The organism is Paenarthrobacter sp. CAP02 (genome assembly GCF_040137855.1).
GTDB lineage: Bacteria > Actinomycetota > Actinomycetes > Actinomycetales > Micrococcaceae > Arthrobacter.
The window spans coordinates 221118-276801 of sequence record NZ_JBEEII010000006.1 but is presented as its reverse complement, the minus strand read 5'-3'; the positions used below and the strand labels follow the sequence as shown (position 1 = coordinate 276801).

The 55684-nt window shown below is 62.3% G+C and carries 56 protein-coding genes and 3 tRNA genes (1 of these 59 running past the window's edge); 26 read left to right on the top strand and 33 right to left on the bottom strand.

Annotated features, from left to right (window positions below; genetic code table 11):
* Positions 1 to 914: the 3' portion of a LysR family transcriptional regulator gene (locus tag ABHM97_RS12970; protein WP_349471016.1), read on the top strand. 19 nt of this gene lie to the left of the window's left edge; only the last 914 of its 933 coding nucleotides appear in the window; its start codon lies off the left edge, out of view; it ends in the stop codon at positions 912 to 914.
* Here the strand turns inward: ABHM97_RS12970 and ABHM97_RS12965 are convergent.
* On the bottom strand, positions 911 to 1591 hold the full coding sequence (locus ABHM97_RS12965; RefSeq protein ID WP_349471013.1) for a GntR family transcriptional regulator: 681 nt from the start codon (positions 1589 to 1591) through the stop codon (positions 911 to 913). The genes ABHM97_RS12970 and ABHM97_RS12965 overlap by 4 nt on opposite strands.
* Before the next feature lie 131 nt (positions 1592 to 1722).
* Between ABHM97_RS12965 and purU the strand changes: the two genes are divergently transcribed.
* The 9 genes from purU to ABHM97_RS12920 all read left to right on the top strand — a co-directional run bounded on the left by purU (position 1723) and on the right by ABHM97_RS12920 (position 14802).
* A complete protein-coding gene (gene purU, locus ABHM97_RS12960; protein ID WP_349471012.1) occupies positions 1723 to 2640 on the top strand; it encodes a formyltetrahydrofolate deformylase in 918 nt (305 codons plus the stop codon).
* A 49-nt stretch (positions 2641 to 2689) separates the two neighbouring features.
* Entirely contained in the window at positions 2690 to 5182 is a 2493-nt protein-coding gene (locus ABHM97_RS12955) for a GcvT family protein (protein WP_349471011.1), read from the top strand.
* Between the two features lie 10 nt (positions 5183 to 5192).
* Entirely contained in the window at positions 5193 to 5819 is a 627-nt protein-coding gene (locus ABHM97_RS12950; RefSeq protein WP_349471009.1) for a cyclodeaminase/cyclohydrolase family protein, read from the top strand.
* Positions 5816 to 6703: a bifunctional 5,10-methylenetetrahydrofolate dehydrogenase/5,10-methenyltetrahydrofolate cyclohydrolase gene (locus tag ABHM97_RS12945; RefSeq protein ID WP_349471007.1), complete on the top strand. Its 888-nt coding sequence runs from the start codon at positions 5816 to 5818 to the stop codon at positions 6701 to 6703. Before ABHM97_RS12950 ends, ABHM97_RS12945 begins: the two co-directional genes overlap by 4 nt.
* A gap of 11 nt (positions 6704 to 6714) precedes the next feature.
* On the top strand, positions 6715 to 9042 hold the full coding sequence (locus ABHM97_RS12940; protein WP_349471005.1) for an FdhF/YdeP family oxidoreductase: 2328 nt from the start codon (positions 6715 to 6717) through the stop codon (positions 9040 to 9042).
* A 142-nt stretch (positions 9043 to 9184) separates the two neighbouring features.
* A complete protein-coding gene (gene fdhA / locus ABHM97_RS12935; protein ID WP_349471003.1) occupies positions 9185 to 10402 on the top strand; it encodes a formaldehyde dehydrogenase, glutathione-independent in 1218 nt (405 codons plus the stop codon).
* A 119-nt stretch (positions 10403 to 10521) separates the two neighbouring features.
* Positions 10522 to 11754 (top strand): molybdopterin molybdotransferase MoeA, encoded by a 1233-nt coding sequence (locus ABHM97_RS12930; RefSeq protein WP_349471001.1) that lies wholly within the window; start codon positions 10522 to 10524, stop codon positions 11752 to 11754.
* Positions 11755 to 11809: 55 nt separating this feature from the next.
* A complete protein-coding gene (locus tag ABHM97_RS12925; protein ID WP_349470999.1) occupies positions 11810 to 12586 on the top strand; it encodes an SGNH/GDSL hydrolase family protein in 777 nt (258 codons plus the stop codon).
* A 263-nt stretch (positions 12587 to 12849) separates the two neighbouring features.
* Positions 12850 to 14802: a BCCT family transporter gene (locus tag ABHM97_RS12920; protein ID WP_502921283.1), complete on the top strand. Its 1953-nt coding sequence runs from the start codon at positions 12850 to 12852 to the stop codon at positions 14800 to 14802.
* 74 nt (positions 14803 to 14876) lie between these two features.
* Here the strand turns inward: ABHM97_RS12920 and ABHM97_RS12915 are convergent, their stop codons facing one another.
* Together ABHM97_RS12915 and ABHM97_RS12910 are read right to left on the bottom strand one after the other, a co-directional pair.
* Positions 14877 to 15566 carry a fasciclin domain-containing protein gene (locus tag ABHM97_RS12915; protein WP_349470997.1) on the bottom strand — a complete coding sequence of 230 codons (690 nt, stop codon included), beginning with the start codon at positions 15564 to 15566 and terminating at the stop codon, positions 14877 to 14879.
* Between the two features lie 404 nt (positions 15567 to 15970).
* Positions 15971 to 16591 (bottom strand): hypothetical protein, encoded by a 621-nt coding sequence (locus tag ABHM97_RS12910; protein ID WP_349470995.1) that lies wholly within the window; start codon positions 16589 to 16591, stop codon positions 15971 to 15973.
* Between the two features lie 674 nt (positions 16592 to 17265).
* Between ABHM97_RS12910 and ABHM97_RS12905 the strand changes: the two genes are divergently transcribed.
* Positions 17266 to 17826 carry a site-specific integrase gene (locus ABHM97_RS12905; protein ID WP_349470994.1) on the top strand — a complete coding sequence of 187 codons (561 nt, stop codon included), beginning with the start codon at positions 17266 to 17268 and terminating at the stop codon, positions 17824 to 17826.
* Between the two features lie 693 nt (positions 17827 to 18519).
* Here ABHM97_RS12905 and ABHM97_RS12900 read toward each other — a convergent pair.
* From ABHM97_RS12900 to ABHM97_RS12890, 3 genes are read right to left on the bottom strand one after another with little or no spacing between them, the layout of a single operon-like run.
* Entirely contained in the window at positions 18520 to 18891 is a 372-nt protein-coding gene (locus ABHM97_RS12900; RefSeq protein ID WP_349470992.1) for a hypothetical protein, read from the bottom strand.
* Positions 18888 to 21464, bottom strand: coding sequence for an RHS repeat-associated core domain-containing protein (locus tag ABHM97_RS12895; RefSeq protein WP_349470991.1), 2577 nt, complete (start codon positions 21462 to 21464; stop codon positions 18888 to 18890). The genes ABHM97_RS12900 and ABHM97_RS12895 overlap by 4 nt, the downstream gene beginning before the upstream one ends.
* Before the next feature lie 27 nt (positions 21465 to 21491).
* Entirely contained in the window at positions 21492 to 22106 is a 615-nt protein-coding gene (locus tag ABHM97_RS12890; RefSeq protein WP_349470990.1) for an RHS repeat domain-containing protein, read from the bottom strand.
* A 46-nt stretch (positions 22107 to 22152) separates the two neighbouring features.
* Between ABHM97_RS12890 and ABHM97_RS12885 the strand changes: the two genes are divergently transcribed.
* Entirely contained in the window at positions 22153 to 22725 is a 573-nt protein-coding gene (locus tag ABHM97_RS12885) for a GNAT family N-acetyltransferase (RefSeq protein ID WP_349470988.1), read from the top strand.
* On the opposite strand, the gene ABHM97_RS12880 is transcribed toward ABHM97_RS12885, so the two are convergent.
* Positions 22718 to 23485, bottom strand: a complete 768-nt coding sequence (locus ABHM97_RS12880) for an IclR family transcriptional regulator (protein ID WP_349470986.1) — start codon at positions 23483 to 23485, stop codon at positions 22718 to 22720. The genes ABHM97_RS12885 and ABHM97_RS12880 overlap by 8 nt on opposite strands.
* Before the next feature lie 176 nt (positions 23486 to 23661).
* Here ABHM97_RS12880 and ABHM97_RS12875 point away from each other — a divergent pair, with 176 nt between their 5' ends.
* Genes ABHM97_RS12875 through ABHM97_RS12865 form a run of 3 tightly spaced genes read left to right on the top strand, consistent with a single transcriptional unit; the run spans position 23662 to position 26314 of the window.
* Positions 23662 to 24378 carry a CoA transferase subunit A gene (locus ABHM97_RS12875; protein ID WP_349470984.1) on the top strand — a complete coding sequence of 239 codons (717 nt, stop codon included), beginning with the start codon at positions 23662 to 23664 and terminating at the stop codon, positions 24376 to 24378.
* Between the two features lie 23 nt (positions 24379 to 24401).
* Positions 24402 to 25103, top strand: coding sequence for a CoA transferase subunit B (locus ABHM97_RS12870; RefSeq protein ID WP_349470983.1), 702 nt, complete (start codon positions 24402 to 24404; stop codon positions 25101 to 25103).
* Positions 25100 to 26314, top strand: a complete 1215-nt coding sequence (locus ABHM97_RS12865; protein ID WP_349470982.1) for an acetyl-CoA acetyltransferase — start codon at positions 25100 to 25102, stop codon at positions 26312 to 26314. The genes ABHM97_RS12870 and ABHM97_RS12865 overlap by 4 nt, the downstream gene beginning before the upstream one ends.
* On the opposite strand, the gene ABHM97_RS12860 is transcribed toward ABHM97_RS12865, so the two are convergent.
* The gene (locus tag ABHM97_RS12860; RefSeq protein ID WP_349470980.1) at positions 26311 to 27000 is read right to left on the bottom strand and encodes an ankyrin repeat domain-containing protein; all 690 of its coding nucleotides are present in this window, start codon (positions 26998 to 27000) and stop codon (positions 26311 to 26313) included. The genes ABHM97_RS12865 and ABHM97_RS12860 overlap by 4 nt on opposite strands.
* Positions 27001 to 27002: 2 nt before the next feature.
* On the bottom strand, positions 27003 to 27578 hold the full coding sequence (locus ABHM97_RS12855; protein WP_349470979.1) for a GlcG/HbpS family heme-binding protein: 576 nt from the start codon (positions 27576 to 27578) through the stop codon (positions 27003 to 27005).
* 194 nt (positions 27579 to 27772) lie between these two features.
* Between ABHM97_RS12855 and ABHM97_RS12850 the strand changes: the two genes are divergently transcribed.
* The 5 genes from ABHM97_RS12850 to ABHM97_RS12830 are packed head-to-tail and all read left to right on the top strand — an operon-like array spanning position 27773 to position 31984.
* The gene (locus tag ABHM97_RS12850; RefSeq protein ID WP_349470977.1) at positions 27773 to 28981 is read left to right on the top strand and encodes a sensor histidine kinase; all 1209 of its coding nucleotides are present in this window, start codon (positions 27773 to 27775) and stop codon (positions 28979 to 28981) included.
* Entirely contained in the window at positions 28978 to 29604 is a 627-nt protein-coding gene (locus ABHM97_RS12845) for a response regulator (RefSeq protein WP_257370135.1), read from the top strand. The genes ABHM97_RS12850 and ABHM97_RS12845 overlap by 4 nt, the downstream gene beginning before the upstream one ends.
* 27 nt (positions 29605 to 29631) lie before the next feature.
* On the top strand, positions 29632 to 30198 hold the full coding sequence (locus tag ABHM97_RS12840) for an HdeD family acid-resistance protein (protein ID WP_257370136.1): 567 nt from the start codon (positions 29632 to 29634) through the stop codon (positions 30196 to 30198).
* Between the two features lie 60 nt (positions 30199 to 30258).
* A complete protein-coding gene (locus ABHM97_RS12835; RefSeq protein ID WP_235520139.1) occupies positions 30259 to 31065 on the top strand; it encodes an exodeoxyribonuclease III in 807 nt (268 codons plus the stop codon).
* Positions 31066 to 31099: 34 nt separating this feature from the next.
* The gene (locus tag ABHM97_RS12830; protein ID WP_235520140.1) at positions 31100 to 31984 is read left to right on the top strand and encodes a DUF8083 family protein; all 885 of its coding nucleotides are present in this window, start codon (positions 31100 to 31102) and stop codon (positions 31982 to 31984) included.
* On the opposite strand, the gene ABHM97_RS12825 is transcribed toward ABHM97_RS12830, so the two are convergent.
* From ABHM97_RS12825 to ABHM97_RS12810, 4 genes are all read right to left on the bottom strand, one after another.
* Positions 31981 to 33045, bottom strand: coding sequence for a LacI family DNA-binding transcriptional regulator (locus ABHM97_RS12825; RefSeq protein ID WP_235520141.1), 1065 nt, complete (start codon positions 33043 to 33045; stop codon positions 31981 to 31983). The genes ABHM97_RS12830 and ABHM97_RS12825 overlap by 4 nt on opposite strands.
* A 112-nt stretch (positions 33046 to 33157) precedes the next feature.
* Entirely contained in the window at positions 33158 to 34123 is a 966-nt protein-coding gene (locus tag ABHM97_RS12820) for a carbohydrate ABC transporter permease (protein ID WP_235520142.1), read from the bottom strand.
* Positions 34120 to 35085 carry a carbohydrate ABC transporter permease gene (locus ABHM97_RS12815; RefSeq protein WP_235520143.1) on the bottom strand — a complete coding sequence of 322 codons (966 nt, stop codon included), beginning with the start codon at positions 35083 to 35085 and terminating at the stop codon, positions 34120 to 34122. Before ABHM97_RS12815 ends, ABHM97_RS12820 begins: the two co-directional genes overlap by 4 nt.
* Before the next feature lie 95 nt (positions 35086 to 35180).
* Entirely contained in the window at positions 35181 to 36524 is a 1344-nt protein-coding gene (locus ABHM97_RS12810) for an ABC transporter substrate-binding protein (RefSeq protein WP_349470976.1), read from the bottom strand.
* 247 nt (positions 36525 to 36771) lie between these two features.
* On the opposite strand from ABHM97_RS12810, the gene ABHM97_RS12805 reads away from it, so the two are divergent.
* Positions 36772 to 37173, top strand: a complete 402-nt coding sequence (locus ABHM97_RS12805; RefSeq protein WP_235520145.1) for a helix-turn-helix domain-containing protein — start codon at positions 36772 to 36774, stop codon at positions 37171 to 37173.
* A 12-nt stretch (positions 37174 to 37185) separates the two neighbouring features.
* Here the strand turns inward: ABHM97_RS12805 and ABHM97_RS12800 are convergent, their stop codons facing one another.
* The 6 genes from ABHM97_RS12800 to ABHM97_RS12775 form a co-directional block, all read right to left on the bottom strand.
* A complete protein-coding gene (locus ABHM97_RS12800) occupies positions 37186 to 37824 on the bottom strand; it encodes a DNA alkylation repair protein (RefSeq protein ID WP_349471085.1) in 639 nt (212 codons plus the stop codon).
* A gap of 78 nt (positions 37825 to 37902) precedes the next feature.
* Positions 37903 to 38514, bottom strand: a complete 612-nt coding sequence (locus tag ABHM97_RS12795) for a hypothetical protein (RefSeq protein ID WP_349470975.1) — start codon at positions 38512 to 38514, stop codon at positions 37903 to 37905.
* Positions 38511 to 39152, bottom strand: coding sequence for a DUF6286 domain-containing protein (locus tag ABHM97_RS12790; protein ID WP_349470974.1), 642 nt, complete (start codon positions 39150 to 39152; stop codon positions 38511 to 38513). The genes ABHM97_RS12795 and ABHM97_RS12790 overlap by 4 nt, the downstream gene beginning before the upstream one ends.
* Positions 39149 to 39529: a hypothetical protein gene (locus tag ABHM97_RS12785; protein WP_349470972.1), complete on the bottom strand. Its 381-nt coding sequence runs from the start codon at positions 39527 to 39529 to the stop codon at positions 39149 to 39151. The genes ABHM97_RS12790 and ABHM97_RS12785 overlap by 4 nt, the downstream gene beginning before the upstream one ends.
* Entirely contained in the window at positions 39526 to 39717 is a 192-nt protein-coding gene (locus ABHM97_RS12780; protein WP_089593421.1) for a DUF2273 domain-containing protein, read from the bottom strand. Before ABHM97_RS12780 ends, ABHM97_RS12785 begins: the two co-directional genes overlap by 4 nt.
* Positions 39714 to 40160: an Asp23/Gls24 family envelope stress response protein gene (locus ABHM97_RS12775; RefSeq protein WP_349470970.1), complete on the bottom strand. Its 447-nt coding sequence runs from the start codon at positions 40158 to 40160 to the stop codon at positions 39714 to 39716. Before ABHM97_RS12775 ends, ABHM97_RS12780 begins: the two co-directional genes overlap by 4 nt.
* Before the next feature lie 186 nt (positions 40161 to 40346).
* On the opposite strand from ABHM97_RS12775, the gene ABHM97_RS12770 reads away from it, so the two are divergent.
* Together ABHM97_RS12770 and ABHM97_RS12765 are read left to right on the top strand one after the other, a co-directional pair.
* Positions 40347 to 40997: a DUF6318 family protein gene (locus ABHM97_RS12770; protein ID WP_349470968.1), complete on the top strand. Its 651-nt coding sequence runs from the start codon at positions 40347 to 40349 to the stop codon at positions 40995 to 40997.
* Positions 40984 to 41928: a hypothetical protein gene (locus tag ABHM97_RS12765; protein ID WP_349470966.1), complete on the top strand. Its 945-nt coding sequence runs from the start codon at positions 40984 to 40986 to the stop codon at positions 41926 to 41928. Before ABHM97_RS12770 ends, ABHM97_RS12765 begins: the two co-directional genes overlap by 14 nt.
* On the opposite strand, the gene ABHM97_RS12760 is transcribed toward ABHM97_RS12765, so the two are convergent.
* The 10 genes from ABHM97_RS12760 to ABHM97_RS12715 all read right to left on the bottom strand — a co-directional run bounded on the left by ABHM97_RS12760 (position 41925) and on the right by ABHM97_RS12715 (position 52153).
* Entirely contained in the window at positions 41925 to 42782 is an 858-nt protein-coding gene (locus ABHM97_RS12760) for a sugar phosphate isomerase/epimerase family protein (protein WP_349470964.1), read from the bottom strand. The two genes, ABHM97_RS12765 and ABHM97_RS12760, sit on opposite strands and share 4 nt — an antisense overlap.
* Positions 42783 to 42784: 2 nt before the next feature.
* Positions 42785 to 43621: a carbohydrate ABC transporter permease gene (locus tag ABHM97_RS12755; RefSeq protein WP_349470962.1), complete on the bottom strand. Its 837-nt coding sequence runs from the start codon at positions 43619 to 43621 to the stop codon at positions 42785 to 42787.
* Positions 43615 to 44586: a carbohydrate ABC transporter permease gene (locus tag ABHM97_RS12750; protein ID WP_349470960.1), complete on the bottom strand. Its 972-nt coding sequence runs from the start codon at positions 44584 to 44586 to the stop codon at positions 43615 to 43617. The genes ABHM97_RS12755 and ABHM97_RS12750 overlap by 7 nt, the downstream gene beginning before the upstream one ends.
* Positions 44587 to 44597: 11 nt before the next feature.
* Positions 44598 to 45920 (bottom strand): ABC transporter substrate-binding protein, encoded by a 1323-nt coding sequence (locus ABHM97_RS12745; protein WP_349470958.1) that lies wholly within the window; start codon positions 45918 to 45920, stop codon positions 44598 to 44600.
* Positions 45921 to 46129: 209 nt separating this feature from the next.
* Positions 46130 to 47236, bottom strand: coding sequence for a LacI family DNA-binding transcriptional regulator (locus ABHM97_RS12740; protein WP_235520155.1), 1107 nt, complete (start codon positions 47234 to 47236; stop codon positions 46130 to 46132).
* 74 nt (positions 47237 to 47310) lie between these two features.
* On the bottom strand, positions 47311 to 48195 hold the full coding sequence (locus ABHM97_RS12735; RefSeq protein ID WP_349470956.1) for a PfkB family carbohydrate kinase: 885 nt from the start codon (positions 48193 to 48195) through the stop codon (positions 47311 to 47313).
* Positions 48196 to 48276: 81 nt separating this feature from the next.
* Entirely contained in the window at positions 48277 to 49278 is a 1002-nt protein-coding gene (locus ABHM97_RS12730; RefSeq protein ID WP_349470955.1) for an SIS domain-containing protein, read from the bottom strand.
* Between the two features lie 273 nt (positions 49279 to 49551).
* Entirely contained in the window at positions 49552 to 50748 is a 1197-nt protein-coding gene (locus ABHM97_RS12725) for a LysM peptidoglycan-binding domain-containing protein (RefSeq protein ID WP_349470954.1), read from the bottom strand.
* Positions 50749 to 50750: 2 nt separating this feature from the next.
* Complete coding sequence (locus ABHM97_RS12720; protein WP_349470953.1) at positions 50751 to 51257, bottom strand: RNA polymerase sigma factor; 507 nt, start codon at positions 51255 to 51257, stop codon at positions 50751 to 50753.
* Between the two features lie 146 nt (positions 51258 to 51403).
* Positions 51404 to 52153, bottom strand: a complete 750-nt coding sequence (locus ABHM97_RS12715; protein WP_349470952.1) for a tyrosine-protein phosphatase — start codon at positions 52151 to 52153, stop codon at positions 51404 to 51406.
* A gap of 189 nt (positions 52154 to 52342) precedes the next feature.
* Here ABHM97_RS12715 and ABHM97_RS12710 point away from each other — a divergent pair, with 189 nt between their 5' ends.
* Positions 52343 to 52627 carry a hypothetical protein gene (locus tag ABHM97_RS12710; protein WP_349470951.1) on the top strand — a complete coding sequence of 95 codons (285 nt, stop codon included), beginning with the start codon at positions 52343 to 52345 and terminating at the stop codon, positions 52625 to 52627.
* The gene (locus tag ABHM97_RS12705; protein WP_349470950.1) at positions 52624 to 53028 is read left to right on the top strand and encodes a hypothetical protein; all 405 of its coding nucleotides are present in this window, start codon (positions 52624 to 52626) and stop codon (positions 53026 to 53028) included. Before ABHM97_RS12710 ends, ABHM97_RS12705 begins: the two co-directional genes overlap by 4 nt.
* Before the next feature lie 126 nt (positions 53029 to 53154).
* On the opposite strand, the gene ABHM97_RS12700 is transcribed toward ABHM97_RS12705, so the two are convergent.
* From ABHM97_RS12700 to ABHM97_RS12690, 3 genes are all read right to left on the bottom strand, one after another.
* Positions 53155 to 53230: transfer RNA gene (locus tag ABHM97_RS12700), tRNA-Phe, on the bottom strand.
* A 46-nt stretch (positions 53231 to 53276) separates the two neighbouring features.
* A tRNA-Asp gene (locus tag ABHM97_RS12695) sits at positions 53277 to 53350 on the bottom strand.
* 85 nt (positions 53351 to 53435) lie between these two features.
* Positions 53436 to 53508 (bottom strand) — tRNA-Glu (locus ABHM97_RS12690).
* Positions 53509 to 53742: 234 nt separating this feature from the next.
* Here ABHM97_RS12690 and ABHM97_RS12685 point away from each other — a divergent pair.
* Positions 53743 to 54684 carry a DMT family transporter gene (locus tag ABHM97_RS12685; protein ID WP_349470949.1) on the top strand — a complete coding sequence of 314 codons (942 nt, stop codon included), beginning with the start codon at positions 53743 to 53745 and terminating at the stop codon, positions 54682 to 54684.
* Here the strand turns inward: ABHM97_RS12685 and ABHM97_RS12680 are convergent.
* Positions 54681 to 55604 (bottom strand): carbohydrate kinase family protein, encoded by a 924-nt coding sequence (locus tag ABHM97_RS12680; RefSeq protein WP_349470948.1) that lies wholly within the window; start codon positions 55602 to 55604, stop codon positions 54681 to 54683. The genes ABHM97_RS12685 and ABHM97_RS12680 overlap by 4 nt on opposite strands.
* Positions 55605 to 55684: the final 80 nt, after the last annotated feature.

The following is a 55684-nucleotide window of genomic DNA, read 5'->3' as shown; positions in this document are numbered from 1 at the left end:
TAACCCTCCGGGTTTTTGCCCGCTGCGGCACAGTTGGGGCCACCGCGGAACTCACCGGCTACTCTCCCTCCGCGGTTTCCGCCCAGCTGCGCGAGCTCCAGCGCATGCTGGGGATGCAACTGCTCACCAAGGACGGCAGGGGCGTGCGCCTGACGGCCACAGGGCGCTTCCTCGTCTCCGGCTCGGACACCCTGATCGCGGATTGGGAGAACCTGCGGGCCGCTGCCATGAAGGCCGGCGACCAGGTCCAGTCCCACTTTGGCCTCGGCGGATTTTCGACGGCGGCAGCCCAGTTGCTCGCGCCGCTGGCCGCAACGCTGCGCTCAACACGGCCCCTCCTGGAGGTGCAGGTACTGGAGGCCAACCCCTCACGCTGCTTCGACCTGCTGGTGGCGGAGCGGATCGACCTCGCGGTCATTGTTGCCATGCAGTCCGACAACTACGGCGAGGACGATCCCCGCTTCGAGCAAACGGTCCTGCTTGACGACCCCCTGGACGTGATCATTCCGGCAGACCACCCGCTGGCGGCCCGCGCAACGGTGACCCTGGAAGAACTGGCATCGGAGCCCTGGATCACCGAGGCGGCGGGCTCCACGTATCACTCACTGTTCACTGCGGCCTTCACCGCGGTCGGAGTGACGCCACGGATCGCCCATGAGGCCGTTGAATGGGAGACCCAGATCGCGTTTGTAGGCGCGGGGCTTGGCGTCGGTCTTTTGCCCCGCCTGGCGCCCCTGCACGGTGCCGAAAACGTGGTCCGGTTACGCATTACCGGGAAGGGCAAGCCCGCACGCCGCATCGTCGCTGCGGTGCGAAGGGGAAGCATCGGCTCGCCCCTGATCAAGGAGTCGCTGGACATCCTCCAGAGGACGGCGCAGCACATCCTCACGGCCCGGCCCGAGGATGAGGCCTAAGCCGCGAACAATGCCTGACGGACGGCGCGCTCGAATCCATTGACGTGGACCCTGGCGAGCTCGGCAGCTTCATCTTCATTGCCGTCGATCACGGCTTTCAGGAGATCCAGATGCTCGCGGACGTGATGTTCGAGATCCGGCAAGCGGTCCAGCACCATGCACCAGATGCGCGTAGCCAGGTTGTCGTAACGGATCAGGATGTCTTCCAGGTGCGGGTTCGCAGCCGCCGCGTAGATGCCCTGGTGGACGCTTGCGTCGAGCCGTAGCGTCTCCACTACCGAGGCGGCGCTGACATCGAAATCCTCCACAGCCCGCATCACGCTGCGTAGTTGGTCCCGGGTGGCAGCCGACGCGACGCGCGCCGCCCTGGCTGCGGCAAGGGGCTCCAGCTGCGCCCGAATTTCGGAGATGAAAGCAAGATCGGTTACCTCCACACGGGTGGCGAATGTTCCGCGCCGCGGGTAGGTAATCACCAGGCGGTCCAGTTCCAAGCGCTTCAGGGCTTCCCGAACAGGAGTGCGCCCGACTTCCAGTTCCTTGGCGAGTTGCTCATCGTTGAGGATGTCCCCGGGTTTGATTTCGAGCATCAGGAGTCGATCACGCAGCCGTTCATAGGCCACATCAGCCAGCGATTTCCTGGTGGCGTCGCCGATGCTTGCAAGAGTTCCAGTTGCCAACGCGCCAACTCCTTTTTCAAGAACGGGAAATCTATTGACCTGCCTTGGACACCAGTATACGCTGATTTCCAATCCTAATATATCAGTTCATGTCCCAAGAATATATCTAGGCAAACATCCCAGGAGGACCCATGACCCTCGTAGCTTCAGACCCCCACCTCAGCACTTTTCCGGCTGAAAGCGGCCAGCTCAATGACGAGCAGGCGCAGAAGTTCGTACTCACACTGTCGTGCGTCGAACAGCCCGGCATCGTGCAGGCAGTCACCACCTTCCTCTTCGACCGGGGCTTCAACATCGAAGAACACCAGCAGTTCGACGATAGCCTGCGCCAGACCCTGCACCTCCGCACGGCCTTCTCCGGCGCCAAGACCTTCACACCGGAACAGCTTGAGGACGAGTTCCGCTCCATCGCGGATCGCTTCGACATGAAGTTCAGCTTCCACGGCGAAACCAAGCAGCGGGTCCTGGTGATGGTCTCCAAGTTTGGCCACTGCCTCAACGACCTCATCTTCCGCTGGCGCGGAGGCAGCCTTGGCGGCGAGCTGGTGGCAGTTGTCTCCAACCACGAGACGCACCGCGCCATGGCCGAGGCAGCGGGTCTGCCCTTCATCCACGTTCCCGTCACCGCGGACACCAAGGCTGAAGCGGAGCAGAGGCTCCTGGACCTGGTGGACGAATACGAGGCCGACCTCGTGGTCCTGGCCCGCTACATGCAGGTCCTCTCCGACGATCTGTGCCGTAAGCTCGAGGGCCGTGCGATCAACATCCACCACTCCTTCCTGCCCGGCTTCAAGGGTGCCCGCCCCTACCACCAGGCCTATGACCGCGGAGTGAAGCAGGTGGGTGCAACAGCCCACTACGTCACTGCGGAACTGGACGAGGGCCCCATCATCGAGCAGGAAGTCATCCGCGTGGACCACAGCTACGGTCCCAATGCCCTCGCCACCGTGGGCCAGGATGCAGAAGCCCTTGCGCTTTCCCGTGCCGTCCGCTGGCACTGCGAACACCGGGTCCTCCTTGACCAGACCAGCACGGTCGTCTTCCGCTAACCAGCCCGCCCCAGCCCCAGCCCCACGAACTTCAGCAGGAGAATTTTCCATGGCAACCACGCCTCGCATTGTCATCATCGGAGCCGGGATCGTCGGCACCAACCTCGCCGACGAACTCGTCACCCGTGGTTGGAACAACATCACCGTCCTGGACCAGGGACCACTGAACATGCCCGGCGGCTCCACCTCGCACGCGCCGGGCCTGGTCTTCCAGACAAACCCCTCCAAGTCCATGGCACTCTTCGCCAAGTACACGGTGGAAAAGCTCCTGTCCCTCACGGAGGACGGCCAGAGCTGCTTTAACCAGGTGGGCGGGCTTGAAGTTGCCACCACCGAAACCCGTTTGGCGGACCTCAAGCGCAAGCTCGGCTATGCGCAGGCGTGGGGCATCGACGGCAAGATCCTCTCCCGTGAAGAGTGCAAGGAGCTTTACCCGCTCATCAACGAGGAAGACATCCTCGGCGGACTCCATGTACCCACCGACGGCCTGGCCTTGGCCGCCCGCGCCGTCCAGTTGCTCATCAAGCGCACCGAAGCCGCCGGCGTGAAGTACATCGGCAACACCGAGGTGACCGGAATCGAGCAGTCCAACCGCCGCGTCACCGGCGTCGAAACTGCCGACGGCGTGATCCCGGCGGACATTGTGGTGTCCTGCGCCGGCTTCTGGGGCGCCAAGGTGGGCGAGCTGATCGGCATGTCCGTTCCGCTCCTGCCGCTGGCCCACCAGTACGTCAAGACCACGCCGGTCCCCGCACAGAAGGGCAAGAACGAGCTCCCCAACGGCGCCCGGCTGCCCATTCTGCGCCACCAGGACCAGGACCTTTACTACCGCGAACACGGCGAGCGCTACGGCATCGGCTCCTACGCGCACCGCCCCATGCCCGTGGACCTGGACGAACTCGGCAGCTACGAGCCCAGCAGCATCAGCGAACACAACATGCCGTCGCGCCTGGACTTCACCCTGGAAGACTTCCTTCCCGCCTGGGAGGCAACCAAGCAGATCCTTCCGGCATTGCGCGAAAGCGAAATCGAGGACGGCTTCAACGGCATCTTCTCCTTCACCCCGGACGGCGGCTCCCTGGTGGGCGAGTCCAAGGAAGTGGATGGTTTCTTCGTTGCCGAGGCCGTGTGGGTCACCCACTCCGCCGGCATCGCCCGCGCGGTGGCAGAGCTCCTGGTTGACGGAAAGTCCAAGATCGATCTTGGCGATTGCGACATCCACCGCTTCGAAGAGGTCCAGCTCACGCCGGAGTACGTCAGCGAAACGTCCCAGCAGAACTTCGTGGAAATCTACGATGTCCTGCACCCGCTCCAGCCCAAGCTCTCCCCCCGCAACCTCCGCGTCAGCCCCTTCCACGCCCGCCACAAGCAGCTTGGTGGCTTCTTCCTGGAAGGCGCCGGCTGGGAACGCCCGTACTGGTTCGAGGCGAACGCCGAACTGCTCAAGGAAATGCCGGACGAGTGGCAGCCGCCGGCCCGTGATGCCTGGTCCGGGATGTTCAGCTCCCCTATCGCTGCGGCTGAGGCGTGGAAGACACGCACCGCTGTTGCCATGTACGACATGACGCCGCTGAAGCGCCTGGAAGTTTCGGGCCCCGGAGCCCTGAAGCTGCTGCAGGAACTGACCACCGGCGACCTCGCCAAGAAGCCCGGTGCCGTCACCTACACCCTGCTCCTGGACGAAGCCGGCGGCATCCGAAGCGACATCACTGTTGCCCGCCTGGATGAGGAGACGTTCCAGCTGGGTGCCAACGGCAACATCGACACCGCCTACTTTGAGCGCGCGGCCCGCCACCAGACGGCCAGCGGCAGTGCCAGCGACTGGGTCCAGGTCCGCGACACCACCGGCGGCACCTGCTGCATCGGCCTGTGGGGGCCCCTTGCCCGCGACCTCATCAGCACCGTCAGCAGCGACGACTTCACCAATGACGGGCTGAAGTACTTCCGTGCCAAGAAGGTCACCATCGGCGGCGTCACCGTCACGGCCATGCGTTTGTCCTACGTTGGCGAACTCGGCTGGGAGCTCTACACCAGCGCGGACAACGGCCAGCGGCTGTGGGACGCGTTGTGGAAGGCCGGCCAGCCGTTCGGCGTCATCGCCGCGGGCCGCGCAGCTTTCAGCTCCCTGCGACTGGAAAAGGGCTACCGTTCCTGGGGCACGGACATGACCACCGAGCACGACCCTTTCGAAGCCGGCCTCGGTTTCGCCGTGAAGATGACCAAGGAGAACTTCATCGGCAAGGCGGCCCTGGAAGGACGCACGGAGGAAGGCTCTGCCCGCCGCTTGCGCTGCTTGACCGTCGACGACGGCAGGAGCCTCGTGCTGGGCAAGGAACCGGTGTTCTACAAGGACCAGGCGGTGGGTTACGTGACCAGCGCGGCCTTCGGCTACACGGTCCGCAAGCCGATCGCCTACGCCTACCTGCCTGCGACCGTCTCGCTGGGAGACTCGGTGGAAATCGAATACTTCGGCCGCCGTATCCAGGCGACCGTCACCGAGGACCCGCTGTACGACCCCACCATGAGCCGGCTCCGCGGCTAGAACACGTCCCATGATCAGCTCAGAAACCATTCAGAACTACCTCGCCAGGCTCGCCGCCCTCCAGCCCACACCGGGCGGCGGGGCGGCTGCCGCGCTGCACGCAGCCCAGGGGGCGGCTCTGGTTGCCATGGTGGCCAGGTACACCACGGGGGCCAAGTTCGAGCAGCACGCCGAGCTCGTCGCACGGGTCACCGCCGCAGCCGACCACTTGGTAGAAGAGGCCCTGCGCCTTGCCGACGCCGATGAACACGCCTTCCAGGCGGTCATCGACTCCTACAAGCTCCCGTCCGACACGGACGAACTGAAGGGTGCACGCAAGGCAGCCATCCAGGCCGCCCTGGTGCAGGCAGCCCAAACCCCCGCGCAGCTCATCCGGGTTGCCGGCGACGTAGTGGAACTCGCCAGCGACCTCCTGGACGCGGCGAACCCCAACGTCATCAGCGATGTTGCCGCAGCAGCGGATGCAGCCCGTGCCGCAGCCACGACAGCACGCGTCAACATCGACATCAACGTGGTGGCCATCAAGGACCCCGCTGCCCGCGCCCAGCTGGCCCGGGAGACCGACGGGCTTGAAGACAAAGTGGTCCTGGCGGCCGATTCCCTGGTCAAGCGCGTCCGCGAAAGGATTCTCTCGTGAGCACCAATGTGCTTTCCGGCAAGAAACTGGCCACACTCGTCCAGCAAAAGGCCCAGGAACTGGCGCAGGTCCTGGAAAACAGCGGGCGCCATCCTGTCCTCGCCGTGGTTGTGGCCACGGACGACGAATCAACGCTCTGGTACGTCCGGTCCATTGAACGCGTGGCTGAACGACTGGGCATTGGATGCAGGATTATCGATCTTGGGCCCGAAGCCACCGAACACGTCCTGGCCAGCGTCCTGGAGGACCTCAGCGCCGAACCGTCGGTCAATGGAATCATCCTGCAAACGCCGCTGCCGGTGGGGGTGAAAGCTGATGCCTTGGTAGGGCTCATCGCTCCAGAAAAGGACATCGACGGCGCCAATCCCCTCAGCCTCGGCCGCCTCGCCGTCGGCCAACCCGCCTTCGCCCCGGCAACGGCGCAGGCCGTGGTTGAACTCCTGGAACACTTCCAGGTGCCCATCGCGGGCCGGAACGTGGCCGTCGTCGGGCGTTCCGCGGTGGTGGGCAAGCCGCTGGCGCTGCTGCTGTTGGAGCGGGACGCCACCGTCACCGTCTGCCATTCCAAGTCGGGGCCGCTGGAACGCTACACCCAGCCGGCCGACGTCGTGGTTGTTGCCGCGGGCCGGGCCGGACTGCTCAAAGGCAACCACCTCTCGCCGGAGACGGTAGTGGTCGACGTCGGAACCAACGTCCTGCCCGACGGCTCCCTGGTGGGCGACGTCGACGAGGCGAGCGTCAGCGGCGTCGCAGCGGCCTTGACCCCTGTTCCAGGTGGCGTAGGCTCAGTGACCACCGCGCTGTTGCTGCTGCACACTGTCGAAGCCGCGCGCCGGCAGGAACCCGCCCAACTGGCCGCCGCGACGTCTGCTGCCCGGACCTGAAGGGAACCCGCATGGCAACGAAAGCCCCCGAAGGAAACATCGACGAGTCGAAGCTGACCGTCACCAAACCCAAGACAAAGGCCGTCGGCATCCCCGCCGTCGCGAACGCGCTGAAGATCTCCCTGGAACAAATGGGCCCGGTTCGCAGCGTCCAAACCCTGCTGGCCGTGAACCAACTGGACGGCTTCGACTGCATGGGCTGCGCGTGGCCCGAGCATGAGAAGCGCAACGCTGCGGAGTTCTGCGAGAACGGCGCGAAAGCCGTGGCCGAGGAAGCCACCCGCCGACGCGTCACTCCGGAATTCTTCGCCAAGTACTCCGTGGAAGAACTGAAAACCCGCGATGACTACTGGCTGGGACAGCAGGGCCGGCTGACCCATCCCATGGTCCTCGAGGAAGGCGCCACCCACTACACGCCGATCAGCTGGGACGACGCTTACGAGCTGATGGCAGCCGAACTCAAGGGCATGGCGTCACCTGACGAGGCTGTTTTCTACACCTCGGGCCGGACTTCGAACGAGGCAGCCTTCGTGTACCAGCTCCTGGTCCGCGGCATCGGAACCAACAACCTGCCGGACTGCTCCAACATGTGCCACGAGTCCTCAGGTTCCGCCCTGGTGGAAACCATCGGCATCGGAAAGGGCTCAGTCAGCCTTACTGACCTGGAAACGGCGTCGTTGATCTTCGTTGCCGGGCAAAATCCGGGAACCAACCATCCCCGCATGCTCAGTGCACTGGAGAAAGCCAAGAAGAACGGCGCAGTCATCGTGTCCGTGAATCCGCTTCCGGAGGCGGGGCTCCTGCACTTCGAGAACCCCCAGCATGTGGCCGGCATGGTGGTGGGAACCCAGCTGACCGACGATTTCCTCCAAATCCGCGCCGGTGGCGACCAAGCCCTTTTCCAGGGCCTGGGCAAGTACCTCCTTGAAGCCGAGGCAGCGGGCCGCAACAGCCCGGGGCTGGAAACCGTCCTGGACCATGCCTTCATCAATGACCACACAGTGGGCATCGACGACTACCTGCGCTTCCTGGAAAAGGTGGAATGGGACGACATTGTGGAAGCCACGGGCCTCACCCTTGAGCAGCTCCACGCCACGGGAGAACGGTTGCTGGCTTCCGACTCGACCATTGTCTGCTGGGCAATGGGCCTCACCCAGCACAAGCACTCCGTGCCGACGCTCCGGGACGTGGTGAACGTCCTGCTCCTCCAGGGAAACATCGGCAAACCCGGCGCCGGTGTTTGTCCCGTTCGAGGACACTCGAACGTGCAGGGCGACCGCACCATGGGCATTTTCGAAAAGATGCCGGAGGCGTTCCACGACCGCCTGGACCAGGAATTCGGGTTCCGCTCCCCCAGGGAACACGGCTATGACACGGTGGCAGCGATCCGCGCCATGCGCGATGGGAAGGTCCGCTTCTTCATGGGCATGGGCGGGAACTTCGTCCGTGCCGCCCCGGATTCGGAGGTGACCGAGCAAGCCCTGGCCAACACCCGGCTCACCGTCCAGATCTCCACCAAGTTGAACCACTCCCACCTGTCCACCGGCCGGCGGGCCCTGATTCTGCCGACCCTTGGCCGGACCGAAAAGGACACCCAGCGGACCGGGGACCAGCGCGTCACCGTGGAAGACTCCATGAGTGCCGTCCACGCTTCACGGGGCCGGCTCAAGCCAGCCAGCGAGCACCTCCACTCCGAAGTTGCGATCGTGTGCAACCTCGCGGACAAGCTGTTCACCGATGGCCACCACCGCCTGCCCAACACCCCCAAGGCCTCCTGGCTGGCCATGCGGGATGACTACACCCTTATCAGGAAGCACATCGAGGCGGTCTTTGACGGATTCGAAGACTTCGAAGCCCGGATCCAGCACCCCGGCGGCTTTGTCCTTCCGCACCCACCCCGCGATGCCCGGATGTTCAATACCGCCTCCGGCAAAGCCCATTTCACGGGCAATGCGTTGGAGTACATCAAGGTCCCGCCGGGCAGGTTGGTCCTTCAGACCCTGCGCTCCCATGACCAGTACAACACCACCATTTACGGCAAGGACGACCGGTACCGCGGCATCCACGGCGGCCGGCGCGTGGTGCTGATCAACGCCGACGACGTCAACGAGCTTGGTTTCGCGGACGGGGACATGGTCAATCTTGTCTCCGAGTTCCAGGGCACCGACCGGGTCGCGGAGAACTTCAGGATTGTCTCCTACTCCACCCCGAAGGGTTGCGCGGCCGCGTACTATCCCAAAACCAACGTCCTGGTGCCGCTGGACTCGGTGGCCGACACCAGCGGAACACCGACGTCCAAGTCCGTGATCATCAGGCTGGAACGAGCCGCCAGCCCATAAGCCCAGGACCACCGCTGATCAGTTGCCTGTAAATGGTGCTTCGATGCCTGAAACCTGGGGAGGTATTTCCTCATCGAAGCACCGCTTACGGGCAACCGTCCAGCCCCACATTTCCGCACCACCAAACACCCTAAGGAGTGTCATGTCAGGAAACAGAGCAGTCGCCTACAAGGAACCCGGTGTCGTAGAAATCATCAATACCGACTACCCCACCTTCGAACTCAAGGACGGGCCAGGCGTCAATCCCGCCAATGTCGGCCGCAAGGTACCCCACGGCGTCATCCTGCGCACCGTGACCACCAACATCTGTGGTTCGGACCAGCACATGGTCCGCGGCCGGACCACCGCACCGAAAGACCTGGTCCTTGGCCACGAAATCACGGGCGAAGTGGTGGAGGTTGGCCCCGACGTCGAGTTCATCAAGGTGGGCGACATCGTCTCGGTGCCGTTCAACATTTCCTGTGGCCGCTGCCGGAACTGCAAGGAACAGAAGACCGGCATCTGCCTCAACGTGAACCCGGACCGGCCGGGCAGCGCCTACGGTTACGTGGACATGGGCGGCTGGGTGGGAGGACAGGCCGAGTACGTCCTGGTCCCTTACGCGGACTGGAACCTGCTGCGCTTCCCGGACCGTGACCAGGCCCTCGAGAAGATCATGGACCTGACCATGCTCTCGGACATCTTCCCCACCGGTTTCCACGGTGCCGTCACTGCCGGTGTGGGCGTTGGTTCCACGGTCTACGTGGCCGGCGCCGGTCCCGTGGGTATCGCCGCCGCCGTCGGCGCCCAACTACTGGGGGCCGCCGTCGTCATTGTGGGCGATATGAACGAAGACCGCCTGGCCCAAGCACGCTCCTTCGGCTGCGAAACGGTCAACGTCTCCAAGGGCGACCCGAAGGACCAGATCGAACAGCTGCTTGGTGTGCCGGAAGTCGACTGCGGCGTGGACGCCGTGGGCTTCGAGGCCCGCGGACACGGCAAGGACGCATCGCATGAGGCACCGGCCACGGTGCTGAACTCCCTAATGGACATCACTGCGGCCGGTGGCGCCCTGGGCATCCCCGGCCTCTACGTCACGGGCGATCCGGGCGGAATCGATGAGGCCGCCAAGCACGGATCGCTGTCGCTTTCTTTGGGCACAGGCTGGGCCAAATCCCTGTCCTTCACCACCGGCCAATGCCCCGTGATGAAGTACAACCGCCAACTGATGATGGCCATCCTGCACGACAAGGTCCAGATCGCCAAGGCCGTCAACGCCAAGGCCATCCCGCTCGAGGACGCGCCGCGCGGCTACGCCGAATTCGACGCCGGAGCGGCAACAAAGTTCGTACTCAACCCCAACGGTTACGTGAAGAACTAAGTACCCCAAGGTTAAGTACGCACTCAACGGATGCCGGGGACGGCGCGGCAGTAATTACGGGAAGGCCGAGCAGTCCCCGGCATCCGTGCCCCATGAACGCACCCAGGAATCGGACACCCATGCTTGCACCAGCGGATTCACCAGCCGACCTCACGCGGCACCACGCCACCACGTGGGCCGAAGCACGGCAGTTGGCCTTCAGCTGTGCCACACCGCTCCCCTCATGGAAGACCGAACTCGGCACGGCAATCGGATGCACCCTGGCCCGTGACGTCATTGCCCGACAGGACCTTCCCCACTACGCGTCGTCCGCCATGGACGGCTGGTCAGTCAACGGCGAAGGCCCCTGGACCATCACCACGGCCGGACGCCGGCTTTCCTCCGGTGAAGCCAGTGTCATCGCAACCGGAGGACTGGTACCCGCCGGTGCTACAGGCGTGCTCCGCAAGGAAAGCGGTCGCATATCCGGAGACGGGCGTCTTTCGCTCACTCCCCATGCAAACCCGGATGAGCTTCTCCCCGGCCGGCACATCCGGCCGGCCGGCGAAGAGGCCACAGCGGGTGATGTCCTCATACCCGCCGGGACCCAGCTCAACCCGGCACACCTTGCCCTTGCTTCAGTGGCCGGACACGATCACGTCCAGGTGCAGCGCAAGCCGCGGGTCGCCGTCGTCATGACGGGCTCGGAAGTGGTCACCTCCGGTGACCCGGCGCCCGGACAGGTGCGCGACGCCTTCGGTCCGCAGCTTGATGCGGTCATCCCGCAACTGGGCGGGGTTGCGGCAGGGCAGCTGCGGATCGGCGACTCGTACGAGGAGTGGCTGGCGGCGCTCTCTGGCGGTGACGACGGCGGTGCTGACCGCCACCGGGCCGAGGTCACCATTACCACCGGTGGGACCGGCAAGTCCGGAACAGACCACTTCCGTGCTGCCGTTGCTGCGCTTGGTGGGCGGCTGCTGCTGGATGGGGTTGCCATGCGCCCGGGCCATCCTGCGGTGCTGGCGGAGCTACCGGACGGACACTTCATCCTGGGACTGCCGGGAAATCCGTTGGCCGCCATGCTGGCCCTTATGACCCTGGGCGAACCGCTGCTCGCTTCCTTGGGAAACCAGCCCCTCCAAGAGCCCACGCCCATGCTCTCCGGCGCCGACATCGAACCCATCCCGGGAAAAACCCGCCTCATACCGTGCAGCGTTGTCCACGGGCTGGTGTTTCCTGCCGCCCATACCGGCCCCGGGATGATGCGCGGGCTCGCCTGGGCCGATGGGTACATGGCCGTCCCACCTGAAGGTGCGGCCGCTGGCGGGCAGGTTCCCGTCCTTCCCCTGCCGTGGACCCGCTTGCCGGGATAGTGTGTTGCGATCACCGCAAGAACCCAAGGACCGGTAAGCGTTTATCCTTAACGGCATGACACGACGACGCGGCTCGATGAGCCGGGGCTTCCGCGTCCCAGGCACTTCCGTGGCCGCCCTATGCGCATTAGCTGTCGCCCTCGTCCTTACTGGCTGCTCCCTCGCTGCCAGCAGTCCCGTGGATTTGAAGTCTCCACAACCGAAACCACCCCAGGATGCGGCGCGTCCGGTGCAAGGCTCGACTGCACCCGAACGCATCGTCATCATCGGTGATTCTCTCAGCACCGGATACGGGACGAGCCCGGAGGAAGCCTGGCCCCGCCTCCTTCGGCATGAACTCCATGCAGCCTCCGTGCCGGCGAAGATCACTAATGAGGCTCAAAACGGCGCGGGCTACCTTACCCTCGGTGACGAAGACGCCACCTTTGCCTCACAGATCAGCGAATCCGTTAACGCATCGACGGACGTCGTTGTGCTCTTTGGTTCGGACAACGACGCAGGCCAAGACCCCGAAGAGCTACGCGCCGCTCTTACAGATGCCCTCGGGGAAATATCGACGCGGGCGCCCCACGCCAGGCAGATCGTGATTGGCCCGCTGACCGGCTTCGACGCGCTCGAATCGGACGTCACCATTATTCGCGATCAGGAACAGGCAGCAGCCCGCGACGCCGGCGTCGAATTTGTCGACCCCGTCGCCGAACAATGGGTCGCTGGGCCGGACTCCCCACTGTTGGGTCCGGACGGAGAACACCCCAGCAGTGAAGGACAGCAATTCCTGGCCGGGAAAATCAGGACGTTGCTGGACCAGCACCGGGTCTCATCGACGGGCTAGGCGAGGCCGGGCCGATCAACAGCGCCCGCATGGGTCACACGTCCCGATAGCTGACGCTCTGTAAGCAACACTGCTCATAATAAGCAACGGACTTCGTCAGAGCCAATTGATATATCAATACGCCACAAAAGATGTAAAAGTCTTGACTTTGAGGTGTGACGAAGCGCACTCTGTTGCTTACCGCGAACTTTGTTGATTCATGCGGAACTATCCCTCTCCCTCTGGACGCACGCCCACCGGGGCCGTGCATCAACGCAAAACCCATGACTCGCCGAGTAAAGGACCCGCTCATGGCTACAAACAGTGACACAAAATCGTTAGTACCCGAGGATTTACCTGCCGACGCAGTACCCGACCCCGTCCACGTGGAGATCACTGTCTCCCCCGATGCAACAGCCCTCAACGATGAGGACGGAGGCGCAGCAGCTCTCCCGGATTCCGAAGAATACGAACAGATCCTGGTAGAACTGCGCAACGCCAAGACCGAGCAGGCCGTTTCGGCCCGCCGGAACCAGAAACTTACCCTCGACAAAGTCACCTTCGGAATCACGGGCGCCATCGCCGTCGCCTTCGTGGTCTGGGGCTTCGTGGGACGCGACAGCCTTTCGGAAACTTCCAAGGGCGCCCTGAACTGGGTCATGGAATACACCGGCTGGCTCTTCATGGTGCTTGCATCATTGTTTGTTGTTTTCGTGCTGTGGCTGGCCCTTGGCAAGTTCGGCAACATCCCGCTGGGCAAGGACGGTGAGAAGCCGGAATTCCGCACGGTCTCCTGGGTGGCCATGATGTTTGCCGCGGGCATGGGCATCGGCCTCATGTTCTACGGTGTCGCTGAGCCGCTCTATCACTACATCTCACCGCCGCCCGGAACTGTGGATGGCCGCACCCCGGCCGCCATCCAGACCGCCATGGCCACCTCGATCTTCCACTGGACCCTCCACCCGTGGGCCATGTACGCGGTGGTGGGCATCGCCATGGCCTACGGGACGTACCGCTTGGGCCGCAAGCAACTGGTCTCCGCAGCGTTCACCTCGCTGTTCGGGATCCGGATGGTGGAAGGGCCCGTTGGCAAGTTCATCAACATCCTGGCCATCTTCGCCACACTGTTCGGAACCGCCGCGTCCCTCGGCCTCGGTGCCCTCCAGATCGGCAGCGGCATGACGTCCAACGGCTGGCTCGGTGAAGTCGGCACTCCCGTGCTGGTCGTCATCGTGGCCATCCTGACCTTCTGTTTCGTCGCATCAGCGGTCTCCGGCATCAGCCGAGGAATCCAGTGGCTGTCCAACATCAACATGGTGTTGGCCGTGGTGCTGGCCCTGATCGTCTTTGTTGCCGGCCCCACCCTTTTCATCCTCAACCTGATCCCCTCCGCCATCGGTGACTACGCCCGCGACCTCGCCGAAATGTCATCCCGGACAGAAGCCGTGGGCGACGATGCATTGCGCAGTTGGATGACCAGCTGGACCATCTTCTACTGGGCCTGGTGGATCTCCTGGACGCCCTTCGTTGGCCTGTTCATCGCACGCATCAGCCGGGGCCGCACCATCCGCCAGTTCGTCACCGGCGTCCTCCTGGTCCCGAGTATTGTCAGCGTGATCTGGTTCGGCATCTTCGGCGGAGCCGCTTTCCAGATCCAGCAGGACGCGGACAAGGCAGGCACCCCCGGGCTGCTGACCACCACCAACGGGGTGGCCTCCGTCAACTTTGACGGCGCTCTCTTCGATCTGGTCAAGAACCTCGGAATGCCCGGATGGGCCACGGCCGCTGTCATCGTCCTGGCCATGGTGCTCGTGGCCATCTTCTTCATCACCGGAGCTGACGCTGCCTCGATCGTCATGGGTTCGCTCAGCTCCAATGGGGCAGAACACCCGCGACGCGCCGTCGTCATCTTCTGGGGAAGCCTCACTGGCGCTGTTGCCGCCGTCATGCTCCTGGCCGGTGGTGACGAGCCATCGGAGGCTTTGGCCGGGTTGCAAAGAGTCACCATCGTGGCGGCGCTGCCGTTCGTGATCGTCATGCTGTTGCTCTGTTTCGCACTGACCAAGGACCTTAGGCGCGATCCCCTGTCGCTGCACAAGCGTTTGGCCACTTCTGTGGTGGAACGTGCCATCCGCACAGGTGTGGAGCAGCACGGCGGTGTCCAATTCGACCTCGTCACCAAGCATGAGTGTGCCGAGAGCTGCACCGAGTCGCGGACGGATCACACGCACCAATAGAGTCCACCTTAACCAACAACAAAGCAGGCGCCGGATCCCGGCGCCTGCTTTGTTGTTACCAATCTCGGTAAGGCCTACTTGGGCATCAGTACCGAATCAACCAGGTAAACCGTTGCGTTGGCGGTGTGAACGCCACCGCAGATCACGTTGGCTCCGTTAACCGTGAGGGCGTCCTTGGTGCCGGCTACGGTCACTTCGCCACCCTGGACAGTCTTGTGGGTGCCAGCGATCTTGTCCGGGCTCAGCTGGCCGGGGACTACGTGGTAGGTGAGGATCTTGCTCAGCAGGGCGTCGTCCGTCTTGAGAGTTTCGATCGTTGCGGGATCGATCTTGGCGAAGGCATCGTCAACCGGTGCGAAGACCGTGAATTCGCTGCCGTTCAGGGTGGAAACCAGGTCCACCTTGGGGTTGAGCTTGCCCGAGACAGCGGCGGTCAGCGTCTTGAGCAGCGGGTTGTTGGAAGCGGCTACAGCTACCGGATCCTGGGCCATGCCCACGACGGAGCCGGCACCACTCGGTACCTGGGCGGCGTAACCGGCGCAGCCGGGGCCAACGAGGTCACGGGCCGGGTCCATGGCGGTGCTGGCCATGGCCGAGGAGGATGGCGACGGTGCCATGGAAGAAGGAGCCGCGGATGACGGAGCGGCTGCCGACGAAGATGCGGGGGTGCTGGTGGTGCTTGAACCACCACAGGCCGTGAGTCCGAGAAGGGCGGCTGCAGTGAGGCCAACGAAGGCGAGGGCGGGGCGCTTTGTGGACAACATGTCATTCTCCTTGTTTTGTGGGACCTGGGCGTTGGTTCCATTGGGTGGTGGGACTCAGGCTGGGAATGGTGCGGCTGCATCGCTCCCGGTTTGTGTCTCACCAGCTATTCGGAGGTCACGACGGGGTGGATGGGTGCGGATTGAAAAAGTTTTTTTAATCGGTCTCAGCCCGGTCTCTGTATGGCGCGCTCGGGCTTGGTTACGGAACAGCGTCCGACGCCGGTACTCGCCGCAGGCGCGAAGGCTGCGGACCGCGGTGCACGCAGCCGATTGCATCGGCTAAGCCGCGTTACATGCCGATAAGGATCTTCTGTAAAGCTAATTGCGCTCAATCCCACCAGTTGGCCCACCCGACTCCAAATAGGTCGATCCACTAACCTAGGAGTCTGGTGTTGGTGGTCTCCCTACACGTTCTCGGGCTCAGTTTCTCCTTCGAGATAGGCGTCGATGCACTGTTGCAACAGTAGTAGGGACAAAGGTGTGACCTCATCTAACGCGACGTCACCGAGGTGCTCGAACATCCCGATATCCCTTTCTACGCTTACCCAGAACCGGTGCACGTCGCGTAGGATCGCAACCGCGTCGACGAACATTTGAGCATCCAGGTTTCGATCGGGATCAACGATGAAGCTCGCAAGTTCATGGGTCAGTTCATGGCGATGGCCATAGATGGCCTGGAGTCGCTTCGCTTGAAAGGGGGTGATGGCTTCCATCCTGACGAGCCATGCCGCCGAGGCCTCAAAAGTTTGCCTAGAGTCCTTGACCCATCCTTCAGTTCGAGCCGCATCAATGACGTGCTCTTGGTAAGCATGCTCATCTAAGACGGTCCCTTTCTCGCTGAAACCAGTGCAGTAGAAGTCACGCACTCGCTGGGGAATCACCTGCTTCAGCATTTCGTGCGTCATTTGATATAGACCGGCAAACGATAAGGTCGACCGAATTGCTGCGGGCTGTAGCTTTGCCAAAAGAAGCCGCTCATACTCTTCTTTCGAGCGACCTCGGAATGGTCCTGCCGACTCTGTCAAATCTTGCACCTTCCCACGCCCAATAAGTGGCCCGCCGCCGGCCGAGAGAACCCTCTTCGGCAGGTTACACCAGCCTTTTCGGGCGTCTCCCCTGGGCGATTCTAAAGCCGATAACACTGGTTCCGTAAAGGTAGGGGAGTGGCGCCCGTTCGGAACGCTTGCTGTCGCGCCATCGTCAATCTTCGAAGACTTCCCGTACTGGTGCAGCGTCGTGAAGGTCTGGCAGGTAATTCTCTTGCCATCCAGCTTGCGTTTGAAGAGGGCGTGGGCAGATTCTTGGTGATATCCAGGGCCTCGGCGATCTCGGGCATTTCGCACTCGTTCGCAGGCAGTTTTCATGACGTACCAGCGTCTTCGTGTAAGCATCTCTCGGCGGCTTCCGCGCTGGCAGGCCAAACCCGTCGAGTACTTTGCCACGTGGCACCACCTCCGGCGCATTCGGTCCATGGCCACGCCGGAGACAAACGCGCAAGCTCCCGTTCACTCGGCCAAACAAGAATTCACCGAAACCATCAAATTTCTGGACTGGCTCTGGCAAACCCACCAAAGGACAGCCGCCACCTGCACCCAGCAGGACATCGAGACTTGGATCGCCACCGGACCCACAACCAGGAAAAGCCATCCACACGTTCATCGTGTTCGCCAAGAAAACCGGCACGAACAATCGAGTGAACATGGGCCACTACACCGCGAAAACCCGGCCCGCAGTTACCCAAGACCAACGTCTGGCGTGGCTGCGGGAATTACTTACCGGTACTAGCCAATCTCTGCCCTACAGGGTCGCCGGAACCCTGTTCCTCCTCTATGCCCAGCCCTTGGTCCGGGTAGCCAAGCTCCGCGCCGATGCAGTCGAGACCAACCAAACCAGTGGCGCCATGCGAATTACCTTTGGCATGCACCCAGTTCCTGTCCCGCAGCCGTTTGCGGAATTACTGGAAGAGCATCTTCTAGGCCGGCCGAACCTCAGAACGGGGTCGAACGCGGCAAGCCCCTGGCTCTTCCCTGGAACGCGAGCCGGGCAACATCTTCACCCCAACACCCTCATGGACAGGCTCCGAAGCCTCGGCATCGACCTTATAGGCGCACGGAACACTGCCTTGGGCGAACACCTCAGCCTCACACCGCCACCGCTGGTCGCCGACGCCCTCGGCTACAGCCACCAAGTCGCGTTCCTACATGCCGATGCTGCGGGGGACGCGTGGGCCCGCTACGTCAATCAAAGGCGGCCCAAATAGAGGAGCTCCACTCCAAATCACATTCTTGTGCAAGGCTGGAATATGCGACCAATCACAAGTTCCGAACAGGAAGTCCTCGATCGGCTCCTGACGCTAGATTTCGAAGGATTCAGTGCCGTGACGCAGACCGGATGGGCTGAGATCTTCGATGCAAGTGGCAAGTTGATCTCCCGAACGTCTAGCAAGTAATCCTTTTGGAACGTGGCGGTCGTCGTCGGCGTTGGCCTTACCAATGGCTACAAGGTTGGTTCGGTTAATAACGGAACGCACATAGTAGGTGAGGCGCCAGACCACTGATACGCGGACATCTGATCCGCAGGGGTGCCAGTAAATTCGGTTGATGAGGCTCGGGCTCTCCTCTTCCCCCCCGACGGTCGCGCATCGACTGTTTGACACGCGCTGCCCGGTGGAAAGAATGCGTTCCGCTGCTGCAGCCAACGGCTGTCCCTGAAGGCCGGAGGGTCTGGTAATGACCGATTCCCTTATCCCAGCCTTTCTTGACCGCTGCCTCGTCATCAATGAGAGGAACGCCGACGGCCTGGACATCACATCGCTCTACGGCCGATCTGAGACGTCCAGGGTTATTACACGAGGAAGAAGAACTTGGACGGATCTCTCGCTGGAGAAAGCACCCAAGTTTTCCTGAAAGAGTGGCCTTTAGGCATACATATCGACGAGCGTGATCGTTAGAATTCAGGACTCATTCCAGATCATTGCTGCGAACCAGTCAGCTGTCATTGACCTCATTTCGATGTCTCCCTCCGGTTCGGTGACGCACAAAAGGGCGCGGGCCGTTCTACCTTCCCGGGTCTTCAAGTCAAAGCCCTTAGGGAACGAGTCCAGATAGTCCCAAGTTCCTAGTTTCGCCCCCTCTAAATCATCGGCGCTGAGGGCGTTGTCGCCGTTCCAATAGGCCTGAGCGGTCTGCAGGAAGGATTCGATCTCCGGCGGAATGGGAAGAACCGACAGATGCTGAAGCAGCACCTTCATCAGTCCATGCCATTCATCGATGTCTTCCGTAATTGATGTCGCTTTAGCAGCTGCTAGAAGCTCCACGCTGTTCAATATTTCACTCCAAACTGGTCCAACACGTTCTTACATCCGGAGCATACGACCTTTGGCAACTTGTGACCAGGATTCGAGTTGCCGATAGCGACAGCACGGATCCAACTACCGTTGAGGTCGAGGTTTGCATCCACAGCCTGGCTGAGGCAACCCAGCTCGGCGCATTCACCATGCCAACCCATTTGTTGCTTCTTGGGTACAGCATCTACGGCTTGTTGCACTAGCGGGTTGAGAGTTCGATCTGCTCCACCCGTGGAGATGTCCGTTATGACTTGACCGCCCACATGCAATTCCGCGGCCGCGCCCGTCTGGCGTCCTGCCTTCAAAGCTGCTTCTGCCGCTTCTTCCGCTGTTCTCAGAACGGTTGATTCTGCTGCGCCTTTGATTGCGCCGCCCACGCCTGGGATTTTGCCCCCGATCATTCCAGCGGCGAGGTCTGTACCACCGTGAGCGGCTAGCTCTTCCGGAGTGAAGTCACCTCGTTTATCGATGGCCCATCCGCCCGTCGAGAAGATTGCTCCAGCAAGGGCTCCACCTGCTATGCAGCCGATGACTGCGGTGAAGAGACAAATACCGATACCGAGAGCGATTCCAACTGCTGTTCCGATGCCTTCGGCAGTGAATTTGATGCCTGTGGCTTCGGCTTGTTGCATGCTCGGGAATCCGCCGATGGCGCCCATGTCGGCGCCTTCCCATATGTCGGTGTTGCCGGGTGCTGGCGCGATCGTGCCTTCGAAGGGAATGGGTGGTTCTACGACTCTGTCGTTGCGGGGTGTTGGTTCGATGCCTCCCGGGTGGATGCCGCCGTTGTCCTGCTGGCAGTCGCATGTTGGCCTGAGCCCGGATGGGTCTGAGGCGTTGATGACGTTGCCGAAGGCGTAGGTGTAGGGGGTGAATCCTCGTTGGTCTTCGGTGTTGAGGATGGGGTCGGGTGCGGTGAAGATGCCGGTGACGGGATCGAGTTCGCGGGCTCCGAGGTGGGTGAGGGTGCTGACGGTGTCGTCGAGTCCTGAGATGTAGCCGTTGACGGCACCGAATCCGGCTGGGTTAGCTGCGTTGGAGCCCACCCCTGCGGTTGTTGGGGGTGCGGTTGTGTAGGTGTTGTTGGCTGTTGCTGTTGCGTTGGCCCTTCTGGCTAGCCCGAGGGGGTCTGTGTAGCGGGTGAGGGTGGTGATTGGCCCGGTACCGGTGGTGGGTATGGTCAAGGTTTGGGTGGTGTTGATGCTGTCACCAACCAGGAATGTCAGTTTCGTGCCGCTGGCAGTGGCGGTGCGTTGGGCCACTGTCTTTCCCGCGAATGAGTATGTGCTAGTAGCGGTGCTTGTCGGCGTGGCGGCTGAGCTGGTGTGTGCTGTTACCGACCCGAGCGTCACCGTGGTACCGCTTCCGTCCTTGACGCCCACGAGGTTGCCTGAGGCGTCGTAGTACCTTTTCCCTGCCACGCTTGCGACGGCGGTGTTTGCCGAGGCCGGGGTGCCGGCTCCCGCGCCGGGGTTAGGGTTGGCGGGTACTTTACTGGTGCCTGTTGTGGTGTCCAGGCGCCCGTCGGGTGTGTAGGTGAGGGTTTGGGTGGCACGGTTGGTCATGCGCCCTGCCGCGTCCCAGGTGAAGCTTTGGGTGAGCGGTGTTCCTGTGGCGGGGGTGGAGACTATTTGTTGGACGCGGTGGGGTCCTGCTGTTCCTGCGGCAGGGTAGGTGTAGTTTTCGGTGACTGCTAGGGCGCCGGTGGCGTCGAATCGTTTGACTTGGGATCGGTCGCCGGCTGGTGTGTAGGTGTAGGTCTGTGCGTAGGGTGCGGCTCCGCCGAGTCCTGTGACATTTGTTGATGCCGCCGTGGGGGCGGATGTGCAGTTCGTGTTCGCTGTCGGTGCGGGTGTCCAAACGGCGGCCAGGCGTGAGGCGTGGTCGTAGGTGTAGCACTGGTAGTCCGTGGCGGTTGACGCGCGGCTCGGGAACGAGAGTTCGCGGGCGGTGATTTTGCCTGCTTCGTTGTAGGTGTAGCGGGTTTTTCCGAGGTCTGAGATGACGTTGCGGGTGGTGTTGGTTGCCCATTGGTCTGTTAGTCGACCTGTTGTCGCGTCCCAGGTGAAGAAGTTCTCGTTGGTTCCGGTGGTGTTGCCGGTTCCGGTGGTGTTCTTGTCGAACTGCTGGAAGGAGGTGATCTTGTCCAGGTGGGAGCGTTGGGTGTTGGCGGCGAATCGGTCGAGGTTCCCGTTCCACAGGGAACCCTGGTTGTCGCAGTCGTCGTACGCGGAGGTGAGGGTTTCCGTGGGCATGGCCCCGACGGCGGGTAGTTTCTCCTGTCGTATTTGCCCGGTGTTGGTGAACACGCGTGTGGTCGTGTAGGAACCGGCGTAGGGATCCAGCCCGGCCGGGAGGGTGACGGTTGTGGTGGTGGGCTGGTAGGCGGCGTTGTAGCCGGAGAAGGTGGTCACAACTGGCTGGGCCAGGCCGGGCGCGTTATAGCGGGTGGCCGATGAGAGCTGGCCTTTGCCTTTGAGGGTATCGGTGTCGTAGATGGACCGTTCCAGGATCATGGCTGCGCCGCCGGCAGGGGTGACAGTTTTTTCCACGACCCGGTCGACGTCGTCGTAGGTGAACTAAGTAACGGCACCCGTTGCGTCCGTTGTGGTCAGGGTGCGTCCGGTTGTGTCGTAGGTGGTGGATCGGGCTCCGGCGTCGGGGTCATTCGCTGCGGTTTCCCGGCCGGCGGCGTCGAATGTCCAGGACCAGGCGTTCCCGACAGTGTCGGTCATGCCTTTGAGCCGGCCGAGGGCGTCGTACTGGTACGTGGCCACATCAGAGGCGCCCGTTGCTGCTGGGCCGTGGAAGTTTTTCCGGGTCTCTGTCTTGCCGTTGAGGTTTTTGATGGTGGTAACGGCTGCTTCGTTGCCTGGTCCGGTGACTGTTGTGGTGTCGGCTCCTGTGTAGCTCATCTGGGTTGTCCAGAGAAGGTTGTTGTCGTTAGCCAAGTCCCTGATAGCGGTGGGACGTTGCGCGCCGTCGTAAAGGTATTCGGTGGAGGACGGGACGGCCATGGACGGGATTTTCAGTACACCGTCAGGCCCGTCGGCGAGGTAGTAGTCGTTGTTGACCTTGGATTTGTCGCCGCGGGAGTCATACCAGGTGTCGGTAGCGATGGTGCCGTCACCTTTGAAGTAACTCGGCTGATACGGCGCGCTCGACCGAGGCGATGATGGTGTGAACGCTAACAAACCAATTTCTCTGGCGGAGCACCAACCCCGATGGCAGGATGGGCGGATGGCTATCGAAGTTCGCCCCGCCACGGTGTTCGATGACGTCAGGACCATGGTGGGACCCAAGAACCCCGGCTCCAATGTGTGCTGGTGCCTGAGCTACCGCATCCCATCCAAGCTGAACCTGAGCCTCCAACGCGAAGAGCGCGGCGCGTACGTTGAGAAGCTGGTCGCCGAGGATCCTCCGCCCGGGGTTTTGGCGTACGACGGCGACGAGGTGGTTGGGTGGGCGGCCGTCCACCCGCGTGCGGACACCAGTTTCGCGACAAACCGGAAGATCCCGCATGCGGACAAGACCGACGTGTGGTCCGTGTGGTGCATCCGGGTACGGCCCGGGCATCGGGGAAAGGGCATCTCGCACGAACTCCTGCGCGGAGCCATAGACTTCGCGAAGGCCCACGGTGCCCCTGTTTTGGAGGGCTACCCCGTAGACAACAAGGGCGGAAAAGTGGATCTGACCATGGCCTACGTGGGCACACGGAGGCTGTTCGAGAAGGCCGGCTTCAAGAAGGTCGCAGAAACCACCTCCGTACTCAATGGCTTCCCCAGAGTGTTGATGCGGCTGGAGCTCAGCTAGTTCCTTGCAACCGTGCGGTCATCCTGTGCGCTTCCTCCAGCAGCAGCTTTCCCAGGTATTCCTGGCGCTCAGGGCGGAAACGGGGTTCGATTCCGGTCAGGGACAACGCCCAGGCTGGGCGGTCGTGCTGGTCGAAGACCGCCGCCCCCATCCCCCAACTGCCTTCGAGGATCAAGCCCGGATTCACTGAATACCCGGCCAGCCTTGTTTGCTCCAGGTTCTTCCGCACCACATCAGCGGGGTGACCGACAGCGAAGTCGCCCGCGTGCACCGTCCATTCCGCCAGCAGCGCTTCCTGTTCTTCGGCGGGCAGGAAGGCCAGGATCGCCGTTCCCGCGGAGGCGACGCCCAAGGGAAACCGCACACCTTCATGGAGCACGAACGACCGTACCGGGAACGAGCCTTCCTCCCGCAGCACACAGACAGTTTCGTTGCCGCGCCGGATGGAGAAGAACGCGCTCTCGCCCGTCTCGGTAGCCAGCCTGCGAAGGGATGGGCGGGCGATGTCCTCCATGGGGAAACGGGCAGCTGCAACAGAGCCGAGCAGGAAGATCTCGGGCCCGAGCACCCACTTTCCTGAGGACGAATCATGTTCCAGGAAGCCCTCGGCGGCCAGCGACGTCAGCAGCCGGTGAACCGTTGGCCGGGTGAGCCCTGATTCGCGGACCAGCCCGGCCAAGGACGTGCCTTCTGGCTTGCGCCCAACCAGGCGGAGCAGTTCCGCGACCCTGCCCACTACCTGCGCTCCCTGCACTGCCACGATGCCTCCTGCATAGAATTCATCCACATTATGGACAGGCCCAAGTGTAGCGTCCACACCGTGAGTAACGCGAAGAGAGCGCTCTTGACCGGCCCGAAGAGCCGAACCTAGGCTCCTACCCAAGAGGTCAACAGTCCACAAAGTGGAAGCCAATCACACTCAATGAGGAGTTCCCCGTGTCCAAGATCCACGCGAGCGCAACCCAAGCGCTCCATGACCTCATGGCAGATGGCCTGACCATCGCCGTCGGAGGTTTTGGCCTGAGCGGTATCCCCGCAGACCTGATCGACGCCGTCCGCGAGTCGGGCGCGAAGGACCTGACCATCGTCTCCAACAACATGGGCGTGGACGGCAAGGGCCTGGGCGTGCTGATCGAGGCGGGGCAGGTCCGGAAAGTCATCGCATCCTATGTTGGCGAGAACAAGCTCTTCGCCGAGCAGTACCTGGCCGGAGAGCTGGAGGTTGAGTTCACGCCGCAGGGCACGCTTGCGGAGCGTCTTCGCGCTGGCGGCGCCGGGATCCCGGCTTTCTACACGCGGACCGGGGTGGGCACCTTGGTTGCCGAAGGCAAACCGTTGGAAGAGTTCGACGGCGTGACGTACGTCCGCGAGCGCGCCATCACCGCCGACGTCGCGCTGGTCCACGCCCATACGGCGGATACGGACGGCAACCTGATCTACCGCTATACAGCCCGGAACTTCAACCCGGTGGTTGCCACCGCGGGTGCGGTGACCATCGCCGAAGCGGAGGTGATCGTCCAGCCGGGGCAGCTCGACCCCAACCACATCATCACCCCGGGCGTCTACGTCCAGCGGTTGGTGCAGGCAAGCAACAGGGTCAAGGACATTGAGCAGCGCACGGTCCGCCAGCGCCTTGAAACCGCAGCCGTCTAAGAAGACAGAAGGAGCACAACACCATGGCATGGACACGGGACCAAATGGCCGCGATTGCGGCCGAAGAATTGAACGACGGCGACTACGTCAACCTCGGCATCGGCATCCCCACATTGGTAGCCAACAACCTGCCCGACGGCGTCCGGGTGATCCTTCAGAGCGAGAACGGCCTGCTCGGAATGGGCCCGTTCCCGTACGAGGGCGAGGAAGACGCGGACCTCATCAACGCCGGGAAGCAAACGGTGACCATCACCCCGGGCGGCAGCATTTTCGACTCCGCCACCTCGTTCGGCATGATCCGCGGCGGCCACGTGAAGGTGGCCATCCTGGGTGCCATGCAGGTGTCCGGCGGCGGCGACCTCGCCAACTGGACCATCCCCGGCAAGATGGTCAAGGGCATGGGCGGTGCGATGGACCTGGTTGCCGGGACCCCGCGCGTCGTGGTCCTCACCGAGCACAACGCCAAGGACGGCTCGGCCAAGATCGTCACCAACTGCACCCTCCCGCTCACGGGGCTTAACTGCGTGGACAGGATCATCACGGACCTCGCCGTATTCGATATAGCCCCCGAAACAGCAACGCACGACGGCGGCACCCGCCTCGTGTTGACCCGTCTCGCCCCAGGCGTCACCGTGGAAGAGATCCGGAGCAAGACGGACGCAGGGTTCACTGTGGCGCTGGACGAAGACGCGAAGGAAAACACCCTCGAAGGAGCCAACGCATGAGCCTGCAAGACCAGTTCGGTAAGGACATCCTGCTCACAGGGTGGGGCCACAGCAAGTTCGGCAAGCTGACGGATGACACCCTGGAATCGCTGATCGTCCACGTGGCAGGCGAAGCCATCCGGAACTCCGGCTTGGACCCCAAGGACATCGACGAAATCTACCTGGGCCAGTTCAACTCGGGCATGCAGCCGCTGGGCTTCACATCGTCCCTGGCCCTCCAGCTCTCCCCGGACCTCGCCAACGTCCCCGCGACCCGTATTGAGAACGCCTGCGCTTCCGGCTCTGCCGCATTCCAGCAGGGAGTCAAGGCCGTGCTCGCCGGAACCGCCCGCAACGTCCTGGTGATCGGTGCCGAAAAGATGACCGACGCCGGAGCCGACGTCGTGGGAGCGGCCCTGCTCGGCGCTTCCTACGAGATGGCCGGCAAGGCATCATCCACCGGTTTCACGGGCCTCTTCGCTGATGTCGCCAAGCACTACGAAAAGCGCTACGGCGCCGGGGTAAACGGCCCCGGCTTCGAGAACGGCCTTGGCGATGTCCTTGGTTCCATCGCCGCCAAGAACCACCGCAACGGCATGGACAACCCTTACGCCCAGATGCACCGGGACTTCGGCGAGGAGTTCTGCCGGACCATTTCGGACAAGAACCCCATGGTGGCGGAGCCCTTGCGCCGCACCGACTGTTCGCCGGTCTCCGACGGCGCTGCCGCCGTCGTGCTGTCCACCAACGCCACCGGAGGCGCAACCGCTCCCGTGCGCCTGGCGGGTTTCGGCCACGCGAATGATTTCTTCCCGGCCGAGAAGCGCGATCCCACGGAGTTCGCCGCCACCAGGGCGTCCTGGGAGCGCGCGTTCGCCATGGCCGGCGTCGGAATTGATGGCCTGGACTTCGCCGAAGTGCACGACTGCTTCACCATCGCCGAGCTCATCATGTACGAAGCCATGGGCCTGGCTCCGCGCGGCGAGGGTTCCCGCGCCATCCAGGAAGGGTGGGTATATAAGGACGGCAAACTTCCCATCAACGTTTCCGGTGGCCTGAAGGCGAAGGGCCACCCCGTAGGCGCCACCGGCGTGTCCCAGCACGTCATCGCGGCCATGCAGCTCACGGGTACCGCTGGCGACATGCAGCTTCCCAACGCCCGTCGGGGGGCCGTGCAGAACATGGGCGGCGTGGGCATCGCGAACTACGTGAGCGTGCTGGAAGCTCTCTAACCCCGGATCAACGCCGCGATCTCCTTGAATCCGAGCCGCTCTGCGTTCTGCAGGGCGGTTCGGCCTTGGGGGTCGCGGATGTCCGGGTTCGCTCCGGCCTCAAGCAGCTGCCGCACCACGTCCTGCTGGTTAGGGCCGCCGTTGTTAAGCAGGATGGCTTCCTGCATGGCTGTCCACCCCAGATTGTTGACGTGGTCCACTGGTACACCCGCGGCGATCAGGATCCGAACGGTTTCCGTGTGCCCGTGTTCGCTCGCCGGAGTCAGGGCCGTGCCGCCGTACCGGTTGAGGCTGCGCACGTCCGCCCCGGCGGCCAAGGTGAGCTGGAGAACCTCGTTGAAACCCTCTGCCCCCGCGTAGAGGAACGCGGAGTCCTGGATTCCGTCCTTGGCGTTGACGTTTCCGCCCGCTGCGATGAGCTCCCGCACCCGCGCAGGATCGTTGGCTTTCGCGGCCAGGATGAGGAGTCGGTCGGTTTCCATCTGGGCCTCCGGGGACAATTTGGGCGGCGTTGCCTGGGCAGCAAACGACGACGGGACAGGGCTGGCGCTCGACGGCGACGCGGAAGCGGGGGCTGTCTGCGACGCGCCAGGTGAGGCTGGGCTGGAAGGCGACGTTCCGGCCGTCGTACATCCCGCCAGCAGCCCGACCATCAGCAACCCAACCCCCGCCATCCGCTTTTTCATGGCTACTTCGCTGCCTCGGCCAAGGCATCCGCACCGGCGGTAGCGCAGGCTTCGTCGAGGGCACCGTCAGGGGCACCGCCGACGCCGATTCCCGCTACCGAGACGCCGTTCACCTTCAGCGGCACGCCGCCGGACAGGAAGAGGGTGCCCGGGAGGTCGGCGATCGAGGGGCCGTTGCCGTTGACGCGCTTGGCAAGCTCACTGGTGGGTGCACCGAACGCGGCAGCCGTGTAGGCCTTCTGCTTGGCGGCTTCGATGGTGTGCTCGGCGGCGTTGTCACCGCGGAGGATGGCCTGGACCGTGCCGAAACGGTCCACCAGTGCGACGGTCACGAACGGCAGCTTGTCCGCCTGGCACTTGGCGAGCGCAGCGTTGACGGCCTTGCTCGAGGCACCCACTGTGATGCGGTTCTGGGCAACCACGTTCTCCGGTGCGGGCTGGACGTCAGCCGGGGCCTTTGCCTCGACGGCGGCGGGGGCGGCAGCCGGAGTTACGGCGTTGGCCACAGCCGTGGCGCCACCGGTGAGCAACAATGCTCCAGCAGCGGCAACGGCAATCATCTTGTTGGACTTCTTCACGGCAATCTCCTTGTAGTCAGCGTCGGTACACCTCCATGCTCCCGGGGCGGAGCCTGCGCCACATCGGCCCGAAGAAGCCCCCGGACTCATACTTTCCGCGGGCCGTATCAGCCAAAAGGTGGAGAGACCAACACCCCTGCGGGCACCTAGCATGGAAAGAACGCCTTCAAGGGAAACGGAAACCGGAACCGACCATGCCAACTGCCCCTCCACAGCCCGCACCAGGCGGCCGGATCGGCCGGATCGATGGCCGCATCGATGCCGTGGTCCACCTCGGCTTTGCTGTGCTCATGGTGGCGTCCGGGGTCCGCTACGTCATGCGCCACTCCCCTGCGGACAACCTGTGGACGGTGGCCCTGGCCGCGGCGGTTTGCGTGCTGTACGCAGTCACAGCGGTCCTGGCCGGCCCCCGCCTGCCGGGCCACCCCAACAGGCCATGGATGTTCGCGCTGCTGGCCGCCTGGGCTGTGTTGGTTATTGTCGCCCCAAGCTTTGCGTGGTGCTCCTTCGCGATCTTCTTCCTGGCCCGCACGGCTTTCCGCGGCTGGGCAGGATACCTGGCAGGCGGCGCGACGGCGGCGGCCACCGCCGTCGGGCTCTTCCGCATGAGCGACTGGACGGACGTCGCAATGCTGCTCGGCCCGCTTGCCGCGGGGGTGCTTTTGACCCTCATCTACGACAAGATCGAGCGCGACGCCGCCCTCCAAAAGAAGCTCTTCGACGACGTCTCGCAAGCCCAGGAGCAGCTCGCCGCACGTGAACGGGAAGCCGGGATCGCCACGGAACGCCAGCGTGTTTCCCGCGAAATCCACGACACCGTCACCCAAGGGCTCGCCAGCAGCCTGCTGCTCCTGGAAGCAGCCCAGCGTTCCTGGCCAGCCGAAGCCGCCCAGGCCGATGTGCTCCACGCAGCCGGACTGCTGCGGCGGAACCTCGCCGACACCCGCAGCCTGGTCCATGAACTCTCGGTCCCTGGCCTGGAATCCGGGCCCCTTCCCGAAGCCCTCGAACACGCAGCACGCCAATACGTGGACACCATCCGGGTCCAGGTCACCGGCGAGCCGCGGCCGCTTCCCAACGAGGTGCGTCACGCCCTGCTCCGGGTTACCCAAAGCGCCGTGGCCAACATCAACCTCCATGCCCACGCGGAGCACGCCAGCGTCACTCTCGGCTACCTCCCGGACGCCGTCACCTTGGACGTGTTCGACGACGGCCGCGGCTTCGATCCCGGATCGGTACCTCCGCCGTCGCCAAGCGGAGGTTACGGGTTGCGGGCCATGAGGCAACGCGTGGAGCAGTTGGGCGGAGAATTGTCCGTGGAGAGCACGCCCGGCGAGGGCACCATCATCGCCGCGCAACTGCCCTTGCCGGCTGCCGGCACCGAGACGAAGGAACGCCGATGAGCACCATTTCCGTGCTGCTCGTGGATGACCACACAGTCGTCCGGAGCGGGCTCAAGGCGCTGCTGGGCACCCAAGCCGATATCGCCGTCGTCGGTGAAGCGGCATCAGGCGAAGAAGCGCTGGAAGCCGCCCAACAGCACCAACCCGCGGTGGTCCTCATGGACCTGGCCATGGGCGCCGGAATGGATGGCATCGAGGCAATCAAGCAACTGCGCCAACGCACTCCCCACCAGGCGATCATCGTGTTCACCACCTACGATTCCGATGCCGACATTGTCCGCGCCGTCGATGCCGGAGCGATGGGGTATTTGCTGAAGGACGCGGCACCCGAGGAGATCTTCGCCGCCGTCCGCGGGGCTGTGCAGGGAAAGAGCGTCATGTCAGCTCCCGTTGCCTCGCGGCTGTTCCAACAACTGCGTCATCCGGACGAGATCCTCACCCCGCGCGAAGCGGAACTGCTCAGCCTGTTGACCCAGGGGCTCAGCAACCGTGACCTGGGCAAACGCCTCTTCATTTCCGAAGCAACAGTGAAAACCCACCTCGCGCACATCTACGCAAAACTGGGCGTCGAAACCCGTGCGGCGGCCATCGCCACGGCCATCCGGCGCGAGGGGATGCGGTAACCCGCGGTGGTTGGTTACGCTGACCCTATGTCGGACACAGCGGATCGCAGAATGTTCAAGACCCCGGGAACTGCTTTGCTGGTCCGGGGAGCCCTCGCAATCGTTTTTGGCCTGCTGATCCTGGTGTTGCCAAGTGCCACTACCTTCGTGGTGGTGGTCATGTTCGGATTCTTCGCGATCATTGACGGCATCACCAGTGTGGCCCATTACTTCTACGACCCCGCAGGCCGGTCGCGCTGGTCCGTGGCTGGCGGTTTCATTTCCATCGCCGCCGGGATCGTGGCAATCGCCTGGCCCGGGCTGACGGCTGCGGCCATCGGTGTGCTCATCGGTTTGTGGGCTTTGGTGCTGGGCATTTCCCAGATCGTCCTGGCCCTTGCAGCGCGGACCTTCGTGCGGAGCTGGGGAATCTGGTTGCTGATCGGCTTGCTCACCACAGTGTTCGGCATCGTTGTCCTGGCCAATCCTGGGCTCGGATTGCTGGGCCTGGTAGCCATGCTGGCGGCATTCGCCATCGTGACCGGGTTGCTGCTGATCGCTTCCGGCATCGGGCTCCGCAAACTCGCCCACACGCAACCGCTGTACGGCCACTGATCCGGCGGTAAAAAGCGGTAGGGGGATGCGCTCAGCGCCAAGTTCGGTAAGTTAGTTGCTGTGAAGATAGCTACCTGGAATGTGAACTCCCTCCGTGCCCGCGCCGACCGGGTAGAAGCCTGGCTTGAGCGCAGCGACTGCGATGTCCTGGCGATCCAGGAGACCAAATGCAAGGACGAGAACTTCCCTTGGGAGCTCTTTGAACGCATGGGCTACGAGGTCGCGCACTTCGGCGTGAACCAGTGGAACGGTGTGGCCATCGCCTCCCGCGTTGGCCTGGAGGACGTGGAGCGCACCTTCCTGGACCAGCCGGCGTTTGGCAAGGCCGGCAAGGACCCCGTCCAGGAAGCCCGCGCCATCGCGGCAACCTGCGGCGGTATCCGCATCTGGAGCCTCTACGTTCCCAACGGACGCTCGCTGGATGACGAACACATGCCCTACAAGATCAAGTGGCTGGACGTCCTCCAGGGCCACGCCGCCGAATGGGTCAAGGCCGATCCGACCGCCCAGATCGCCCTCATGGGTGACTGGAACATCGCCCCGTTCGACGAGGACGTCTGGGACATCCAGCTGTTCCGCGACAACAACTTCACGCACGTCAGCGAACCCGAGCGCGCCGCATTCCACGCGTTCGAAGCGGCCGGCTTCACCGACGTCGTCCGTCCCTACACCCCGGGCCCGGGCGTCTACACATACTGGGATTACACGCAGCTTCGCTTCCCCAAGAAGGAAGGCATGCGCATCGATTTCTGCCTCGCATCACCAGCATTGGCCGCACGGGTCACCGGTGCTTCCATTGACCGGGAAGAGCGCAAAGGCAAGGGCGCCTCGGACCACGCACCGGTGATCGTGGAGCTCGCAGACTAGGCACATTCACACCGACGAAAGGGGGTGGCTGGACATGGCTGGAAACCTGTACCGGGGCCAGGCAGGGCTGCCCTTCTCGTCGTCGCTGCGCATTTACGAGCCACTCGAAGCGTTCCCGCCCGAGCAGCAGCAACAGCTCGCGGCGGCCGGCGGCAAGACAGGTTCCCGGGCCGCCGTCGAAAATGCGGAGCTCCAGGCCTCGCTGGGCCGCATCACGCGGCCCGGCGGGGATCCGTTTCCGACCGGTCGGACCGACCTCGTCCGGATGACGCGCGTGCCCGCGGGACGGCACGCCGCCCCTGATAAAGACGGGGACGACGCCGGGCGCCTGCTTTACTGCCCCAGCCAACTGGTGATTCGGGCCGGTTTGGCGGCCAACGCCCTGATGGACGGCGTGCACAGTCCACTGGCCGATCTGCTCATCCCGGTATCGCAAAGGGACAAGCACCAGGTCAGGATCGACCGCCTCAACGCCGGCGAAGGCGCCAAGCGGGTGCACACCCGTGCGTCCACGTGGGGTATCCCGTTCAGTTGGTTCTCGCTCTTTGCCGAGTCGGACCGCAAGGATGTGGTGGAAGCCGACGGGCGTATCCTGACCGTCCGGGTGTGGACGCCCCTCACCGAAGCATTGGAAAGGGCGCGTTTTGCCGTGGCCCACCTGGCTTTGGCTGCTCCCGACCTGGACATGCTGGACGACCTGACGCAACTCACGGAATGGCTGGAGCTGTTCCATGCGCAATCAATGGTGGAGCTTGATTACGGTGCCGTGGCTGACAAGGTCTATCCAGACGACTCGCCCATGGATGTCCGGCTGGGCATTGAATGCCTGGCCGAAGGTGACATGACGGGGGCTGCCGCCGCATACCGGCGCCTGGCATCACGGTGGATTCCCATCAGGCAGCTGGCACGCGCTTCCTAGCTTTGGCTTTCTCCGCTGGGTGGGGCGGTGGTCTCCCGGACGATCAACTCGTGCGGGGCAACCTGTGAATGAACAGCCCCGAAGTTGCCGTCGAGTTCGTCCAACAGCATCTTGGTGGCAAGCTCGGCCTGGTCGTCGGGGCGTTGGCCCACGGTGGTAAGGCCCAGCGACGACGAGAAATCATGGTCATCGATGCCAATGACGGACAGGTCCTGGGGCACCCGGACCCCGTGGCGGCCTGCTTCGAAGATCACGCCCATGGCCATCTCATCCGAGGAGCAGAAGATGGCTGTGGGTTTACGGCCGGGCTGGCTCCACAACCGGTTGAAAGCCTGCTGACCGCTGGCAACAGTGAAGTCCCCCCATTGGTCCCATTCCGGGCGGACTTCCAGGCCGGCGTCGGTCATGACCTCCTGGAAGGCGCGGATCCGCACCCGGGGAACGTCGAAGTTCAGGTCCGTTTCGTCGTCGCCATGGAGCAGGGCAATATCCTTGTGCCCCAGGTCCAGCAGGTGTCGCACGGCGGTGGAAGCGGCGTCGTAATCGTTGATACCGATGTACGCGCAATCCTCAACGTGACCACCCACCACTACTAACGGGATGTCGATCTTGTGGAGGTGTTCCAGTTCTTCCTCGGTCAAGGACATGCAGAGCACCAGGAGCGCATCGATTTGCTTGTAAACCATGGTGGAGCTGAACAGCCGCTCACGGTTGCTCCCGTGGCCGCCGAGGTTGAACAGGGACAAGTTGTACTTGCGGGAATGCAGTTCCCGGTCTGCGCCCTCGATGGCCTTGGAGAAGAACCAGCGGCTCACGAATGGAGCCAGGACGCCGATGGTCCGGGTGCGGCCCGTGGCCAGCCCCGAAGCCGACGACGACGCCACGTAGCCCAGCGAACTGGCCACCTCGAGGATCTTTTCGCGGGTAGCCGGGGACACCCGCGGCAAGCCCCTGACCGCCCGCGAAACAGTTGCTGTGGAGACGCCGGCCGCCATGGCGACGTCTTCGATGCTGACGCCCGTATGGCCGCCGCGTTGGGATCTACCCGTTGTTCGTGACACAGGCTCCCCTCTCCGGCCGCCGTTGCTCCGCATTTACCTTATGTGGGACTTGCCGTCTGCAGCACCCGGTTACGCAACGGCGTAATGCGCTGCGTAACCGGGGCGGCAATGGTTATCCCTTGAGACCGCCGGAAAGAAGGCCTCGCACGAAGTACCGCTGCAGGCCGAAGAAGACCAGGAGCGGGATGATGATCGAGACGAATGCAGCTGCCGGGTTCAAGTAATCCCGGGCACCGCGGGTACCGGAAATTTCGGCCAGGCGTTGGGTGATGGGAGCAACGTCCGCAGTTCCACCCGAGAACACCAGCGCCACCAGCAGGTCGTTCCAGACCCACAGGAACTGGAAGATCGCCAGCGATGCCAGTGCCGGCACGGACAGCGGCAGGATGATCCGCCAGAAGATGGTGCTGTGCCCGGCGCCGTCCACCCTTGCAGCCTCGATCACTTCACCGGGAATCTCAGAGATGAAGTTGTGGAGGAGGAAGATACCCAGCGGGAGCCCGAACATGGTGTGGGCGATCCACAGCTGTGCATACGAACCGGCAGGGAGGTGGAGCGTCTGCGTGAAGAACTGCAGCAGCGGGATCAGTGCCATCTGCAGCGGAATGATCTGCAGGGCGAAAACGAAGATGAAAAGAGCGTCGCGGCCCTTGAACTTGCCCCAGGCGAAAACGTAGGCGGCCATCGAAGCGAGCACCAGAACAAAGATGGTGACCGGGATGACGATCGCGACCGAGTTGACGAAGTACTGGGACAGGTTGGCCGACTGCGAGCCCGCGGGGGTCAGGACGTCCGCGTAGTTCTTGAACGTGAAGTCCCAGTCAACGAAGGCATTCCACCAACCGTTGGAGCGGGGCCCAACCTGCTTCGCAGCAGGACGGAACGACGTAACGAACAGGCCGAACGTGGGTACGGACCATACGACGGCGATGATGATGGCTGCCGCTGTTGCCCACTTGGAGGTGAGCTTGGTCTTGACCCGCCGCATCATCGGCTGGGCGTCCTCCGTGGGATCGGATCCAGGACGCTGCCGGGTTGCGGCCTTCGAAACCTCTTTCGGGGCTGGCGTGGCTGTCAATGGATCTCCCTTTGCTTGCGAAGGACTCGAGCGTTGTACACGACGATCGGCAGCACCATCAGGAACAGGATCAGGGCCAATGCCGCACCACGACCCGGTTCGCCGGCACGGAAGGCCTGCGTGTACATTTCGTTGGCCACAACCGAGGTGTCGTAGTTACCGGCCGTCATGGTCCGGACAATGTCGAACACCTTCAGGGTGGCGATCGTGATGGTGGTCAGGACCACCACAAGTGCTCCACGGATGCCGGGCACGGTCACGTTGCGGAACTGCTGCCAGGCATTGGCGCCGTCAAGGCGGGCCGCCTCGATAAGTTCCACCGGAACACCCTTGATGGCAGCCGAGAGAATGACCATGGCGAAACCGGTCTGGATCCAGACCATCACAACGATCAGGAAGATCGTGTTTTCCGGGGCGTCCAGGAGGAACTGCTTTGGATCCAACCCCAAGGCGTCCCTGAGGAAGTTGATGACACCGGTCTGTTCGAGGCCAGGGCCGCGGTAGTCATAGACGAGCTTCCAGATGATGCCGGCGCCCACGAAGGAGATGGCCATCGGCATGAAGACCAAGGACTTAAGGACCTTCTCACCGCGGGCCTTGTCGATGAAGACTGCGTAGGCCAGGCCGAAGCTCGTGGACAAAAGGGGGACCAGGACGGTCCAAATAACGGTGTTCCGCAGCGTGGTCAAAGCCTCAGGCTGCGTGAACATCCAGACAAAGTTGTCGAAACCATTTCCGTTGCCGCTGGCGTCCGTGAAGGCCAGCATTGACGTGCGAACCGCGGGGTACACGAGTCCCACGAGCATGAGAATACCTGCCGGTGCGAGGAAGCCGGCCACGGTGACCTTGTCCTTGACCGATTTCGGTGCCCTGTCCACCACCAACATGATGATGCCGATAATCGCCGCGAAGATCGCCAGCGCTATCACTACTTGAAGGAGTTTTCCTCCGATAAAATCCATACCCAACCTCCGGGGCGTGAGTGAATCACTGAGTTCCGGGAAAAGCGCTGCCTCCCGACCAGGCGAAACCAGGCAGGGAGGCAGCGCTTTCGTAGTTAGCTCTTAGGCCAGCTGGCTTCGATGCTGTCCGTTACCTGCTGCGAAGAGCTGCCATTGATCCAGGCAACAATGCCCTTCCAGAAGGAGTTGGAACCCACTGCACTCGGCATCAGGTCAGAGCCGTCAAACCGGAAGACAGTCTTGGGATCCTGGAGGAGCTGGATGGACTGCTTGTCCAGGGCCGACTGGGCGTTGTTCGGGTCAAGGCCCTTGTTTGCGCTGATGGCACCGCCGAGCTTCACGCGGTTGTTGGCGAAGTCTGCGCTTGCCATGAATGCCAGGTAAGCCTGGACCTCAGGGGTGTCCTTGTAAGCGCCAACGGTTTCACCGCCACCGGTGATGGCCGTGCCCTTGGACTCGTCGATGGGAGGAGTCATGAACGCCCAGACGTCACCGTCCTCGGCAACGTTGGTGCCCGCGGGCCAGTTGGATGCCTGGAACGAGGCCTGGTGGTGCATGGCGCACTGGCCATCAAGTACCGGCTGGCCGGCCTGAGCGAATGCCGTGCTCAGGATCGAGCGGGGGTCACCGAAGCCACCGTTGACGTAGTTCGGGTTGAGGAGGATGTCGCCAACCTGGTCGAATGCCTTGACGATCTTGGGGTCGTTGAAAGGAATCGTGTGGTTGACCCACTGGTCGTATACCTCGGGGCCCTGGGCGCGCAGGACAACGTCCTCGATCCAGTCAGTACCCGGCCAGCCCGTTGCTTCACCGGATTCGAACCCGGCACACCACGGCTTCATGGTCTTGTCATCGGCGATCTTCTTGGTGAGGTCCATCATCTGTGCCCACGTCTTGGGAACTTCCCAGCCCTTGTCCTTGAAGGTCTTGGGTGAGTACCAGACGTAGCCCTTGACGTTCGCGAGCATCGGGGCGCCGTAGTAGGTGCCATCCACGGTGCCGTACTTCTTCCAGTCAGGGGACCAGTTCTTGTCCACCAGGTCGGAGACGGCCTTTGGAGCGGGCTTGAGGTAGCCGGCGCGGGCCTGGGTGGCGAGAAGGCCGGGCTGCGGGAAGATCGCTACGTCAGGGGCGGTTCCGGACTGGGCGCGGACGCCAATCTGGGTCTCGAATTCCTTGCTGCCTTCGTACTTGACGGTGATGCCCGTGCACTGCTCGAACTGCTTCCAGGATTCTTCGAGGTTAGTGGCCTCGGTGTCCACGATCGTGGAGTACACCGAAACGGTCTTGCCTTCGTGCTTGCCGTACGTGTCGTAGGCGGAACAGTCGCTTGATCCGGCAGTGGATCCGCCACCTCCGCTGTTGCCGCTGCAGGCGGACATGGTAAGTGCCAGGACACCGGCGGCTGCGACCGGTAGCAGGTACTTGGTTTTCTTCATGCTAAAGACTCCTCGCTGAGTACAAGTGATTCGGCGGCGCAATTGATGTGGTGACGCTCACACTAGCGATGATTATCGCAAATATGCAAGCGCTTACACGCACCGTAACCACAACGATACAAAGCAGCCTGCCTAATTTATATCTACTCCAGTCGTGGCGCCATTGGCCCCGATATGGCGGGCGTGGAGCATGATTGCCCATTATCCGATTTGATTGCCCAATATTGCCTATGGAAAACTAAGAAGTGTGGATGAACTTGAAGCACTACAGACCATCGGCCGACTGATCAAGGAAGAACGCCTGGCGCAAGGGCTGAGCCAGGTGCAGTTGGCCAAGCAGGCTGGAACGGCCATCAAGACCGTCCGGACGCTGGAATCGGGAACCCGCCGCGCGCAGGAGATCAACCAACGCAAGCTTGAACATGCCCTGGGTTGGCGTGCCGGTTCGGTGTCCGAGGTCCTCAAAGGGAAGTCAACGTTCGCCCCGGACATGATCACCCCGGACGACATGCGCAATGCCGACGAAACCCGGCAGGGCCCACCCCGGGTCGCCGTTCCCGCTGCCCCCATCGCGCGGGCATCGCACCTTTCCGACGAGGAACTCCTCGCCGAGATCACCTACCGCATGATGCACCGCAACAGGGGCTAGCCTCCGCGGAGATCAGCCCTTGCGGCGAACCATTTCAGTGATCCAGATGGGCGCGAACGGTGACGTGCAATTGGGCGGCGTGGGATAGTCCTTGAGGACCTCCAAACGCTCACCGATGCTGAGCGCCCGGGAGCGATGCCCAGGGTGCTCGATCCCGATCTGTGCCAGGCAGTTGTTCATGGCCCACTGGAGTCGTTCCGGGGCGTCCTTCATGTCGGCCTCGATCAGGTCCAGGAGCTGGTCCAGGTCCAGGCCCTCGGGCTTCTTGACGATACGTTCGGAGGTCAGGGCCCAACCGGCGGCGGCCACCACGGGGTCCGCGTCGGAAAACCACAAGATCCGCAGTTCTTCGCAGTAGGGGCTCTTCTTGACCACATAGTTGACGAGCCAGTCGTTGACCTTCGGGGTCTTCGCTTGGCGCACCATGCTGTCCAGTTCGTCTCTGGCAAAGGCTTTCGGCCGGCAGATCAGCAAAGACAGGAGCCTGGCGGCAGTGTCTCCGGTGTTCCAAAGTTCCCGGGCCAGGTCCTGTTGCGTCTTCAGCCTCTTGGCCACGGCACGCAACTTGCTGAGATTTACTCCATGATCGTCGCCGTGTCTTTCGTTCACTTCGCGCGCACGGGGGTCCTCCAAGGCGGCCAGTTCGGCCATCACCTCATCCAGTGACGCCTCAAGCGTCTCGGTTCCGGCCACCGCGACCTCCCGTCCTGTGTGGAGCATTTCCTGCCATCAGCGAACCCGTTCAGCACGGGTGAACCTTGACCGGGCACCCGAAACCATGTGGACCAGCACCGGAGTCTTCTGCCCAATCACCAGGTCCAGGGCTTCAACCAGTTGGGAAACCTCGGCAGCAAGGATGTGGGGTGCTACTCCTTGCCTGGGTTGGATGCGGATGCGCAGCCCCGGCTTTCCTTTCACCTCAAGGGTGGCCACAGACGCGCTGGCGAGGTCGGTCCTCTCGGAAAGTGCGGCACGCAGCGCCTGCTCGGCGACGCCCCCGCCAATCCGGACTTGGCCGTCGACGTCGCTGTCGTCATCGCTGGACACCAGGAAGTTGGCCCGGCCTTTGCCTTGCTGGGATAGCCAGGCAATCATCGCCACAATGACGGCCACCAGGACGAGGCCGGCCACGATCCACAGCCAGCTCTCCTCCCGCCCGGGAAAGCGGGTGTCCCTGAAGAGCTGTTCCGTCCGCGCCCACGCTCCGGCGGACCAGCCATGCCACCAGGTGGCAACGGCAGGAACCGTGGCCAGCAGCAGGAGAAGGAGCCCGACGGCAAGGAGCTTCACTCCGATGATGAACAGCAGCACGCGGTTAAGAGCCCGCGGTGTTCCATTCACGCTCCGATCACCCCCGACGACGCAAGGTTGACCCGAACCGAAGGCATCGGCACCGGCGACATTTCTTCAAGTTCAGCCTGGACCGCGGACCGAACCGCTTCCTCGCTCACGCGGCTGCCGGAAGTGGGCCTTACATTGACCACCACCAGTTGCCGCGACACGACCACCATGACTTGTTCCTGCGTGACATTCGCAGCGGTCCGGGCCCTCCGGGCCAGCGCCGAAGCCAAGACCTCGTCATCGACGACGACGGCGGTGCGCGGGTCGCGTAGGAGATGGCGGGCCCGGCGGCCCGGCAGCACTGCGTGGAGGAGGAAAAACAGCCCGACCATGGCAATCACAGCACCACTGGCACCCAGCAGCAACGGCGAGATACCCTCCGGCAGGGCGATGGCGCGCTCCGCCGCAGTACTCGGATCGATCAACCATGGGGGCTGTCCAACGGCACGGACGCCGGATTCGAGCAAAGCATAGACGCAAAGGACAATGACCAGCACTGCCGCAATGGTGGCTGCTCCGGCACGGGACGAGTGCGTTTCGCGGCGCAGGATGCGGGCCATCTCCGGGTCCTCCCCGGCAACCGGGCTGGCCCCGGAATCCCCTGTATTCAAGGTTCGAGTCTCTTGATCCTGCGTCATCGAACGCGCCCACCCTCCGTGACCTGGGCTCCACTGATCCTGATGTCCACACGGCTTAGCTGGGAGCCGCTGAGCCGGGTGACGATCTCCAACACTGTTGCCTTTGCCGCCACGGAACGGTCCCAGATCGACCCTCCGAAGCCCTGGACCCGGTTGGGATCACGAAGGACCTCGGTCAGGGCCGGAATACTGATAGGTGCCACGATCGACAAAGCCAGCAGGCCGTCGTCGTCCGCCCAATCGGCCCGGATGTCACTGGCCTCAACGCCGAGGGCCTCGGCGGCCGCGGCGCGGGCCAAGGATGTCAGAGCCTGGGTGCTGATCCGGTTGTGGCCGGCCAGGCTGGTGGTGGATTCCACAGCCTCAGCCACGCTCATGACGAAGAGCGCCGGCCCGTAATGGCGTCCAGCACGCTGCGCAAGTCCAGCTTGCCGTCAGCCGCACGACCCAGCAGCGCGCCGATGCCCATGAAAAGCAGCGATATGAGGAAGCCCCACAACCCGAACGACAGCGACATGAAAGCCACAAAGGCGCCGATCGCGATTCCCACCACGGTCATACTCATTGGAGCGCATCCCTTTCCACTACGACGGTTTTGCCACCGGGGGACTTCACAGGCGGGGCGATATAGACGTCCGTGATTTCGACATTGACTTCGATAACCTGCAGTCCAACCAGTTCCTCGACAGCCCTGAAGACAGCCGACCGCACTTGGTTGGCGACGCCGTGAAGGGGATGACCGTAGAGGGCAACAAGATTGATGTCCACGGCCACCTGGGTCTCGCCGACCTCGGCCCGTACACCGGCTGCGTGGTCTGAGCTGCCCACGGCGTCGCGGATAGCGCCCAGGGCACGCGAGGGGCCCGAACCCAGGGAGTAGACGCCAGGAACTGTCCGGGCAGCGATCCCGGCTACCTTGGCCACCGCAGCCTCGGAGATGATGGTGCGTCCGGTCCCGATCATCTCGCCACCAGGCACGGGCTCAAGCTGCACGTTCTGTTCTTCCATGGAGCACTCCCCTTCTCTTGACTACCACCCTAGCGTCTAGCCCCGACGCTTTGGCTACAAGGCCCGCGAGCCATTCGGTGGTCCGGATCGGGTTATCCACAACCACCAATATTTGACTGGGTAGCGCCCGATCGCTCCACCTAGACTGGCCGACACATCGCCACAAAAGCTTCTGGGGAGCCTGTCATGCCATGCCGTCCGATTGCCGCAATATCGCCTGCCCGAGTCCGTCTGGCGGCGGTGGTTTGGTGCGCGGTGTGGCTTTTGACGGGGTGCTCCACACAGGTCAGCCCACCTTCCCCCACAAGCACGACGACGGCGACACCCGCCTCAAGCCCGCCGGTACCCGCTCCGTCTTCTACCGCTCCGGGCGCCTACAAGCCGGCCGACGCGAACGGCAAGGCCCAAAACGTACCCGTCCCCGTGATGCCGGAGCTTGCGAAGGAGAACTCGAAGGCTGGGTTGGAGGCGTTTATTGGGTACTACTACGCGATCAAGAACTACGCCAACGAGACAGGTGACACGACTGTCCTAGGTACGCTGAACTCTTCAGATTGTGCGTCCTGCACCAAACTTCTGGATGCAACTTCAGATAGCTACAGAGACGGGCGCTGGAGGGCTGGCGGAAATATTCGTATCCCTGTCGTAGAAATTGACTGGAAGGACACCGACTCTTCACATCTGGCAAAGCTGCAGCTCATCCAAGACGCCATCGCCTACTACAACGCAGACGGGACCGAAGGAAGGCCCGCCAATTCGGCGACTAACAGTGCTTTTGTCCTGATCGCCGCGTTCGATGCTTCATGGAAGGTGGTGGAGATCGGTGTCCTTCGCTAGGCGCTTCATCGCCGCCATCGCGCTTGTTGGCGTATGTCTCCTCACACTTCCTGTTTCGGCTTCCAGCGCCTCTTCAGCCTGGGCGAGCGGGAACGAGGAAGAGGGAACCATCGATGCTGGAATCATTTGGAAGTTCAACCCAGAAACAGGCAAGTCCGAACCCAAAGCAGGAACTACGCCTACCGTCGAGGACCCGAACCAGTACATGGCCGACACTCACTGCCGCGCCGACGGACCTGACACGAAGGACCCGGGCTGCGACGCCCTGGACTGCCCACCCAAGACCTCCGGAGCCGACGAAGGTACCCCGGTCATCTGGAAAGAGGCCCCAAAAGCCATCACCAACCCAGGATGGACCGACTGGCTCCCTGTCAGCGGACCAACCTGCCTCTACGACACCAAACCCGAAAACGTCCTGGCCAACATCGCAGCCCGGATCCTCAACGACTTCCGCCAACTACCCATCAACCCAGGAACCCTCCAAGCCCAACCCTTCCCCAACACCCTCAAAGGCGGACCCACCAACTTCTACACCACACCCCAACAACAAACCTTCGACCTCACCATCCTCGGCCAAAACATCCACCTCACCGCAACACCAACCAACTACACCTACAACTACGGCGACGGCACCACCCTCGGCCCCACACCCCAAGCCGGATACCCCATCCCCCAAACCCAATGGCTCACCACCAACACCCGCAGCAGCCACACCTACACCCAAACTGGGAACTACCCCACCACACTCACCACCACCTACACCGGAACCTACTCCGTCAACAACGGCCCACCCCTACCCATCAACGGAACCCTCACCCTCACCACACCACCAACAACCATCCACGTCTGGAAAACAGAAATAGCCCTCGTCGCCGACACCTGCGACCAAAACCCCAAATCATGGGGCTGCCCACAAGCAAAGATCGGCTAGGAGGAAATCGTGGCCAGGCTGGCTCTGACGGCTTCCAAGCACCGGGCTACTGCAAGGCGGGGCTCCAAGGCGTAGGAGCCGTCGCCAAAGAGTTCAAAGGTCATTGCTCCGCCGTAGTTCAGCCGGCTGAGGTCGCGCAGGATCTTGTCGAGGTCCAGAAATCCATGGCCCCAGGCCAGGTGTCCAGTGGGGGCACCATCCACCAGATGAACGTGTCGGATGTCCACGCCAAAGGCGTTCGCGTAGTCGCTGACGTCTTCTCCGGCCGCTGTCATGGCAACAGTGTCAATCACCACCCCCAAAGTTGGGGACCCGACGTCGTCGAGCATTGACCGGAGGGAGCTGACATCAGTGACGAGGTTCGACTCAACACGTTGAAGAGGCTCAAGAACGCATCCCACACCAAGTTCGGCAGCGCGCCGGGTGATGGTTTGGAGGGCTTCGACGGAACGTGCCCAAGCGACCTCAGCTGGTTCGTCCTCGTACCCTCGTCCCGCAGTCAGGAACAACAGGGGGGACTCCAGCTCACTGCACACTTCCGCCGCCCGCAAGAACAACTCCAGGCTTTGACCTCTGAGCCAGTCCTCACCGGAGGCAATATTGACGGGATACGCAACCTGTTCGGGGGTCAGGCAGACGACAGTGAGCTCCCGCTCCAACAGCTGACTTCTGACTATTTTCAGATGTGCCGAATCAACATGGGGAATGTGAAGGTGCGGCGCGATGCCCCAAAGCTCCACCTTCGTCCTTCCCAGCTCGGCCATGTCATCGAGGCAACGCTCAAGAGTGTGGTGCTGGTAGGCGAAGTTCGATCCACTGACCTGGTCCAGGCCCAGTACACCCTCCAAACCCATAACTACTTACCAACTCCGTCAGCGAGTCCACGGATGAAGTACCGCTGTCCGGCAAAGAAGAGCACAATCACCGGAATTGCCGCGATTGCCATGCCCGCGAAGACTACGGGATAGTCCGTGCCGTGCTTGGACATCAGATTCGTCAGTCCCACGGGCAGGGTTTGCAGCGCTCCCCCGCTGGTGAACACCATGGCGAACAGATACTCGTTCCACGTAAACAGGATGTTCAGGAGAACAGTCGAAACCAGGATCGGCTTGCACATGGGCAAGATAACCTGCCAAAACGCACGGGCCTTCGACGCGCCGTCCACGGAAGCTGCTTCGTCCACCTCGGCGGGCAGGTCCATCATGTACGCCCGGATGAGGAAGGTGGTGAAGGGAACCCGGAATGCCGTGTACAGGATGAGCAGTGCCCAGAGATTGTTGTAAAGCCCCAGGCTTTGGAACATCTTGACCAGCGGGATGAGGGCAACCGTGGGAGCGAGCATCAGGCCGCCAAGAATGAGGATGAGCACCACCCTGTTGAAGGGGATGTTGACCCTGGTCAACCCATAGGCGGCCCAGGCGCTGATAAATACTGTCGCAATGGTGGAAGCAACGGTAACCAGGATGCTGGTTGTGAGGTAGTCGCCCACCCCTCGATTCCATGCAGTGATGTAGTTGTCCCATTTCCATGCAACGGGCAGGGCGAACGGATTGGAAAACAGCTCGGCATTGGACTTCACACCGTTGAGCAGCATCCAGACCAAGGGATAAACAACGACGACGGCGAGGGCAACCAGAAACGCTTTGATGAGGACCCGGCCGAGTACCATCAGCAGGGCTGAGCGCGTCACCATTGGACCCTCCTTTTCTTGGAGATACGAAGCTGAATGACGGCCAGGACCAGGGTGATGATGAAGACGGCAGTGGCGACGGCGGCCGCATAACCGAAGTCATTGCGGACGAATCCACTCCTGTAGAGCCACGTGCCAAGGACCTGACTGGAGTTGTTGGGCCCTCCGCTGGTCATCACCATGACTTCGTTGAACACTTGGAAGGCTCCGGACACCGTGACGATCATCATGAGTCCGGTCATTTCCCTGACGAGAGGCAAGGAGATCGAAAAGAAGCGCTGGAAGGGGCCAACGCCGTCGATCGACGCAGCTTCATAAAGTTCGGAGGGGATCCGTTGGAGCGCCACCGAGAAGAGAAGCGTGCAGTATCCAAATCCCTGCCACTGGCTCATGGCGATGATGGCAAAGATCGCCGTGTTCTCCTGTCCCAGCCATGCTTGCGTGAAATTTCCCAGGCCCAGGGCATTCAAGGCCGCGTTGAGGATGCCCATCTCGGGTTCATAGATGAAGTAGAACAAGAGGCCCGCGACTGTCAGGGAGATGGCGGACGGAACAAAGTAGATGGCGCGGAGGATTCCCCTCCACCGTTGGCTTCGCAGTCCCTCAATCATCGCTGCGAGGATCATCGCTCCGAATACCTGGAAGGCTATGGAGATGACCGCGTACAGCGTGTTGTTGAGGAGTGACTTCCAGAAGATGGGGTCATTGAACATGCGGACGTAATTATCCGCGCCTACAAAGGTTTGCCGACCGCTGTAGATATCCCATTTGAGGAAGCTGAACCCAAGGTTCTGCACCAGGGGCAAGTAGGCGAACAAACCCAGCAGCAGAACGGCCGGCAGTACCCACACAACGTTGCGCCAGCCATGAGCCCGGACAGGCTTGCGTGTCCGGCTTTTCGGCGGCTTAGTGGAAAGAGGCGCCGGAGGCGGAGCCGCGGATTTCCAGGCAGTATCGGAAACTGTCATGGCACTGCCTGCTACTTTGCTGCGCTTGAAGCAGCCCGGACAGAAGCAAGGACCTGGTCAGGGGTTTGTGTTCCTGCCACCAGGGCTTCCCCACCGGCCAACCAGGCATCAGCGACTGCAGGAACAGTAACGGAGTCCAGCCACGTGATGGCCGCGGATGCTTCGTTCACCTGTTTGATGCCCTCGATCACAGGCCCGGAGGAGTTCGCGGCGGACACCGCACCTTTGACCGCGCTGGGCTGACCGTACGGCGGAGCCGACAGTTTGGCAGCGTTCTGGCTGTTGGTAGCGAATTTCATGAAGTCAGCTGCGAGTGCGGCGTTCTTGGAACGCGCATTGATGATGTAACCCTCGGGGGAACCTTCAATGGCCTGCGGATCTCCCTTGGCGTCTGCTGCCGCCGGAAGCTTGAAAATGCCCAATCCATCACGCTTGAGCTTTGAGTCGGCGGAGGCGGTGGAGTCGAATTCAAGGATCTCCTGGTAGTACATTCCGGACTTCCCCTCAGCCAGGGCCTGCTGCGCAGTGGTGTAGAGGACGCCGTTTGAATCCTTGCCACTGCCGGTGCACTTGTTGACCAGGGTGGTGAATTGGCCCATGGCCTTGAGGTAACCCGCGTCCTCGAGTTTGGCAGTTCCCGGGCTGAAGTCTGCTTGCAGAACGTCGGCGGGCACCTCGTATGCGAAGAGCTGCTGCAGGTAGTGCAGACCCGGCCAACCGTCCTTGTTGCCGAAGGAGATCGGCTCGTAGCCGGCTTCCTTTAGCACTGAACAGGACGAAATGAGCTCATCGAAGGTGGTCGGCGGTGTCAGGTTGAGTTCCCTGAAGATCCGCTGGTTGTAACCCATGAACTTACCGTTGTTGTAGAGCGGGACGGCAAAGTATTTTCCGTCTTTGGCGAATGCTTTCAGCGCGGACTCCCCGAAGTTCTTTCCCCACTCAGTGCCGGGGGCAATGACGGGGGTCAGATCTGCTGCGAGGCCTCCGTCAATGAAGTTATTGGCCCAGCTGCCGGCCCAGGTGAAGTAGATGTCCGGCATTGCTTGGGACGCAGTAAGCGTCTTGGTCTTGTCCTTGATGCTCTGGTCCGTCTCCTGGATGAGATCGAAGGACACTTCAGGGTGCAGCTTTTTGTACTCCGCGGCCAGGTCCTCAAAGTAGGGCTCCAAAGGGTCGCCGCCAAACTTACTGAGGATGCTGAGGGTTCCTGTGTATTGCGGCTCAGCATTGGGATCCAGGACAGCAGCGGGTTGGCTGCCGCCGCCGGCACATCCTGTGAGCGCCATGGCGGCGCCGGCCAGCAATGCCATCAATGATTGGGTGCTTTTACGCATGAGTTCTTCTTTCGGTCGAAGGGCCGATCAGCCGGGCTCCTCTGTGGGAGTTGGAAGTCATGCCCGCCGTTGGGTGGCTTCACAGTGACGGGCTGAAAGGTAACTCCTGATTGAAACGTTGGGGTTGAAACTTGTGATACCGGTACCACAGTGAATCATGATTTGCTGCGCCGGGGAAGAGAGCAAAGGAAATTAGGGCAGGGAATTTTCTATTCGCTGCCGGCAGCCCGCACGGGGCCGTCCGACGAGCGGGCGACCAGCAGCGAGGGCAGGACGTGCTTCTTCGAGGCAGAGGTGTCGCCGTCGATCCGCGCGATGAGCTGTTGGGAAGCGACCACACCCATTTGGCGCATGGGTTGCTGGATCATGGTCAGTGGTGGTTCCATGACTGCCGCCCAGGGACTGTCGTCGAACCCGATCAGGGAGACGTCCTTCAGCAAGCGCAGGTTTTTGGCACGCAAGGAGTGAAGTGCTCCCACCGTGGCCTCAGTCTCGGTGGTGAAGATGGCAGTGGGTGGGTCCGCAAGGGCGAGCATCCCGCTGACCGCCCGCGTCGCCTGGCCCTCGTTCTTGAGGACATGGGTGATGAGCGCAGTGTCGAAAGGAATCCCGGCCTCTTCGAGCGCATCGAGATAACCCCTCAACCGCTCGCCGTCACTCCACAGTGCTTCGTCCAGGATGCTGTGCATCTGTTTCAAATCCGTCGCCGGGCTCAGGGTCACTGGCCCCCACGCGAACGCTATGCGCCGATGACCGTTGTGGATGAGCGACGCAACGGCAGACCTCGCGGCTTCCCGGTTGTCGATCACCACCGAATCCGTCTCCAGTTTGTCCACCAGACGGTCGATGAGAACCACAGGGGTTCCTCGATCAATGGCGCTGGAGAGATGTGAGACGTCATCACTTCGTCCCGCAGCTGAGGCCACAATGAGGCCATCCACTTGTTTTGCAAGCAAGACGGCGATCGCGTCGCGCTCCAGCTCAAGCTTCTCGTCAGTGCTCAGGATGATGGCATCGTAGCCGGCCGTTTTGGCGGTTTCCGAAATGCCTTTGAGCACGCCCGAGAAGAACGGGTTTGCCACATCTGCCAGCACAATTCCGAGGGTTTTAGTGACCCCGGTGGTCATGCTTCGAGCCAACGTGTTGGGCTGGTAGCCCAATTTCTCGGCTGCGCGCATCACCTTGGCCCGCGTGGCTTCACTGACCGACCCGTAGTTGCCCAAGGTCCGGGCTACCGTCGCCCTGCCCACTCCGGCGGCGGCTGCCACCTCGGTTATGGTCGGGGCAGCCGGGTGGTTCTGATGATCCGTCGCCATCCGGCCCCTTTCAGCTGTGGAATCCGCGCTTGCGGCTCCGTCCGTGGATTTATCTCTGCAACAGATCCTAGTAGCTACTTCGAGTGCCCGGCCGCTATCTCCACTGCCCGGCCATAACCGAAGGCTCCCTCCACATAGCACTGCGCCGCGGCGGACTCGGCCCCTCGGACCAGGGCCTTCCGGCAGTCCTCAACTGGCGGCAGAAACGATCGATTCCAACCGGAACTCAACAGACTGACCACGAGTCCCGCCAGGAAGGCATCGCCGCAACCCATAGTGTCCGCAAACCGCAGCGGATCGGTAGGTGCCGCTGCCTGCGTAAGGAAGCGTTCGCCGTCGTACATCATTGCACCCGACTGGCCGCGAGTCCCCACCGCAAGCGAAGCGCCTGCTGCGTGAACGCGTTTTAGTTCATTTTCGACGGCGGCAACGGTCATGTTTCCGCACGACAAGAGTGCCAGGTTCACGTAGGGCGCCGTCTGCGCCAGATAGGCGTCCGTTCTACGTTCCGGCTCGGACGAATAGTCGAAACTGACCAGTGTCCCGGCGCTTCGCAAGGCAGGTAACTGGTTCTCCGAGGCAGAGTAGACGCTCGAATGGACCAGATGGGCGGAGGCCAGGTACCGGAGGTGTTCATCCTCCAGTACGAAGGGATCGCTTGTGGTGACGCCTCCCTGGTTCCAGCCCAGGAAGATGCGGTCACCGTCCACCACCTTGATCTCAGTGACCCCGTTGAGGCCGTCGCGCGTGATGCACCGGCTGGTGTCAACACCCTCCGCATCAATGGCTTCGCGGACAAAAGTGCCCAGCGGATCCGAGCCAAAGACGCCGAGGTAGGCGGATTCAACCCCCAGCCGACGGGCAAAGACCGCAACGTTGACGCAGTTCCCCCCGGGGTACATCACTTTACGGTCGAGAAAACGGTCCACAATGTTGTCCCCGAAACCGATTACTTTCATGCTGTTCCTGTCTCGAATCTGCGGGCCCGGACAGCGCCGGGCCCGCAGCGCGGCCTTATGCCTTTGCGGGCGTTGCGCTGGTCAGTATTCGACAACCCGGTAGTAGCGGCGCAGATCCAGGGAGTGGTTCCGTACGCGCTCGAGGTGCTTGCTGAAACGGTCAAGTACTGTGTCCAGAATCAGCGGGGCAAGCAGTGCACGGAATCGAGGACTAATCCCCGGGAGTTCGTAGTCCTTGCTGTCCAGCAAGGTGGTGTTCTTGCTGTAGTTTTCGGCGAATTTGGCCACCCGCTCCATCAGAGGGCGGGTTTCGTCCTCGCCCAGGAGCAACATGAGGCTGGTGTCTTCCTCGATGAGTTCAAGGGAACCGTGGAAGAACTCCGCGCCGTGCACACGGGTGGTCCGGAGCCACTGCATTTCTTCCAGAATGCACATGGAATACAGGTAGGTAAGGCCCCACAGGTTTCCGGTGCCCACCAGGAAATGGTAATCAGCGTCCTTGTTCTTCTCCGCGAACGCTTCAGCCACTGATTCTGCTTGGCGGGCGACGCCGACCAAGCTCTCGGGGATGGTCTGGAGTTCTGCAGCGAGTTCTTCGTACCCTTCAAATTCGCCCTGGGCGGCGAGAAGGCGGGTGCTCAAGAGAATCATTGGGATATCGAAGGGCCAGGTTTTAGGTTCGGTCACCAAGGAGACATCCAAGGCTTTGGCGAACGGGCTGTCACCGAATCCAGTGAACCCAATGGTGTATGCGCCCTTGGCCTTGGCGAACTCGATGGCCTCAATAACGTCTTCCGTCGTACCCGAAACGGACGCGAAGACAGCCACGGAGCCGGGGCCGAACGTGGGGTCCTGGGTCAGCATCAGCTCTTTGCCGATGGACGCACGGACGGGCAAGGTGGAGCGGGACCGGATGAAGTGCTCGTATGGCAGCATCGCGGCATAGGTCCCGCCCGCGCCGATGAGGAACAGGTTGGTCATCCCGCGCTGCTGGATGGAGTCAACCACCGTTTCGATTTGTCCCTGCAGTGCCAGTGCGCTGCGGGTCTGCGTGAGGAATTCCTCTTCTTTGAAGCCAAGCACGGATGGTCCTTTCACTATGACGATCTGAGAGAGTTGAAACAAGTTGATACCGGTATCAAGATGTGGTCATCATGGTGTCATGGGGAATCGGGGGCGTCAATAGATACGCTCGGCGGGCTTTTCGGAGAACTTAGGTAGCGGGTTCCCACCGAAATGTTAGGAGGAGGCCCTACGGGCGAAGAATGGCATGTTCTCAGCACGAGGACCGACCTGATCAGGACGGCCGTTCGCGTTCCTTGCGGGAGGCCTTCGAGGGCGCACTCTGCGTGGGCGTCATCCGTGGATGGGTTTGGCCAGGTTGAGGCTGATGGTCTGGCCTGGGACTAACTCTCCGGAGGGCAGGTCTGAGAAGGCGTACCAGACACGGTCGGTGCCGGCGAGCGGGCGGTTCGCCGATGACAGGTCCGCGATCTCCGGAATTCCGAAACGGAAAGCGATCTGCCGCTCGGTGTCCCCTGGGGCAGTGGTGTAGGTCAGGGGGATCCCTTCGGCGTCTGTGGTGTACGTGCCTTGTGCACCCTCAATGACGGTTTCGCCGGGCATGAGTCTGAGCTTGGTTCCCGCCGGGATGGTTCGGTCGGCTGTGAGGGTCGTGTTCCACCGGAGCAACTGGTCGGTGGTGCACCGGAATTTGTAGCCGATGCTGTCGAGGGAGTCACCGTCGACGGTGGTGTAGAAAACCGCCTGGCCGAAGGAATTGTTGATGCTTGTTCCTTGGCCGGATCTGCTGTCCACCGGGTTTTTCTGCAGTTGGATGTGGTTCCCGGCACGGACGAAGTAGACATTGCCCTTCTCGTACGTGAAGGCGACCTTGTTCGCTTCAGCCAGTTGTTCTTCGGTGATTCCAAACCGGTAAGTGATCCCGGCAAGGGTGTCACCGGGCTCGATCGTGTAGCTGGTGGGAATGCCGCTCGCGTCCACGGTGGCCGTCCCCGTTGCTCCGATGGTTGGACCCGGAGCGGGGAAGGATCGAAGCGTCGTGTTGGGTGCCAATTCGCTGCCAGCCTGAATCCCGTTGAATTCAGCGAGTTTCTTCTCGCTGATGCCCAAGTGTGCAGCTACTGCCGTTATGGTGTCACCGGGGACTGTGGTGTAGTAGGCGACGTTGCCAAAGGAGTCGGTCACTGTGCTCCCTGCCATGGAAGATTTTCCAGAAGCGGTCGACGTAGCCGCCGGGATGACTGCCTCTCCTGTGGGGAACGCAGCGGTGTTGTCCGGTTGCGACGCCAGGTTAGCGCCGACCAGGACGGTGGCAGCGACGGCCGCTGCGGCAACCCCGGCACCCGCGAGACGCCCCCAGTGACGTTTGGCCGGTGCACGGTGGACGTGGATGGATGCGCCATCCGCGAGGGAAATGAAATTGGGGTCATCGGAGTAGGCATGGGACTGGCCCGGCAGGACGCCCGGGGTTGTTCCCGGATCTGGGAGCTGGGGTTTGGCGTTTTTCATGAGTTGTTCGATGCGGTCCATGGCTAGACTTCCCGTTCTGTCATGAGGTGTTGTGGTGCGGCTTTGGCGAAAGCTTTGCGGGCCCTGTGGAGCCGGACGGCTGCTGCGGATGATGTACATCCGAGGCTTTCGGCCAGTTCGGCAGTGGTGAGATCGTCCCAATAGGAGAGCATCAGAATTTCCCGGTCCCGGTCCTTGAGACGGGACAGGATCACGGCGACGCTTCCTCGCTGGCCATCATCGTGCGTAGTGGCGTCTTGGGTGCGGGCTTCTTCCGCGAGTCGTTCCATAAGTTGCTCGCGGCGGCGTCGACCTTTGTATTCATTGCCCAGTACGTTCCTGGCTGTGGCGATCAGCCATCCGATTCCGGGGGGCTCGGTTGGTTGTTTCTCCCAGACAATCCGGAACACGTCGTTGGCAAGTTCCTCAGCCCGTTCACGGTCGTTAATCCGATACGCGATGTACTGGTAGATGCGGCTGAAGTGTTCAGCGTGAAGAGCGATCAGTTCCTGCTCTCTGGTAGCCAACATCTGGTTCTGTTCCCCCGGGCTCGTGCGATTTGATCAGTCAACTCTTTAGTGTCCCGGGAACCGTCGTTTCTTACACAACCGGCGAGAAAATCTGGAAAGGGCTGATGTGGTCGGATCGCGCAAAAGAGATTCTGGCAGGGCGACATCTATGAACCCTCGCAACACACGCTGCCGCGCCAAGAGGCAAGCGTGGCGCGGTCTTTTTCATTAAGCCCAGCGGCCTCAATAAAACCGTCCAAGTCGAGGCCAGTCAGGGCGGCTCGGAACGCTCCCTCCGTGGTCGTTCCGTGGCGCACGCAGAGTTCATTGAGCTGAGCTTCCGCTCTGTTCCGGTTGGTGCTGGCGGCTCGAAGATCGTCGAGTCGGACTGTTTCCATATAGTCGTGGACGATGGCCTCCTGCTCGACACCTACCGCCGAGAGCAGGAGCATGGCAATGATCCCGGTTCTGTCCCTGCCACCCATGCAATGGAAGAGGACGCCGCCCGGCGCTGCGTTCAAGATCGCTGAAAGGGTCGAGCCTGCACGTTCTGGCATTGCAGTGAGGTGCGGCAGGAAATAGAGCGCAGTGCCTACCAAGCCGTTGTCCCAGAAGCCTCCCCAGAACCCGGTGTTCTCCAAGCCGTCAAGATCGACGTGGACGGTTGTTACCCACGGGGGACGCTCCTGGTTATCCATCTCCCGCTCCTGTCGTTGCCGGAGGTCAACGACTGTGCGGATCCCGGAGTCATAGAGGGCTTGCCATCCCGCCGCGGTCAGCAGGTCGACATTTTCGCTGCGAAAGAAGACCCCGCGTGGCGTGAAGGTCCCGTCGGACCGCTTGAGTCCTCCGAGGTCGCGGCCATTGAGCAGCCCGTCAGCACGCAGCGTGCGGTCGTCGCCATCGGATATTTCCATGCTCCCAGTAAAGCAAGCCCGGCACACCCGCCGGACAGAGGCACGAACCGTTTGCCCGTTATGCGGTAGCTGAACGGACACAACGATCGGTTGAGGATCCGTTACCGGGCACCCCATTCTTGGAGTCCGCGTGACGTCCACGGCCAGAGTTTGGAGGTGCAGAGCATCGGTACCGGTAGAGTGCGCTTCATGACATTGGGGGATGGAAAAGCCACTCGCGCCCGCCGCCCGTGGACCTTCGCCGGGGTATGCATCATGGTTGTTTCGATGGCGCTGCTGCTGTTTGGCCTGACCCAAGTGCCCCCAATACAGCTGTTGCCCGGCTACGTAGTGGCCCACCTGCTGATTGGGGCTTGCATCTTTGGACCAATAGGAAAGATGTCGTCGCGGCAGGCAGCCGCGTTCCTGATTCCAGGCCTCCTGCTTGCTGTCCTGGCACTGCTGAACCTGGGGTTCTGGGCAGGCGCTGGTTGATCGGGCTTCCCACCTGGGGCCTCCTGCTGAGTCAATGGACTCCGGAGAACCCGCTCAGCTTTGACCGGCTGCTGAAGTTCCTCGGTCTGCTTGTACTAGGCCTGGTGATCTTCACGTTCAATGCGATCTACCCGGTCCTCGGACTGGGACTTGTCCTGCTGCCGGTATTTCCCCTGGTCCGGTTGGCCTCCCCGAACTACCGGACCCGGGCCCTACAGACTGCCGTGGAACTTGTCCTGGGGGTAGTCGCGGTTGTATTGGCTCTTGCGATTCCCACACCGGAGGGATCATGGTCCTCCCCTTGGACCATAGTGGGCGGAGCAGCTACCGTCGGACTCGTGATGGCGTACTGGGCACGGCAAGTTCCCCAGCGGACGGGCCGGTTGCAGCCGCACTACTGAGCCAGTGTTCTGGCACGTAAGAGGTCCGGGTTCCGGTCATTTTCGCGAGCTGGTCGCCCAGGCCGGAAGGGTCGCGGTTCGTTAAAAGAAGAAAAGCACCAGTTCCGAAGAACTGATGCTTCCCAGTGGTGGCTCCGACCGGCGTCGATCCGGTGACCTTTCGATTTTCAGTCGAACGCTCTACCAACTGAGCTACAGAGCCTAGGTGACATGTCACCTTGAGAACCAAATTTCTTTGGCGCTCAGAGCGACCCTGACGGGACTTGAACCCGCGACCTCCGCCGTGACAGGGCGGCGCGCTAACCAACTGCGCTACAGGGCCTTGCGTTTGCAGTATCTCTACCGCGTTTTTTTCAAGGCTTCTAGCTTACCAGACTTTTTTCATCCGATTTACCACTTGCCTTGCGTACCCCCAACGGGATTCGAACCCGTGCCGCCGCCGTGAAAGGGCGGTGTCCTAGGCCGCTAGACGATGGGGGCCTGAACTCAATTCGGATTTTGCAAGGAAAAGGAACGCTTTACGCGTTCTTTCCGTGTCTCGCTCGTCCGAACTGGACTCTAAAACTTTAGAGCATAGATAGCGATATTCCCAAATCGAGCTCTGCAGGCCCCAAGGGCCCTCGCCGCAAGGGCCCACAAAGATTGGCAGGATCTTGTCCTGACGCGTCCGAAAACCGCCAGCTGCCCAGGGGCCTCCCCGGCTACATTGGCTTTATGACAACCACCACCCCGGCCGAACCCGGCCAGCCTTCCCCGGACCTGCCCAAGCGCACCACCCCCGCGCCGGCTGCGGCCATCAGTAAACTCGGCGTCGTCGCCGTCATTGTCACCGTGGTCCTTTGGGCTTCAGCTTTTGTTGGCATACGCGCCGTCGGCCCCAGCTTCTCCCCCGGTTCCTTGACGCTCGGACGTTTGGCGGTTGCCGCCGTCGTGCTTGGAATTGTGGTGCTGCCTACCCTGAAGGTCTGGCCAAGCGGACGCGAGTGGCTGCCGATCCTCGCATACGGGGTGATGTGGTTCGGAGGCTACAACGTGGCGCTGAACGCCGCGGAGCACATGCTCGACGCCGGAACCAGCGCCATGCTGATCAACGTTTCGCCCATCCTGATCGCAATCCTCGCAGGCATCTTCCTCAAAGAAGGCTTCCCGAGGTGGCTGCTGATCGGCAGCGGCGTGGCATTCTGCGGGGTGGCGATGATCGCGTTGGGTTCCGGACAGCGTTCGACGGCGGACGTGGCCGGCGTGCTGTTGTGCTTGCTTGCCGCCGTGCTCGCCTCGGTGAGCGCGATCCTGCAGAAGCCGGTGCTGCGGAAATTTTCGGCCGGCCAGGCGACGTGGTTTGGCATCATGGTGGGCGCTGTGTGCTGCCTGCCCTGGACCGGGCAACTGATCTCGGAGGTACAGGCGGCACCGCTCCCCGCCACCTTGGGCCTCGTCTACCTGGGTATCTTCCCCACCGCCATCGCCTTCACCACCTGGGCCTACGCGCTATCCCTGATCTCGGCTGGAAAGCTCGCAGCCACAACGTACCTGGTCCCAGGTACCACCATCCTGATTTCGTGGGCCGTCCTCCAGGAAGTGCCCACGATCTGGGGACTCATTGGCGGCGTGGTGTGCTTGATCGGCGTCGGACTGACCCGGCGCAGAGGCCGTTAGCGGGCCATCCCGGCCAAAAGCTCACGGTGTGTTGGCGGATTGGCCCCCGGGCGGCCCACCGTGATGGACGCTGCCATGGACGCGATGCTGCCGATCCGTTCCAGCACCGTAGGTGCCATGCCGTCGCTCCCCCGCAGCAAAAGGCCCATGATCAGCGCCGACATGTAAGAATCTCCGGCCCCAATGGTGTCGGCTACGCTCGACGGAATCGCGGGAACACTGAGCTGTATGTGACGGGTTGCCATCAACGAACCCTGCGCGCCCCGGGTGATGACTGCCAAGCCTGTGCCCAGCGCGAGAAGGTGGCTCGCGGTTTCCTCCAGGGTTTTGTTGGGGTAAAGCCAGCGGGCGTCCGAGCCGCTCATCCGGACAACGCTGGTCAACGGCACGATCTCTTCGAACAGGGATAGAGCCTCACGGTGGGTTCCCAGGAGATCGGGGCGGATGTTGGGGTCGTACGTGACCATGCAGCCTCCGCGCGCCTGCTCCAACAAACTCCGGACGACTCCTGCGCCCGGCTCCAGGAACGTGGCGATGGAACCGGTGTGCAGGATCCGCGGAGCATACGGGAGGGCGACGGGAGCCAGCGCCCAATCAATATCGAACGTGTATGTTGCCGAGCCGTCGGCAGCGATCCGCGCGGTCGCCGTCGCCGTCTCCTGCAGCGATTTGGACCCAGGCAACAGCACGACGCCGGCGCTCTGCAGGTGCGCTGCTATGGCGTCGCCCCGTTCGTCGCGGCCGATCGCGGTCAACAGGCCTGCTTTGACGTCCAGGCGGCCCAGGCCGTAGGCGACATTGGCCGGCGAGCCGCCGGGGTATTCGGCCACCCCGTCGGCGGACTGCACGATGTCGATCAATGCCTCACCCACCACGACGACGTCGAGTGGTTCGGGCGCGAGGGAAGAGGTGGCAGTCATGCGGTTCCTGAGTCTATGGAAGAAGGATTGAATTCAGTATCCCGCATGATGACCGGGCCCAATGCTGTCTCCGCGGACTA

Coding starts and splice junctions, on each gene's coding strand:
- ABHM97_RS12755 (WP_349470962.1), bottom strand. CDS start 43,621: ATGGTGACGCGCTCAGCCCTGCTGATGGTACTCGGCCGGGTCCTCATC.
- ABHM97_RS12815 (WP_235520143.1), bottom strand. CDS start 35,085: ATGGATTTTATCGGAGGAAAACTCCTTCAAGTAGTGATAGCGCTGGCG.
- ABHM97_RS12745 (WP_349470958.1), bottom strand. CDS start 45,920: ATGCGTAAAAGCACCCAATCATTGATGGCATTGCTGGCCGGCGCCGCC.
- ABHM97_RS12780 (WP_089593421.1), bottom strand. CDS start 39,717: ATGAGTATGACCGTGGTGGGAATCGCGATCGGCGCCTTTGTGGCTTTC.
- ABHM97_RS12785 (WP_349470972.1), bottom strand. CDS start 39,529: ATGAGCGTGGCTGAGGCTGTGGAATCCACCACCAGCCTGGCCGGCCAC.
- ABHM97_RS12760 (WP_349470964.1), bottom strand. CDS start 42,782: ATGGGTTTGGAGGGTGTACTGGGCCTGGACCAGGTCAGTGGATCGAAC.
- ABHM97_RS12800 (WP_349471085.1), bottom strand. CDS start 37,824: ATGGCCGAACTGGCCGCCTTGGAGGACCCCCGTGCGCGCGAAGTGAAC.
- ABHM97_RS12790 (WP_349470974.1), bottom strand. CDS start 39,152: ATGACGCAGGATCAAGAGACTCGAACCTTGAATACAGGGGATTCCGGG.
- ABHM97_RS12915 (WP_349470997.1), bottom strand. CDS start 15,566: ATGTTGTCCACAAAGCGCCCCGCCCTCGCCTTCGTTGGCCTCACTGCA.
- ABHM97_RS12830 (WP_235520140.1), top strand. CDS start 31,100: ATGGCTGGAAACCTGTACCGGGGCCAGGCAGGGCTGCCCTTCTCGTCG.
- ABHM97_RS12860 (WP_349470980.1), bottom strand. CDS start 27,000: ATGAAAAAGCGGATGGCGGGGGTTGGGTTGCTGATGGTCGGGCTGCTG.
- ABHM97_RS12750 (WP_349470960.1), bottom strand. CDS start 44,586: ATGACAGTTTCCGATACTGCCTGGAAATCCGCGGCTCCGCCTCCGGCG.
- ABHM97_RS12845 (WP_257370135.1), top strand. CDS start 28,978: ATGAGCACCATTTCCGTGCTGCTCGTGGATGACCACACAGTCGTCCGG.
- ABHM97_RS12810 (WP_349470976.1), bottom strand. CDS start 36,524: ATGAAGAAAACCAAGTACCTGCTACCGGTCGCAGCCGCCGGTGTCCTG.
- ABHM97_RS12920 (WP_502921283.1), top strand. CDS start 12,850: ATGACTCGCCGAGTAAAGGACCCGCTCATGGCTACAAACAGTGACACA.
- ABHM97_RS12735 (WP_349470956.1), bottom strand. CDS start 48,195: ATGAAAGTAATCGGTTTCGGGGACAACATTGTGGACCGTTTTCTCGAC.
- ABHM97_RS12850 (WP_349470977.1), top strand. CDS start 27,773: ATGCCAACTGCCCCTCCACAGCCCGCACCAGGCGGCCGGATCGGCCGG.
- ABHM97_RS12870 (WP_349470983.1), top strand. CDS start 24,402: ATGGCATGGACACGGGACCAAATGGCCGCGATTGCGGCCGAAGAATTG.
- ABHM97_RS12955 (WP_349471011.1), top strand. CDS start 2,690: ATGGCAACCACGCCTCGCATTGTCATCATCGGAGCCGGGATCGTCGGC.
- ABHM97_RS12720 (WP_349470953.1), bottom strand. CDS start 51,257: ATGTTGGCTACCAGAGAGCAGGAACTGATCGCTCTTCACGCTGAACAC.
- ABHM97_RS12685 (WP_349470949.1), top strand. CDS start 53,743: ATGACAACCACCACCCCGGCCGAACCCGGCCAGCCTTCCCCGGACCTG.
- ABHM97_RS12725 (WP_349470954.1), bottom strand. CDS start 50,748: ATGGACCGCATCGAACAACTCATGAAAAACGCCAAACCCCAGCTCCCA.
- ABHM97_RS12950 (WP_349471009.1), top strand. CDS start 5,193: ATGATCAGCTCAGAAACCATTCAGAACTACCTCGCCAGGCTCGCCGCC.
- ABHM97_RS12770 (WP_349470968.1), top strand. CDS start 40,347: ATGCCATGCCGTCCGATTGCCGCAATATCGCCTGCCCGAGTCCGTCTG.
- ABHM97_RS12865 (WP_349470982.1), top strand. CDS start 25,100: ATGAGCCTGCAAGACCAGTTCGGTAAGGACATCCTGCTCACAGGGTGG.
- ABHM97_RS12940 (WP_349471005.1), top strand. CDS start 6,715: ATGGCAACGAAAGCCCCCGAAGGAAACATCGACGAGTCGAAGCTGACC.
- ABHM97_RS12885 (WP_349470988.1), top strand. CDS start 22,153: ATGGCTATCGAAGTTCGCCCCGCCACGGTGTTCGATGACGTCAGGACC.
- ABHM97_RS12930 (WP_349471001.1), top strand. CDS start 10,522: ATGCTTGCACCAGCGGATTCACCAGCCGACCTCACGCGGCACCACGCC.
- ABHM97_RS12710 (WP_349470951.1), top strand. CDS start 52,343: ATGACATTGGGGGATGGAAAAGCCACTCGCGCCCGCCGCCCGTGGACC.
- ABHM97_RS12680 (WP_349470948.1), bottom strand. CDS start 55,604: ATGACTGCCACCTCTTCCCTCGCGCCCGAACCACTCGACGTCGTCGTG.
- ABHM97_RS12775 (WP_349470970.1), bottom strand. CDS start 40,160: ATGGAAGAACAGAACGTGCAGCTTGAGCCCGTGCCTGGTGGCGAGATG.
- ABHM97_RS12715 (WP_349470952.1), bottom strand. CDS start 52,153: ATGGAAATATCCGATGGCGACGACCGCACGCTGCGTGCTGACGGGCTG.
- fdhA (WP_349471003.1), top strand. CDS start 9,185: ATGTCAGGAAACAGAGCAGTCGCCTACAAGGAACCCGGTGTCGTAGAA.
- purU (WP_349471012.1), top strand. CDS start 1,723: ATGACCCTCGTAGCTTCAGACCCCCACCTCAGCACTTTTCCGGCTGAA.
- ABHM97_RS12925 (WP_349470999.1), top strand. CDS start 11,810: ATGACACGACGACGCGGCTCGATGAGCCGGGGCTTCCGCGTCCCAGGC.
- ABHM97_RS12905 (WP_349470994.1), top strand. CDS start 17,266: ATGGGCCACTACACCGCGAAAACCCGGCCCGCAGTTACCCAAGACCAA.
- ABHM97_RS12740 (WP_235520155.1), bottom strand. CDS start 47,236: ATGGCGACGGATCATCAGAACCACCCGGCTGCCCCGACCATAACCGAG.
- ABHM97_RS12840 (WP_257370136.1), top strand. CDS start 29,632: ATGTCGGACACAGCGGATCGCAGAATGTTCAAGACCCCGGGAACTGCT.